The sequence below is a fragment of the Luminiphilus syltensis NOR5-1B genome, from assembly GCF_000158175.1.
In the GTDB taxonomy this organism is placed as follows: Bacteria; Pseudomonadota; Gammaproteobacteria; order Pseudomonadales; family Halieaceae; genus Luminiphilus; species Luminiphilus syltensis.
Genome location: NZ_DS999411.1, coordinates 1,902,616 through 1,960,286, shown reverse-complemented (window position 1 = coordinate 1,960,286; position 57,671 = coordinate 1,902,616). Strand labels below are relative to the sequence as shown.

Sequence of the window (57,671 nt, the reverse complement as noted above, 5' to 3'; positions counted from 1 at the left end):
AAGGAACAGCTACCAACCGGTGATATCGCACGGGCTGTGGATTTTCTCGCTCAGGCCAGGCGCATTCATTTTTTTGGTCTGGGCACCTCCGCGGCCGTCACCAAGGACGCCGAGCACAAGTTTTTTCGTTTCAACGTACCCGTGACCAATCATCAGGACCCTCTGATGCAGAGAATGCTGGCTGCGGCGGGTAGCGTGGGAGACGTCTTCTTCATCATCTCGCATACGGGGCGAACCCGTGCGCTGGTCGAGGTCGCGGAGCTGGCGCGACAGACCGAAGCGACGGTGGTATCGCTCACCGCTCCGCAGTCACCGCTGGCGCAGGAAAGTGATTGCGCCATCACGCTCACCATTGGCGAAAATACGGAAGAGTATCTGCCGATGACATCACGACTGGTTCAGCTGGCGGTCATAGACGTCCTGGCGACGGGAGTCACACTGCGTCGTGGCGAGCGCTTTTTGCCGCATCTCGCACGAATCAAGGACAGCCTTAAAGCCACCCGTCTCAAGCCAGGCTATGCGGAGTCCACCGAATGAGCAACGCAATAGACAACCGTCAATTGCGCGCCAATGTGCGTTTCCTGGGCGAAACACTGGGCAATATCGTCCGGGAAAGCGAGGGCGAGGACCTATTTCAAACGGTTGAAAAAATAAGACTGTGCAGCAAAGATTCAATGGCGAGCGACACCCTCGACGAACTTTACTCGCTACTGCAAACACTGGACGACAACACCATTCTCAGCATCGCCAGCGCCTTCAATCAATTCCTGAACCTTGCCAATATTGCTGATCAATACCACTCGGTTTCTTCCGCGACGAAGCTGCATTTCTCGGCGCGCGCGACACTGGATAAAGCGATTACCGATTTACGCGACACCCGCACCAGCGAGGAAATCACCGCGGCCCTTGAGGCACTCTCGATCGACCTCGTTCTGACGGCCCACCCCACTGAAATCACGCGGCGGACACTGATACACAAGCACCGTGAGATAACGCGATGCCTGCGACAACTTGATCCACCCACCAGCGAGGATGAAGAGGCGGGAGTCCGGCGTCGGATCGCCGAGCTGGTGACTCAAATCTGGCACACCCATGAATTTCGTACCGATCGACCAACGCCAGTCGATGAGGCTCGATGGGGCTTTGCCGTCATCGAAAATTCGCTTTGGGACGCCGTCCCCGCCTTTCTTCGCGATGTCGACCATACCTGTGGTGTGCATGGCTTACCCGCACCCACAGCGCAATGGAGCCCGATACAGATTTCGAGCTGGATTGGCGGAGATCGGGACGGCAACCCCAACGTGACCGCAAGCGTCACCGAGGAAGTATTGCTCCTCGCCCAGTGGCAGGCCTGCGACCTGTTTTTACAGTCGGTATCGGCACTGGTAGAGGAGTTGTCGATGACCTCCTGCTCAGCGCAGCTTCAGCGCGAGACCGGTCATGCGCGGGAACCCTACCGTGCCCTGCTCAGACCACTGCGAGACACACTGCGCTCCCAACTGGATGCGCTCGATGACGCCATTGCAAACAATACACCTGCACCGACTGCCCTGACCCAATCGACCCTTGAAGACCCACTGCTGGCTTGCTACGCATCGCTTAACGAGTGCGGCATGCAGTGCATCGCAGACGGCACCCTGCTCGACACCATTCGCAGAGCGAGCTGCTTCGGCCCGCATCTGATAAAACTGGACATTCGCCAGGAGAGCAGCCAACACACGCAGGCACTGTCAGAACTGACCCGCGCGCTCGATATTGGCGACTATGCCGACTGGGACGAGCGGAGGCGCTGCGAATTTTTGCGCGCGGAATTACTCAATCGACGGCCGCTGATCCCGAGAGAATGGCATCCGGGCGCCGTTGCCAGCGAAGTCCTGCGTACTTTTGAAACCATTGCGTCAACCCCCCGAGAAGCGCTGGGCAGCTATGTGATTTCGATGGCATCCGAGCCTTCGGACATCCTCGCCGTGCAGTTACTGCTCAAGGCGACGGGTTGTCCGATTGATATGCCCGTAGCGCCCCTTTTTGAAACCCTCGCGGATCTTGATAACGCACCGAGAGTCATCGGCGAACTTCTCGAGGACGATGACTATCTCAGACGTACCGGTGCAGAGCTGGTCGTTATGATCGGCTATTCGGACAGTGCGAAGGACGCCGGAATGCTGGCGGCCGGCTGGGCTCAATACCGGGCACAGGAGGCGTTGCTCAAGGTCTGCGAACAGCACCGTGTGGGGTTAACCCTGTTCCACGGTCGCGGCGGCACCATTGGCCGCGGTGGAGCGCCGGCACAGCAGGCGCTACTTTCTCAACCGCCGCACTCCCTGCAGAATGGCTTACGGGTGACCGAACAGGGCGAAATGATCCGCACCAAACTGGGAGTGAAATCATTGGCCATTAATACCTTCGGCCAATACGCGAGCGCCGTTCTCCGCGCCAACCTGCAACCACCACCGGCGCCTGAACCCGAGTGGAGGCGGTTAATGGACCGACTGGGAGAAGACTCCTGTGCGGCCTATCGTCACTGGGTCCGCGAAGAGCCAAACTTCGTCTCCTATTTTCGACAGGCAACGCCCGAACAGGAACTGGCCAGCCTCCCGCTGGGATCTAGGCCGTCACGGCGTCGCTCCGATGGCGGAATCGAGAGTCTGCGTGCGATTCCCTGGATTTTCGCCTGGTCGCAAAATCGATTGATGCTACCCGCCTGGCTTGGCGCGGGATCGGCGCTCCAATCTGCCATCGATAAAGGCCACCTTGCCACGCTAAGAACAATGGCGACACAGTGGCCGTTTTTTGCGGCCCGCCTGTCCATGCTGGAAATGGTGTTTGCCAAAGCCGATCTCAGTATCTCCGAGCTGTATGACCAGATGCTGGTAGTCGATGAGTTAAAGCCGATTGGCAACGCCCTGCGACAAGCACTCAACGAGGATTGCTCTACGCTGCTTGGGCTACTCGAGCAGGAGACACTGCTTGAGCACGAACCGTGGGGAATGGAGTCGATCAACCTGCGCAATGTATACGCCTATCCACTGAACCTGTTACAGGCCGAGTTATTGCGCCGGGTGCGCGAAACCCATGACCCGGCCGTCGAGCAGGCACTCATGGTGACGATTGCCGGCGTTGCAGCGGGGATGCGCAACACCGGCTGACGGCTCGATCAGAGAAGAATACGCCGCAGGTCGCCGAGCAACCCCACTAGATCGGTCAAGAAGCGACCGGCGTCACCTCCGTTAACCACCCTGTGGTCGTAGGACAGTGATAACGGCAGCAGCGTGCGCGGCACAAACTGGGCGCCATCCCAGACCGGCTGCTCGGACGCTCGGCTGACACCCAGGATGGCCACTTCCGGCGTGTTAACGATAGGCGTAAAGCCCTTTCCACCAATGTTACCCAGACTGCTGACACTGAAAACGCCACCCTGCATCTGATCGGGCCTCAGCTTCTTGTCCCGAGCCAGAGTCGCCAACTCAATAACCTCCTCTGCCAACTCCCAGAGCGATTTTTTATCCACATCACGCACTACCGGCACTACCAGACCCGCCGGAGTATCGACCGCCATACCAATATGGCAATACGCCCTGTGGACCAATGTGTCGCCACCATCAGCAAGCGAACTCTTAAGCTTTGGGTGAGCGTTCAGCGCGGCCGCGCAGGCTTTCAATAGAAAGGGTATCGGCGTGATCCGTGTGCCTCGCTGCTCAGCCTCTGCCTTGAGTGATTTCCTGAAGGTCTCCAGATCGGTAATGTCTGCATCATCAAATTGCGTAACATGCGGCACGTTCAACCAGGCGCGCTGCATGTTGGCTGCGGTCAGTTTATCCAGACGGCTTCGAGGCTGGGCGTCGACCTCACCAAACTTGGCGAAGTCGGTCCCGGGCACCTGGGGTATGCCTGCACCCGCGGGACCACCCGGCTCCTTCTTCAGTGAGCCGCTGACAAACTGATGCAGATCCTCTTTGAGAATACGTGACTTCGGGCCAGACCCCTCGACGTTGCCAAGGTCAATACCAAACTCCCGGGCCAGCTTGCGCACGGCCGGACCGGCATAGGCCAAATCACCCGTGGAGGAGTCTGCAGTAGCCGGCCCGGCAGCTGGCTCGGCGGCTGGCTCGGCGGCCGACTGACTCGCCGCTGGCGGTGTAGATTCGACCGCCGTATCGTCTGGTTTTGCAGGCTCTTCCGGAGACCCGGGCTTCGGCTCAGGGGTCGCTGGACTCGCGGCCTTTACCCGCAACCTGACAATGTCGGTTCCCTGACGCACCTGCTCGCCGGACTTCACAAGGATCTCGGTAACCACACCGGCCTCAGGTGCGGGCACTTCCATCGACGCTTTATCTGATTCGAGTACGACGAGGGAATCGCCCTCCTCCACGGCATCACCCTCAGCAACAACGATTTCAATCAGCTCAACATCGTCGTCAGTACCAATGTCCGGGACTGGCACAAGACGCTCTTGATCCTCTGCGGGGGCGTCATCTGCACCTTCCTCCGCCGCGTCCTCCTCCGCATCTTTTGACGCTGTCTCTGGCGCAGATTCGTTGTCGCTGGGGGCTGCCTCGGTGTCCGCTTCGGTGTCCGCTTCGGAAGGCTCGGCGGCACTTGCCGACTCGCCGGTATCGGCCACCAGGATAATATCGCCCTCCGACAGCGCATCACCCACGGCGACTTTCAGCTCAACAACCGTACCACTATGGCTTGAGGGAATTTCCATCGATGCCTTGTCGGATTCGAGCACGATGAGGCTCTGCTCCTGCTCGATTGCGTCACCGACGGCGACCAGGACCTCGACCACTTCGGCGCCCTCGGCGCCGCCAATATCAGGAACCGTAATATTTGTTTTCGACACGATCAGTCTCCTCTCGCGAAATCAGGCGGTGGCCGGGTTGGGCTTTTGGGCATCGATACCGAGCGTCTTGATCGCATCGGCCACGACCTTAACGTCGATTTGGCCAGCATCCGCGAGAGATTTCAGTGCCGCCAGAACGACATACTCGCGACTGACTTCAAAGTGCTGTCGCAGCTTGCGACGGGTATCGCTGCGACCAAAGCCATCGGTACCAAGTACAGAGAAACTACCCGGGATGAATTCACGAATCTGGTCGGTGTGTGCGCGGATATAATCCGTGGCAGCCACAAAGGGCCCCTCGCACTCCGCCAACTGCTGCGTCAGATAAGGGACCTTCGCAGATTCTGTCGGATTCAATAGGTTCCAGCGCTGACAAGCTTTGCCGTCACGCGCCAGTTCGTTGATGCTGGTCATGCTCCAGACGTCAGCAGCCACGTCGAAGCGCTCTTCGAGAATAGCAGCGGCAGCTTCGACCTCGCGCAGGATGGATCCCGCACCCATGAGTTGGACACGGTTGTCATGCTTGGCCTCGGACCCACGCAGACGATAAATACCTTTGACGATGCCGTCCTCAACGCCCTCTGGCATGTCAGGATGAACGTAGTTTTCGTTCATGGTGGTGATGTAATAGAAGCAATTCTCACCCTCGCCAAACATCCGCCTGACACCATCCTGAATAATGACCGCCAATTCGTAGGAATAAGTCGGGTCGTAGCTGATGCAGTTGGGAATCGTTGTGGCCATCAAATGACTGTGCCCATCCTGGTGCTGCAAACCCTCGCCATTTAACGTGGTACGGCCCGATGTTGCGCCGATCAGGAAGCCCCTGGCCTGACTGTCCCCCGCCGCCCATGCGAGATCGCCAATACGCTGGAATCCGAACATCGAATAGAAGATATAGAACGGAATCATGGGGTAATCCGAAACGCTGTAGGATGTCGCCGCCGCTAACCACGCCGAAAAAGCGCCCGACTCGTTGATTCCTTCCTCGAGAATCTGGCCCTTTACATCCTCTTTGTAATACATGATCCCGCCAGCATCGTGGGGCGTGTAGTTCTGGCCCGCCGAGGAGTAGATACCCAACTGGCGGAACATGCCCTCCATACCGAAGGTCCGGGCTTCATCGGGCACAATAGGTACCACGCTGTTGCCCACTTCTTTGTCTTTGATCAGTGAAGAGAGAATCCGCACAAACGACATGGTGGTGGAGATTTCACGCTTGCCACTACCTTTCATCTGGCTCGCGTAGGTACCCCTCCCCGGTACGGATACCGAGACCGAGGTGTTGGCGCGACGTTTGGGAAGCTGACCGCCCAACTGTGCGCGCCGTTCACGCATGTAGCGCATCTCCGGGCTGTCTTCAGGCGGCCGGTAGAAAGGAACATCCTGCAGGTCTTTGTCACTGATGGGCACGCCAAACCGGTCCCGGAATGCCTTGAGACTGTCGACATCGAGCTTCTTTAGCGAGTGGGTTTCATTGTTCGCCTCACCGGCTTCGCTGGTGCCGTACCCCTTCACCGTCATGGCCAATATAGCGGTGGGGCGCTCAGTCTCTTCGCAGGCTGCTGCGTAGGCCGCGTACACCTTATAGGGGTCGTGCCCGCCGCGGTTGAGGTACATGATGTCGTCGTCGCTGAGATCCTTGACCAGCTCCAGGGTCTCGGGGTATTTGCCGAAGAATTTTTCGCGGGTGTAGGCACCGCCGTTGAACTTGCAGTTCTGCAGCTCACCGTCGCAGACCTCGTCCATACGCTGCTGCAGCTTTCCGGAATGATCCCGCTCAATGAGTGGATCCCACTTGCGACCCCAAATAACCTTGATGACGTTCCAGCCAGCACCCCGGAAGACACCCTCAAGCTCCTGAATGATCTTCCCATTGCCGCGAACCGGGCCGTCGAGTCTCTGGAGGTTGCAATTAACGACAAAATGCAGATTACCCAGCTTTTCGCGGCCCGCGAGCGCGATGGCGCCGAGTGACTCGGGCTCATCAGACTCGCCATCTCCCATGAAGCACCACACTTTTCTGTCGCGATGGTCCACGAGGCCACGGGAGGACTGATACTTCATTACGTGGGCCTGATAAATCGCCTGTATGGGTCCCAAACCCATGGATACCGTAGGGAACTGCCAGTAATCGGGCATCAACCAGGGATGCGGGTAGGATGACAACCCGTTACCGTCCACTTCCCGGCGAAAGTTCTCCAACTGGGTCTCGGAAATCACGCCTTCAAGATAGGAACGTGCGTACATGCCCGGCGCACTGTGACCCTGGTAGAAAACAAGATCGCCTGGATGACCGTTGGCAGTACCTCGGAAGAAGTGATTCATGCCGATGTCATACAACGTAGCGCTGGAAGAGAAGGAGGAGATATGGCCGCCCAGTCCTTCTTCATTGTCATTGGCGCGCATCACCATAGCGAGGGCATTCCAACGCACCAGCGACCGAATCCGGCGCTCCATGAAAAGGTCGCCGGGCATGGTGCGCTCATTTTCAGGGGCAATGGTATTGCGGAAAGGCGTGGTGATTGACTGGGGTAATGGAATCCCCTCGGTCTGCGCGTGCTCGTAAACCGACCGAATCAATGATCCCGCCGCATTTGCCCCCTGGTAGCGCACCACTGAATCGAGTGCTTCCAGCCACTCCTGCTGCTCTGTTGGGTCTATTGGTTGCTGCTCAGCCACGTCGCTCTCCTAGTCCAAACCCACCTATTCGGGTTCTAATTTAGAACTTTAAAATCAACAATTCACTGAGAACTTATCGGATTCTGCAGAAAAATGTCACATAGTTCTATTTTGGAATGGAAAATAAAAACCCGGCGTTGAGGCCGGGTTCTTAGAGCAATAGAGCACAGCGTTGGAGCTGACCTCAGGTGCCACCCTGTCGGACACTGCGAAAACTGATGGCATCGTCGATTCGCGTCGCCGATGGCTCCGACGGCAGCTCGCCCCGCTTACCGGGCGCAATCACCTGAATCCATGCGGCGTTATCCAGGAAATGCTCGCGGTAATAATCGAGCAACTCGTCGTACTCGACATTCACGACCAGATCAGCAATCTGCTTCTGGGTATCAAAATCCAGCTCGCCCAGGTCGAGCTCTGCCCACAGGCGTCCGCCTTTCTCGTAGAGATTTTTTGGAGGCTCCAGCAGCTGCACAACCAGACCGTCGCGGTATTCGAGGAATTCCTCCTCGGTCAGGTTTTCAGCGTGTTGCCGGCGAAATTCGGACATCGCCTGAACAACCGCAGTGGCCGAATGACTGGGTGACTGCACTAACATGCCCGAACCGGGCACTCCGCGCTGGACCCAGTTGAAGCTGGCCACCACGTAACCCAGCTGCTGTTCTGTGCGCAGGGAATCGAAAAACGCGCGCTCTGTGGTAAAGGTGGCGAGTGAGGTTTTCGCACGATCCTCGAACGTCGCGGCCGGGCCCTGCGTGTACCAGAACACCACCGCGTCGTTATGCTCCAGCTCCCGTACGTAGCGAAGATGCTCACCCGGCCTGATGCGGGTCACCTGCGTGTCTCGCGGTGCGACGGGATCGTCACTACCTATGAGACCAGAGAGGGTATTCGCAAAGGCCTCGGCATCGGAGGTCGTGTAGTTACCGTAGACCAGTGCAGTCACCGATGTGGTCGCCCAGAATTCCCTGGCGAAATTGACCACGTCGTCCAAAGTCACCGTCTCCATCGCCTCGATACGATCGGCCTCGCTGAACTGACCCGACAGCATCAGCCGGCGTGCATCGTTGAGGGTTTGACTGTACGGCGCCGATGTCACCACGTTGCGCAGGCTGCGGATAGCTTCAGTTTTAAGGGCGTCAAAGCGCTGTTGGGCAAACTCTGTTTGTTGAAGATAGGGAAGCAGCTCATCGAGTAACAACTTCTGCTTCTCGTTATAGCCGTTCAACTGGACACGGATACCGGTGGCACTGCTACTGATCGAAAAGCCGAGCCCGGCCACGCCTGCCGGATAGGCCAGCTCATTGGTGGCGTCGTTGACGAGCGCCGCATAAAGACTCACCACCGCCGCATCCTTCGGTGTTGCACGAATGTGGCCACCCTCAAATTTTGCCGTCATCATCCCTTTGGGTTTTGCAAACTCGTCGTCCTGCATAAACCAAAGATCGGTACGATCCTCTTCCACCAGCTGGACGGGCTTGTCGACATAATCTGGATCCAACTCAACCAGGGAAAAATCGCTGGCAATAAAGGGGTTTTCGGCTGGCAATTGCAGTTGACTGGCGGCCAATGCCGGCTGGGCAAGGAACGTATCGGCCGTCAACGGACTCACCGCGTAATCAACACCGTAAAACTCTGAGGTCTGGTCGGTCTCAACCCCTGGGGCGCTAAGCCATGCCACCATATTGTCGGGGTTGAGATAAGACAGGGCCTGCTCGATCAACTCGGGCTGGTAGGTCTCGAGTAAAACCGGTCCCGACAGCACATCTTCTGCCGCGTAGTAGTGCATGGCCTCCGAGAGCCCGGTCACATACTGGCTTGCGGGCATGTCCTCGCGGAAGCGAAAACGACTTTCCGCCAGCTGCCGCTGCTGCTCAAAACGCCAGGCCTCAGGTCCCGCCGCGTTGATCAGGTCGATATAGGCAAACACGCTGCTGACAATGGTCTGCCACTCCTCGACTCCCTTTTCGGTAAGCCCGACGCTGACATAAAACATCGAGCCACCCCGCCACTTAATTCCAGCCCCGGCGCCAACGGACTCGGCGAGATCGGCACTCTTGAAATAGGACAGCAAACTGCCGGGGCCCTCATCACCGAGCAAGCTACCAAGATACGCCAGGGGCTTGGAATCGTAGGCATCCCGATAATCGCTGGGCATGGGGAACAGAATTTCCAGCGAGCGACTGGTTGCAGTGGGCTGGGAAACCACAAGGGTTGGCAGTACTTCAGGGTCGAAAATCGGTGCGGCAATATCCTCGATCACCGAATCGCGATCGGGAACCGCATTGAATTTTGGCTGCACCATCGCCTGTAATGTATCGAGATCCTGCGGCCCGAGCACCACAAGCTTCATTTGCGACGCATCGTAGTACTCCTCGTAAAATGCCCGAAGGTCATCCCTGATATTCTGTCCCGGCCGGTCCGCAAGGCTTTCGAGGTTACCAACACCGAATCGGCTGTAAGGGTGTCCGGTATTGGCAATCTCACGAAGCACGTCCCACCATCGGCGGCCATCTGAATTCAAACCCATCTGATATTCAGCCTCGACCGCGTTCTTCTCGAGGTCGACGTACTTTGGATCGAGCAAGGGCGCGATAAAAAACTGTGAAAAACGGTCGAGGGCTTCATCCAGCACCTCGGCCTTTACGTCAAAGTAGTAGTTGGTGTGCTCCGAGCTGGTATAGGCGTTTTGCGCGCCGCCGTTGGCACCGATAAATTCAGAATACTCGCCCGCGTCGGGATATTTTTCCGTGCCCTGGAAGAGCATGTGCTCAAGAAAATGGGCGAGCCCACCGCGATCCATGGGATTTTCGCCACTGCCTACCATTACATTGAGCGATGCCGCTCCTTTGATGGCATCCGGATCGGAAATGAGCAATACCTCAAGGCTGTTGTCGAGGGTCAGATAACGGTATTGGTAAGAATCAGAGACACTCTTTGTGGGGCTAAGATAGGATTCTGTGGTCGAGGGACCTAGACCCGAGCAGGCAACCAGTGCCAAAACAATACCGATCACTACAAATAAACGTGCCACAACGTTTCTCCTCAAAAATATGGGCTGCACTCCGTAGGAGTGGGTCAGGACGCGGGATTGGGTGGTGAGTCCAGTCGAGCAGGCCAGGCGCACAGAACGGCGTTGACCAGTGTTGCCAGAGGGATTGCAAAAAACACACCCCAAAGCCCCCAAATACCGCCAAAGAACAACACCGCAATGATGATAGCCACCGGGTGCAGATTAACCGCCTCCGAGAACAGCAGGGGCACCAGCACGTTACCATCCAGCAACTGTATTACCAGATAGGCAGCGGTGATGGCGTAAAGTTCCGACCCGACGCCCCACTGGAAATAAGCGACCATGACCACAGGGACGGTGACCAGAGTCGCACCGATATAGGGAATGATCACCGACAACCCCACCAGCAAGCCCAACAATGCTGCGTAGTTGAGTCCCATGATAGTGAATGCAAGATAGCTCGTACTACCCACAATGATAATTTCGATCACTTTTCCGCGAACATAATTGGACACCTGTTGGTCCATTTCCTGCCAGATACGCTGCAACAGCGGTCTCCGCTCGGGCAGAAAACTGCTAAACCAGGCAAAAATCTTTTGCTGGTCTTTTAAGAAAAAGAAAACCAGCATGGGGATCAGGACCATATAGACCAGTAGCGCGAGCAATCCCGGGATACGGCTGAGGCTGCGCGCAAGAACAACCTGTCCGAATTGCGCCAACTCGCGCTGAATACCGCCGAGTAACTCCTCCACTTGTTGCTGGCTGATTAATTGCGGGTATTCCGCCGCAAGGCCATTGAGAAGATTCGAGACTTGCTCAATCATTTCGGGCGACTCGCGGAGCAGACTGGCCAGCTGCTGCCAGATAAGCGGCACGAGTCCGAAACTCGAACCGAAGAACACACCCATGAACAAGAGCAACGCAATCCAAACGCCCAGACTTTGAGGCACCCCGCGTGCGGCGAGCTGGTTCGCCACACCCTGCATGAGATAGGCCAGCACCAACGCCACCAAAACGGGCGTCAGGACATCACCGATAGTGATCAGAACCACCAATGCTGACACGAGAATAATCAGCAGGACGACCGACTCTTCCTCGGAGAAGTAGCGGTGGTACCACTTCTGAAAAACTTCAAACATTTAACGGGCCCTTGGTAATTAGATGCCTGAGTACGCCCTCGGACCAATAATTCGTTTCTACCTGATGACCCGCGATTGCCGCGAAGGCAGCAAAGTCACGGGACGAGCCCGGATCGGTGGCGAGTACCACGAGCACGGCACCGGGATCGAGCCCCATCAGCGCACGCTTTGCCAGCAACAAAGGCATTGGACATCGCTGGTCTCGGGCATCCACCGTGACCGCATCTGCGGTTGGATCTGCTGTCTCTGACATTACTACCCCGTCGTTGACTTATGCTTACCGGGTCGTCCCACTCCACCTGAGGGGGAACCACCGTGGCTTTAATCCTTTCAGCGTGCTCGCACCATTATCAACGCTCCTGGTCGACGATTCGTGCTTTACATGCGTTAAAGTGCCCCACATGGTACACAATCCACGCAGATTCTCGATGCTTATTCGCGGCGTAGCGCTGATGTCCGTATTCGCCATCAGCCTCGCGGTCGGGACTGATGCGAGGTCACAAGACCGGGATAACAGCAAACTCAAGATCCCAAACCTTGGTGAGTCGAGTACCAGTCTGTTTTCGGCTGACTTTGAGTACGAGATAGGGCGCACCTGGCTAAAGGTGTTTCGTCGCCAGGCACCTACCATCGACGATCCGTTACTTTATAGCTACCTTGAAAACCTGGTTTTCGAGCTGGTTAACCACAGCGAGCTCCAGGATCGCCGTATTGATCTGGTGATTGTCGATAACCCGACTATCAACGCCTTCGCGGTACCCGGCGGGGTCATTGGCGTACACAACGGACTTTTTGAGTACGCCCAGACCGAAGATGAGTTCGCCACGGTTATTGCCCATGAAATCGCGCACTTGAGCCAGCGGCACTTTTCCCGGCGAGTGGAGCTTGGGCAGAAACAGCAGCCGCTCAATATTGCGGGCCTCATCGCCGGTTTGGTCTTGGCCGCTACTGTCGGTGGCGACGCCGGCATGGCCGCGCTCAGCACTACCCAGGCAGCGATTCAGAACAGCCAACTGCGCTACAGCCGGGCCAACGAGGCGGAGGCCGATCGTATTGGTATGCAGACCCTGACTGCCGCCGGTATGGATCCGTATGCCGCACCACAAATGTTTGAGCGCATGTTTTCCGCGAGCCGCTATAGCTCGGGAAATCGAGTCCCTGAGTTTCTCCGCACCCACCCGTTGTCGGAGAAGCGCATCGCTGATACCCGTGCACGCGCCTTGCAACACCCACGAACCATTCGTCCGGTCAGTCTGGATTTTCAACTGATGCGCGCGCGCGTGAAAAACCACTTCGCTCGGACTCCCGCGGAGGCGGTAGCGATGTTTAACGATGAGTTAGAGGGCAAACAAGTATCTCGAGAAGCCAATATTTACGGGTTGGCGCTGGCTCTGACTGATGCCGGTCGCGCCGACGAGGCGGCGCTTGCACTCGACGGTATATGGTCGGGTGATCCTGATCGTATCGAATATGTGATTGCAGATGCCGAAATAGAGCTGGCCAGGGGCAATCCGCGCAAGGCGACTGAAAAGCTCAATCAGCGATTGAAGCTTTCTCCCGGGAACCACCCCCTGACAATGGCTTACGCCCACGCGCTTCAGCAGGCCGGAGATTCCCATGTGGCCGAGCAGGTTCTTGTCGAGCAGTCACGCCGTAAGCCCACCGATCCAGGACTTTGGTACTTATTGGCCGAAGTCCAGGGTTTGGCGGGGAATATTGTGGGCCTGCATCGGTCGCGTGCCGAGTACTTTATTCTCAATGGCAGCTTCAACCAGGCCAAACAACAGCTGACCTACGCTCTCAAGCTTTCGAAAGACAATTTCACCCGGTCAGCGAAGATCAACGAGCGGCTGGAGCAGGTGCAGGCCATTCTGAACGAAATCGAGAAGAGCTGACTGGCATCGCCATTAAGCGCGTCCGACTACACCCTTGCGCAACTCCTGGGCAAAAGCCAGCATGCGGTTGAGCGGTTTCATCGCCGCCACACCAAGCTCGGCGTCGACAATGACTTCGTTGTCATCGCGATCAAAAACACGGGCGAGTGACTCAAGCTCATTCATGGCCATCCAGGGGCAATTGGCGCAGCTACGGCAGGTGGCCCCCTGCCCGGCCGTTGGCGCGATAATAAACTGCTTGTCCGGCGCCGATTTCTGCAGCTGATAGAAAATGCCATGGTCGGTGGCGACAATGAGGGTTTTATTCGGAAGCGATTGAGCGGCCTTGATGATTTGTGTGGTTGAGCCCACATGATCCGCGAGATCGATCACCGATGCGGGCGATTCGGGATGCACCAGGACCGCTGCGTCCGGGTGAACCTGCTTCAAATCGAGTATTCCGCGCGCCTTGAATTCCTCATGAACAATGCAGGCGCCATCCCACATCAGCATATCGGCACCCGTCTCACGCTGGACGTAGGACCCTAAATGACGGTCGGGGGCCCAAATAATCTTCTTACCCTGATCCGACAGATGCTCGACCACATCGAGAGCAATACTGGAGGTCACGACCCAATCAGCTCGAGCCTTCACAGCCGCCGAGGTATTGGCATAAACCACCACCTCGCGATCAGGATGGGCGTCACAGAACTCGACAAACTCGTCTGCCGGGCACCCGAGATCAAGCGAACACGTAGCCTCCAGGGTAGGCATCAACACCCGCTTATCCGGAGTCAGGATCTTTGCGGTCTCGCCCATGAAACGAACACCGGCAACCACCAGCGTTTCGGCACTATGGTCACGCCCGAAGCGGGCCATCTCGAGAGAATCGGAAACGCATCCACCGCTGCTTTCGGCCAGGGCCTGAACTTCCGGGGACGTATAATAGTGCGCGACGATGACCGCGTTTTCCTTCTTCAAACGCGTTTTGATTTGATCGATTAGCTGTTGTTCAGCAGCAGGGGCAAGTCGCGCCTGTGTGGTGCGATCGAGATGACCCTGCACCTGCTCGCGGATGCGGACGAGATTGTCTTCAGCAATGGACATAAGCGGGGCGGGAAACCAACAGAAGTCCGGTTATTTTAGCACAAACCCGCTCGATGTCGTACGGCGCCCCACAGGCAGGGAGATCACCTGGCCCGACGTGCTAGGAGCGCGCACGCTGTTCGTGATAGCCTGACCAAAACCTCGGCCTGAAACCTGCGTGCAAGCGACGACTCCGAACAGAAAAGCCTCGAAGATTCTGGTCTGCGACGATGACCTGATGGTCCGCGTTCTGGCGCGAGAGTGTCTCGAAGCGGCGGGGATGGATGTTATAGACGCTGAGGACGGCATCCAGGCACTTGAGGCATTCCAGTCAGAGTTGCCGGATCTGGTATTCCTCGATGTCGAAATGCCCGGCAAAACCGGGTTGGAGGTCTGCGCCGAGATACGCGCCCTGCCGCAAGGTATGAACGTGCCGGTACTGATTGCAACCGGTGCCGAGGACGCAGACTCCATTGATCGCGGCTTCAATGCTGGCGCCACACAGTACAAAACCAAGCCTATTAACTGGTCACTGCTTAGCCGGGATATTCGGTACATGCTGCGTGCCGCAGAAGCGTTCAATGAGCTCAAGGCGCAGGAAGACCGGCTGCGCTACCTCGCCTACTTTGATCACCTTACCGACCTGCCCAATCGACGCAGTTTCAATGAGCAGTTGCGACGGAATCTGATCGACGGTCACAAGCGCGAGAGCCTGACAGGGCTCATTGTGATCGACGTCGATCACTTCAAGCGGATCAATGACTCGATTGGGCACGAGCGCGGTGACGACCTGCTCAGGAATATGGCAGTGAGAATTCAGGACGCTCTGACACAGATAGCGACCATTATCAGCGACTATCCGGGCGCCGCGGTCACCGCCGATCCTGATTCACTCGCCTTTGAACTGGCGCGTCCTGGCGGTGATGAATTTACCGTGGTGGTGCGCAATCCCGCGAGTATTGAGCATCTTGCCGATATTGGTAATGCGATCATGGAATCGCTGAATGATCCCGTGGAGATTCAGGGGCATGCCCTGGTACTGACACCCAGTATCGGAGCCGCTATGGCGCCCCTTCATGGACAGACCCCAGAGCTTTTGCTTCGCCACGCGGATGCCGCCATGTATGCCGCCAAAGCCGACGGCCGTGCCCGCTTGCGCGTCTATGACGAATCCCTTGAAGACGACGCCGAGTTGCAGCTTCAGCTTGAAGAAGACCTGCGTGACGCCCTCGATACCGGCGGTCTGCGCATGATGTACCAACCACAGATCGACACCCGAACCGGCGAGATGTGCGGTGTGGAGGCGCTTATACGCTGGCAACACCCTACACTGGGCGCCATCCCCCCCGATCAATTTATCGGCGTTGCCGAGCGTACCGGGCTCATTCGACCGCTCGGTGACTGGATTTTGCGCGAAGTCGATGCCGACGCTCGAAAATCAGGTAGTAATTTTCCCCGCAGTGTATCGGTGAGTATCAACCTATCTCCCATCCAATTCGGACAATCCAACTTCGTCTCGCACCTCACGCAGATCATCAAACAGCTGGATCTGAACTATACGGTGGAACTTGAGTTAACCGAGGGCGTCGTAATGACCGATGCCGAGCACAATCTCGATAAACTTCGCCAATTGAAGGCTTTGGGCTTCAAACTCGCCATTGACGACTTTGGTACCGGCTACTCCTCGTTGAGCTATCTCCGTCACTTCCCCATCGATACACTCAAGATTGATCGAAGTTTTATTAATGACATTGGCACACCCGACGGCGATGGGATTGTGCGAGCAATACTCGGGCTCTGCCACGCGCTCGATCTCACCGTCGTGGCGGAGGGCGTTGAAACGAAAGAGCAGGCCCTTTTCCTCGCCGACCATGGCTGTCAAATCCTGCAGGGGTTTCTGCTGGGTCGACCGATGCCGGTCGGAGATTTAATGGCCGCCTCGGAGCAGAACTATCTCCCGCTAATTACTGATTCAGGATCCTCAACTCAAGCCTCGTGAACGGTGCTCGCTTACTGGTGGCGCTGCTGATACTGGGCTCCCCGCCCCTGCCCGCCTCAGGGACCGGCGGAACAGCGTCTGCCGACGGCGAGGAACTTCAGGTATTGCTTCAGGGCGGGGACCTCAGCGGGCTTGCCACCACACTGGAATCCCTTGGAGGCAATGTCACCCACTCGCTCCCGATCGTATCTGGCGTGGGTGGCAATCTACCTCGATCCATGCTCAAAACCCTGAAGTTATCTCCTGGCGTCGATCGTGTCGTGGAGGACTTTAATCCGGTCGAAGTACCGGAAGAACGCGACTGCGTCCTCGATGGGTCCCTTCAACTCGAAATGAGTGACCGGGAGGTACGCTGGCAGCTATTTAATTTCTCCGACACAGCAAAGGGCCTGAAATCGATAGCGCTCGATTGGCCCGATCGCATCGGCGCACTGGAGAGCGCCCGGCTGAACGCGCAAGATATCCTGACAGCGCGTCAGCGACCGCAGGGGCCTGCCCATCTTTCAACCGACCGTATCTCGCTGCCTCCCGGCGCCAGCACCTTATCGCTGATTTTCGGTGAGTCGGTTGTAGCCTCTTCCCAGAATGATTACTCGATTATCGCCAGTGCCGATGGCTGCTCCGCCACATTGATTCCAGCGTATCCCGACAATGACCACGAGTATTACTACACGCGAGTCGTCGGAGCCGATCTCCTGCATGCAGAGGGCGTCACAGGAAAAGGAGTGACCATCGCCGTCGTGGATTCCGGATTCTGGGAGGTGCCTCCGCTGGCAGAGGATACCGCTGGAAAAGACCGCGTGATTGCACGCTTCGATGCCATTGAAAACAAAGAAAGCGCTGCACTCCTCGATCAAAGTGGTCACGGTACACATATCGCCAGCATTCTCCTTAATAGTGGAGCGGCACCCCGCTCCAAACACCACAGCTATCTCGGCGTCGCACCCGACGCCAGGATCGTCCCCGTCAAAGTCTTCGATGCCGATGGCAGTGGTGACTTTCTGGATATTATTCGCGGCATCGCCTGGGTCATTGCGCACCGCGAACAATACGACATCCGCGTGATGAATCTATCACTGGCGGCAGCTCCCCGGTTTGAGTACTGGCGAGATCCGATTAATCAAGCGGTTCTCAAAGCCTGGCAGGCGGGCATTGTCGTGGTTACCGCGGCGGGGAATGAGGGCCCGGCGTGGTCAAGTGTTGGCTCCCCTGGAAACAACCCCTACGTGATTACCGTAGGCGCCACGACCGACTCGTGGACACCTGTCGATCGTAGCGACGACTATATCCCCGACTTTTCATCTAGAGGCCCCACACCTACGGGGCACGCCAAGCCAGATATCGTCGTGCCCGGTGGTCATATGACTGGCATCGTTCCCCCCGGCTCCACTCTCGTCAGGGACAACCCCAATTACCAGCTCAGATCTGGTTTATACGTTGCCACTGGCACGTCCCAGGCGGCGGCGGTTGTTTCGGGTATAGCCGCTCTGCTGCTGCAACTTGACCCCTCATTGAGCAATGACGACATCAAATGCATGCTGACAAGCAGCGCTGAGCCCGCCATTAACCCGGACGGAACCCTCAGGTACAGCCCATTTGTTCAAGGCTCAGGCCATGCCAGTGCCAGCCGGGCAATCACATTGGGGGAGAAAGGCTGCGCAAATCTGGGTATGAATATCGATGCTGCTGTGCTCGGCACAGAACAGTTACTAGGCCCCGCCGAAGTGGATTCAAATGGCGCGCCAACATTGCCGGGGCTGCAGCAGCGGCTTAGGGATGAGCCAGCAGAGGGTGCCAGCCAAACGGTGCACTGGGGGGTAAAGGAGCACCTGGAGCGCCTCGACGGCCACCTCAGCGCTGACAGGCTTGGGCCCCTGAACATCGAATGGCTCCAAAAATACGAGTCCGAACGCGCCAAAATAGAGTCACTAAGCACCTCGGATTAACCGTCAACCCCATTTCCAACCGACATTAACCTTAGTTGATCACATAACCCATTTGGGTAATGGATATGCTTCGACTTACCTCCAGTCGTCTCTAGAGTCAGTCATGACATCAAGGAAAGCGCAGCACCGCGCACCTTTTTCCAAGAGACAACGCAGTTAACGAGGTAACAGTCATGGGCATTAAGAAAATCGTAAGCACCACATCGATCGCGGCCTGTTTCGCCATCGCAGCGTCAACAACGGTTGCCGAAGACCAACTTCGCGGTGGTATGACTGCCGTTCAGAATGTGGCGGGTAGCATCGCCGGAAAAAGTAACTACGCCACGTTCAAGTGGGCAGAGGGGCGCGCTGTTTCCTCAGCAAATACCGATGCACAAGCGAGCAGCAACCGTGCCACGCTAAAGTGGGCAGAATCCAATACCTCTGCTACCGATGCTCCTGTAGCCAGCAATGAAGAAAGTGCTGACGCTGATCAGGTTCGTCATCGTTGGGGAATCAGAGCAGACGCCGACCAAGCACGCCATCGCTGGGGAATTAGAGCAGACGCCGATCAAGCGCGACATCGTTGGGGAATCAGGGCAGACGCAGATCAGGTGCGGCACCGCTGGGGCATCCGAGTGGGCCAAGGCTTACGTTAATAACTGCATTATCAAACCAACACACAAAAAAGGGGGCAAAGCCTCCTTTTTTGTGTGTGCATGAATCACCTAAGGCGCAATATGATGATAATCTCGTCACTCAAGTTGCTGGTATTTATTGCACTACCGACAATCACAGCCGAAATATTCATCACTGGCCAGACCAAAAATGTTGCGCATATCGAACTGGATTCTAGCGGTAGGACTAATTAGCCAGCTAGGTCCCCACCAAGCCGAAGCTAGCTTAGCCACAACTGACCTCATTTTTTGGGAATCTCCTGTTTCCGCAGGTCTCAGCCAAAGTGTAGTCACCAGTATACTTCAGGACAGATCTGGCTCGCTCTGGTTCGCAACACAGGAAGGCCTAAATCGATACGACGGTAAGAGAGTCGAGCAATATAGCGCGGCTAACAATGCAGGGAATCTTGCCCCGGGACAATTTCGTGGGATTGTAGAGACCACGGAAGGGATTGTTTGGGTCGCCAAATCTACATCTCTTCAATCTTTCGATCTTGCAAACAGATCCTTCAACACCCCTGCCGTACTCGAAACTGCTGACTTATCAATTTTTTCTATGTCTATCGACGGTAGGAATAGAATTTGGCTAGGAATGCAGGGGGCGATCGGTGTTTTCCTGCCGGAAGTTGAGAAGATGTTCTCTTTTCCACTTCCATTGGACTTATTTGACGATGAAGATCGTGTTATCGATATCATCAACTCAAGTGAAGATTCAGCTTATGCGCTTTTAGCAGATAAAGGCGTTTATAAACTTGAAATAAATGGCACGGAGATAATTGCCGAGCCCATTATAGCCGACGCGTCCGTCTCTGATAGTTATCCATACTCTGCCGAGATTCATGAAAATGAGATATGGCTTGCAACTCAGAATGCTGGGGTTTTCGTATATGACATAGGCACTAAACAACAGCGTCAAATCACAGCGGACAAGACTTACCTTCAATTACCGTCTGATGTCGTTTATACGACTTTTTATGAAGATGGAAGAATCTGGGTTGGTACCGCCGAGGGCGTCGCGATAAGTGAGGATGGTGGAAGAACCTTCTCGATTTATACGGAGTTCAATGATGGGATACCTGACGACCCGATATATAGTATTAACAAATCCAGCGATGGAACATTCTGGATTGGGACGCATCGAGGTCTCGTCCAAGGGCGAGAGAGTGTTCTCCAAACCATCAATCAATCCAACTCTGATCTTTCAAGCGACGAAGTTAACGCCATAGTCGAAACACAAGATGGAACGCTCTGGATAGGTACTGAAGCTGGGGTGAACTTTAGAAAACCAGGATCTTCGAGCTTTTCATCGATCAATAGTGGGACGCACCAGGCGCTGGTCGACGACACGATCATGGCTCTTAATGCGGACGAAAATAATCTTTGGATCGGAACCTTTGAGGGAGGCCTATTTAAATACGAAATCCGCGAGGATGCCGTTTATCCAATTGACTATGATCCCGACTCCAACTTCGCACTGCATTCTCGTGGGATTACTGCCATTACCAGCACTCCCTCAGGAGAGATAGTGGTTGCCACGTGGGGCGGCGGTTTGAGCGTAGTATCAGAAGACGGCAGAGTCATCCGTACTATCCGATCGGGCACGACTGGATCAGAAAACGACAGTGCTTTTGCACTACTTGAAGATTTTGATGGTGGAGTTTTAGTTGGCACCCAAAATGGAATCATGCATCTTGATCCCCAGTTAAAAAAATTGAAGCCTCTAGGCCTTTCTCAATACCTTAGTAGCTCTGAAGGATCCAATGTTAGCGATGTGCTGGTTTGGGAGCTGGCTCATGGCCAAGATAATGAACTCTGGGTAGGCACATATACCCACGGTCTTATCCACGTTAAGCGCGATAACCTGGGAAACATTGAATCTGCACAAAGCTTGTCACGTCAGCTCCAGCTACCGAGCCTATCTATTCTTGGCATACACTACGATGAAAAAAAACTGATCTGGTTATCACATAACCTAGGATTAACTCGATTCGACCCAAGCAATTTCGAATATCAGCACTTCAGCACTCAGCTAGGTTTACGCAGAACCGAATTCAACATGGGAGCTTCCTTTAGCAAGAATCCCAATAGAATATATTTTGGTAGCACTCGCGGTGTTCATATTCTCGCGAATGTCTCAGGTGTAAAAGAGCCACCACCCATAAAGGTTGGTATTTCCTCAATCAAAGTGATGGAAGCCCAAATTCCTTTCAGCGCCACAGATACCAACTTTTCACTAAATCTGTCACACGAAGACAAGATCGCTTCGATCGAGTTTTTCGCGGCTGAATACATTGCTCCCGAAGAGATACAGTACGCGTATCGAATTAATGGACTGGAAGAGGAGTGGATTTATAAAGGCAATGAGCGAACCGTGAGCCTGACTACGTTGCCGCCCGGCGATTACATGCTGGAGGTTGCTGCCAAGAGTAGTTTTGGCAACTGGAATTGGGAGGGTCTACAGATACCCATCGCGGTGAGCCCGCCCTGGTGGTTGAGTCAATTGGCATACATTGCCTACGTGCTTTCCGCACTGGCACTTATCGCGTTGCTGATGTGGCGGTCGCGCGTGAATTTGGCCCAAGCCGAGGCGCGAGAGCGAGAGCTCACACAGCGAGTACAGGAGAGGACGCTCGACCTTGAACTCGCCACTCGCGAGGCGGAGGAAGCCAACCGTGCAAAATCGGAATTTCTGGCAGTAATGAGCCATGAGATTCGCACACCGCTGCACGGCATGATTGGCATGAACGAATTGCTCATCAAGACCGACATCACGCCGCAACAGCGTCGCTTTACAAAAGCGGCATTGAACAGTGGAAAAACGCTTCTGCATCTGATTAATGAAATTCTCGATCTCGCCAAAATCGAGGCGGATCGCATGGAAGTGGAAGAAACTGACTTCGACTTGATCGAATTGATTGATGAGGTCTGCTATCTGCAGGGCGAGCCGGCGCAGAAGAAAGGGCTGGCGATTTATCATTTGCCAGAGGCAGGCATTGCCAACCGCTATCGCGGCGATTCGCAGAAAATCCGGCAGATTGTGACCAACCTGCTCGGTAATGCCATCAAATTTACTGACAGAGGTCATATCACGGTTCGTGTGCAGCGCACTATCGACGACACCATTTCTATTGCGGTTCAGGATACGGGTATCGGCATCCACGAGGAGGTCAGAGATAGGATATTTGAGAAATTCACTCAGGCAGATGCCAGCACCACCCGAAAATATGGCGGCACTGGTCTTGGTCTTACCATTTGCCGCAATTTCGCAACCCTATTGGGCGGCAAATTGGACATTCTTGAGTCTGGCGACGGCACGGGCACTCTTGTGGAAGTCGAACTGCCATTGATGCCAGTAGAGATACAGCCCATCAGTTTCGATTTTCGTGTCGGAGTGATTACGGACGACGATCTACTTGCTCAGTCAATTACCTCGTTGGGAATCAGGGTGGGTATTGAATGCTTGAGAGTAAGTCCAGAAGAGGTTGATTCACTAGTCGTCAGCAACGCCATTCTAGTTGACGAAAAACTCGATCAGTCGGTGATCTACGATATCGAATCGAGTAAAAGCAGTGCTCAAAAGGTGCTCATGACGGGAATACATAGCCTGGGACAACGCCGATCTACAAGCCAATGGTCTTGCATGCACAAACCCATTACAACCGCAGGTCTGGTGGACGCCTGCTCTGGAGTACCACTGGTTGAGCCGACAGATGACAAACCAGGTGACTTAAGTGGCAAAGTGCTGGTGGTCGAGGACAACGTCGTCAATCAGATGCTTGCAGCTGAGATATTGGCAAGCCTGGGTTTCGATACAACGATTGCAGAGAATGGCGAGCGTGGTGTCGCCCTTTTTTCAGAACATCATTTCGACCTGGTCCTCATGGATTGTCAAATGCCCATCATGGATGGATTTGACGCCACGAGAGAAATTCGTCGATTCGAAGTTGCAGAAGGCCGCCACCCCAGCGTTATTATTGCACTGACGGCAGGCTCTGTTGCTAATGAGCGCGAACGTGCCCTTGAAGCAGGGATGGATGACTTCCTAATGAAGCCCTGTACAGCACCCCAAATTGAGAAGGCCATCCGAAAACTGGCACCTGCCTGCTCTAACAATGAAGAACCGCTTGAAAAACAGGCCCTAGCGTCTACCACTATCAGCATTAGTCCAGAAAATGCTGCGCTTGTTAAAGAAGAAACTCTGAATTCGATTGTGAAGCTTAATCCACAGTCCGGCGCGGGACTCCTTGAGAGGCTACTAAACGCGTTCGAAAACCAGGCGGATAACGAGGTCGAATCCCTTTGGGAGTTAGTCCGAAGCGAAGATCTTGAAAGCCTCAGAAAGCGAGCTCATGCACTGAAGTCAATGAGCCTCAATATAGGTGCAACAGCGCTTGCCAAACTGACTGATGAACTCGAGAAATCGAGTACGAGGGGTCGTGCACCCCTCACAGAGGAAGAATTGGAGAAGATCATTTCGGTTAAAGATCGCAGTAAAACAGCGCTTCGGGAGTGGCAGCGACTTAACGCGCCTGCCGATAGTTAACCGGTAACGCTGAACGCTTCTTAGTGACCATGGAACTCTGCAGTACGACGCTCGCGCTTTGCAGCTAACCCCTCCTTGAGATCATTGGAACCTGAACATATATCTGCAAGTTCCGCGGCTCTGGCCGGATCAAATCGATCCTCTTCAGTTTGGCGGATAATCTCAAGCATTGCCCTCACTGAGAGCGGTGCCAAGCCGCTAAGCCGTTCTGCGATTTGCATACCCGTATCGACAACCGCCGCGGGTTCTGCGACCTCACTCACCATTCCGAGGGCCTTCATATCATCCGCACCGAACTGCTCGGCACCGACCAGCAGCCGTCGTGCCGTATTAATGCCTAGCCGGGCAGTAATCCGCCGAATACCATCGATGGGATAGCAGAGACCGAGTTCAGCCGCGGGAATACGAGCGGTGATATCGCTGGCGCAGATACGAAAATCGCAGCTGACCGCCAGTTCAAATCCGCCGCCAAAGACATTGCCATTAATGATCGCCACCGTCGGGATGGGTAGGTGTGCGAAATGGTTAGTCATCGCCTGAAAACGATCACCACTCAGTTCGCCGGAGGAGAGCTCCTTCAGAGAGGCCCCGCCGCAAAAGGTGGGACCTCCCCCGCTTACGAGCACAACCACTCGAATATCGTCTGGCAAGGTGTTAAGTGCAGTCTCAATCGCCGAAATTTCAACCTGACCGAGCGAATTATGTTTCTCGGTATTATTGAGAATAATACTAGCGACCCCAGCGTTTTGTTCAAAAATCACGGTCTTGGTCATACGAGTCTCGTCAACGGCATCAGAAGCGCGTGATTTTCGCACACCTAAAACAAGGGATTTCAAAATTCCTGTAACAACGCGACAGCTATCGATACTGACGGCCACTATAGACAGCGACAAATAAAATACCTAAGGTTCAAATCTTCGAACTCATAGAATTCTATGCACCGGTCACACAGGCGGCGGATCATTGGCAGGACAACCCAGCAGCAGCGAATCTCCCTTCAATCGCGGCATTCAACACGAGGCTAAGCGTCATGCCATATTGTCGCGGGCTGCAAAGCTCTTCAATACCCGAGGCGCACGAGCGACGACGCTAGCCGATGTCGCCTCGAAGTTGGGGCTGACCAAAACCAGCCTCTACTACTACGTTAAAACCAAGGAAGACCTGATCTTCCAATGCTACGAGGCCTCGATTGCCAATGCGCATCAGACATTGGATCAGGTTGAGCTCGAGACCAATGACCCGCTAGAGCGCATTCTGGGCTTTATGCAACGGCATTTCGATACCATTCTGGATGCCCTGGCTGGTAGAGGCGACTATTTTGCAGCACCGCTAGAGATCGCCTCGCTAAAGGCTGGACACAAGGAATTCCTCGAGAAGCGCTATCTCGATATATTTCTTCGCGTCAGGGGTTATCTCCGCGAGGGCATGACATCAGGAACTATCCGCCAGAGCCATTCCACCACGACCGCAAGAGCTCTTATCGGCGCCCTGGACTGGTCTTTTTACTGGCTCTACGAGATGAAACCAGCCGACGCCGCCAGAGCGGGTGGCGCCATGCGCGACCTCTTTACCCGCGGCTTATTCTCAGCGGAATGTGACTACAACCCCGCCATGCATCCTTTCATGCAAGGAACCCCTGTATCGGCACGAGGGTTTGATCGTGAAGCGCAGAATAGAATCAAGCAGGAGGCCTTTTTCAAAGCGGGAACACGCTTTTTCAATACGAAGGGCTTCAATGGCACTTCTTTGGACGAAATCGCTGAAAACCTGCAGGTCTCGAAGGGCGCCTTTTATTATCACTTCGCCAACAAGGAATCATTACTCACACAATGCTACGACTATTCAATGGATCAGTTAGAGGCTATTCATTCTGAAATCGATGCGCAGTCGCTCAACGGACCCGAGAAACTCGACCAAGCCTGCCGACGAATTTTTAATGTTCAAAACTCAGAACTCGGACCCCTTATCCGCTACAACACTATTACCGCGCTATCTCCCATGAAACGACGCAAGGTGCTGGCTCGAACCGAGCGCCTGAATGATTATCTGGCCAGCTTTATTGATCAGGGTGTCGCCGAAGGACTGTTACGACCCATTGGCACCACGGTGGTCAAAAACCTGATGATGGGCGCTATAAACGCATCAATGGACATCGACCTATGGCGAAAGGTCGACGATCTGGACTCAACGGCAGTTGACTATTTCGATGTCTTCTATTTCGGTCTGAAGTCTGTTTGATAGCCGTGGAATCCGTCGAAATACAGAACCCCTTTCTTCGAATGATGCGTCAAATGTCACCGCGGCCTCGCGACCACGGTCAACTCTTTGGCGATAGTCCCCAGGCTGAGGGACGGGTATTTGGCGGCCAGGTTTTGGCGCAATCGCTTCTGGCCGGCTACTTGAGTGTCCCGGATACACTCGTCGCGCACTCCATGCACGCCTACTTTCTGCGCGGAGGGGATCCGCAGTTACCCATTAAATTTGACGTCGAAATCTTGCGCGATGGTCGCTCTTTTTCAACTCGTCAGGTGATTGCCTCACAAAACGGTAAGGCGATTTTCAGCGCCGCCATCAGCTTTCATATCAGGGAAGAAGGTCTGAGCCATCAAGAAGCCATGCCTGAGATACTCGACCCAGAACACTGCGAGGTCCTGAATCCTATCGATAAAGAGGGCCTCACGCTCAACCAACGGTACCGCCTGCTCGACCTCTTTCACATCGAACTTCGAACAGCGAGTAAGGGAGCCACTCAGACCGGGGGGGCGCACAAGGCATCGTGGTTTCGCATCCGGGGCCGCATGCCCACTGAAAACATTCAGCTTCAGCAGGCTGCCCTCGCGATGTTATCGGATTACACCCTGCTTTCGGCAGCATTCGTTGCGCACGAGGGTGACCTGTTCGATGGCAAATTCAATGCGGCGAGTCTTGACCACGCCATCTGGTTTCACAACCCACCGGATTTGAACGATTTTGTGCTCTACACCAGTGAGTCACCCTGGTCTGACAACGCCCGGGGATTTAGTCGGGGAGAGCTTTGGTCCCGTCGAGGAAAACTATTGGCATCAACAGCACAGGAGGGTCTGATGCGACTCGGTCAGCCCCGCTAAAGCACTACCGATTCCATCTGCTCTCCCATCTCAATCAGTAACAGCTGATTACCCTCAATCCGAAAGCGATGAAACGACGCGTTGGCGGGCCAGGCAACAAGCACTTTATCAACACCCTGGACGAAACCCAGCACGGTGTTGATCACCAGAAAATGGGTGAAAACGACTGAGGGCTTCTTGCGCGACAAGAGGTTATTGATCATTGATTTCCGCCAAAGCCAATGCTGCTCCTCCTGCTCTGGCCAGGACTCACGCATGAACTGGCGCAACCAGTTTTTTCGCTGCTCCAGGGCGACCGGCGCCCTTACTTCGGAGAAATCCCCGTCAACGACAACCCGACTTCCCAGTTGCCGGGCGAGCGGAACAGCGGTTTCCCTTGCCCGAGCCATCGGGCTGGTCACCAGATCGACATCCGTGGGTAGTATTTTTAACAGCCGGTTAGCAGCTCCTTCCGCCTGCTGCTGGCCCACTGTACTTAATCCCGGGTCCTCGGATTGATCCCATAATGCGGCGGCCTCGCCGTGCCGTACAAGCCAAATATCGGTCACCGGTAGGTCACCAGATCCTCAGATAACTGTGCACTCAGTAGCGACAGATGCGCCACATCATTGAAGTTGGATAAAGACACCCGCGAGCCGCTGAAGATAAGCCGAGTGATAGAGCAGTTGAAGACGGGCTCATAAAAATCATAGAAACGCTCTGCCGAGGCTTTTAATACGAGGCCTACCGCCGTAGCGATGGTCCCGCCCGACGTGAAAACAGCACTGTTGGTACCACCGCCTGCAGCCTGCATCACCCCCTCCAACGCCGCTGATACACCATCACGGTATTCGGACCAATGCTGCAACCCCGAATAGCGATGCCCCTCAAGAATCCAGGCAGTAAAGGTTGCTTTAATTACCTTCTGATACTCCTTACTGCTCTCAAAGCCACTATCAACCAACTTCCGCAACGCGTCATCTCGCTTCACAAGCTCCGGAAGCAGAATTCTGACCTGAGAATCGTTGTCGACCTCGTCAAACCGAGGATCTGTATTCAGCGAGGGGGGCTCGGCCTGACTGGCGAGGACGCGGCGCCCCGTCTCCTGCTGGCGGGATAGATCTCCCGCAATGGCGTAATCGAAGCGAATCCCCACCTGCTGAAAATACTGACCCACCAAATCCGCCTGACGCTGTCCAAGCGGCGATAGCTGATCGTAAATATCGCTACCAAACGATGCCTGTCCGTGCCTTATAAGATAAATCGATGCCATAAACTATTCACTCAGGCCGCGCTTCGTGAAAAACGCAGCCGCTGCGGGTAGGGGATAAAGTCGTCAACATGGCCAGCGCGCAGGCGCTCCTGCAGTCCGTGCCAGAATTCGACATCGTAAATGTCGCTGTGGTGCGCATCAAATGCTTTGCGCGCACGTTGATTGCCCGAGAAAAATAACCGGAACTCTTCGGGAAAAATATCGTATGGGCCCACCGAATACCACGGTTGACTGGCCATCTCTTCATAGTCGTCCCGGGGTGGTGGAATTCGGCGAAAGTTACATTTCAGCAAGGGCTCGATCTCATCATAATCGTAAAACACCACGCGTCCGTGTCGGGTAACGCCAAAATTTTTCAGCAACATGTCGCCCGGAAAAATATTGGCGGCAGCGAGCTCCTTAATCGACTTTCCATAATCGAGCATGACCGCCTCTACCTCATCGTCATTAGCTGTCTGAAGATATAGGTTCAACGGCGTCATCCGCCGCTCGACGTAGCAATGCTTGATAATTAATGCGGTACCGTGCTCGACGATCTGTGAGGGGCAGGTTTCGTGCAACTCCTGCATCAGCTCATCAGAAAACCGCGCCCGCTCAAAAACCAGATTGGTAAATTCCTGCGTGTCAGCCATGCGACCTGCTCGGTCCCAACGCTTCACCAACTGATATTTCTCCCGGACCAACTCGTGCGTCACTTCCTTTGGAGGCGTAAATCGATCCTTGATGATCTTGAAGACAAACTCGTAGGACTGAAGCGTGAAGACCGTCATCACCATCCCCTTAATACCGGGGGCTACCACAAAAGAGTCCGTAGTGGCCTGCATATGCCGGCAGGCGCTTCGGTAATAAAAGGTTTTGCCGTGACGGTGGTGGCCGATCGCGCTGTAAATCTCAGAAATGGCCTTTTTGGGCATCAACTGCTGCAGGAAGAGCACGTACTGCGAAGGTATTGAGGCATCCACCATGAAATAAGTTCGAGTAAAGCTGAACAACATACTTACCAGGTCAGGGCCAAACAGGGCGGCATCGATATAAACGGCGGGGTTTTCGATATCACCGTTATGCAGCATGGGGATGACAAAAGGCATTTGTTTGCCACCAGCAACAATCCTGCCGACGATATAGACCGCCTTATTCCGAAAAAAGTGATGCTCGAGCAGCTGCACTTCCAGCGTGTCGGCATCGAGCGGAAAATGATCCCTCAGCTGACTCCTGATAGCGTCGCAAATGTGTTGCACGTCGCGCTCCATATCCTCGTAGGGCAGCGACAGCGCATAGTCCTCAAGCAAGCGCCTGACGTTTTCCGACATGCTCTTGGTGGGGGAATAGCGTCTTACGACTTTGGATACGTCTACCGGTGGCATATCGCCCTGGGGCGAGAAAACGAAGGCATAATCATCGCGAATATGCTGATGACCAAAAATCGCGTTGTAGACCGAATTATAAAACGTCTCTGCAATTTCAAAATTGGTCATCCCTCGAACCAGACCCGCGTAAACCTCGCGCGTTTCTGACCAGAACAAACGATCGTTAAGCCGATCACCGGCGATGTACTTTACAAAGCCAAGCACATCCAGCACTTTTTCCTTGTACACATCGATGCGACGCGTCGATGCCTCGTGGGTGGCAGCCCACTCTCCATTCTCGAAACGAGTTCGTGCGGCGAGAGTGATATTTTCGAACTCAGCGAAGTAGGCCTCAAAACCATTGAGAATGGTTCGAGCCAGACGGATTTGTTTATCCAAGGAGATTAGCCTGAAGTGATTTCAGGAGAGTTTAGGATTACCGAACAGTCTACGCAATTTCTTCATGCCACCAATCCAGCGGTCGTAGTTCTCAGCCTTCATGACACGATACTCGTTCACCTGTGGATGGGGCAGGATTAGAAAGGTCTCCTGATCGACACCCTCCACAACCGCGGCTGCGACAGCCTCGGTGGTAAGAACACCGTCGAGCCCTGCGGTGCCTCCATTGTCGATACCGGCAATCATTTCCGTATCCACCGCCTGGGGACATACGCAGGACACCTTGATGCCATCATCACCATGGGTGATCGCCAGCGCCTCAGCCCAGCCCACCGCCGCATGCTTGGTCGTTGAGTAAGCCGCATCGCCGATTTGATTGAGCAACCCCGCGGCAGACGCAACATTGAGAAAATAGCCCCGCTTTCGCTCGATCATTCGTGGCAGACACGCCCGCGCAGCATACACATGCGCCATGACGTGTACTTCCCACATTGCCTGCCACACCGCATTGGATGCTGAAGTCGCCCACCAGGGCTCGCCATCGGTAGCCAGGATTCCGGCATTGGAGCAAAACAGGTCGATATGGCCATAAATCCGCTCGACCTCGGCAACCATAGCGGCCATCTGGGCTTCATCCCTTACATCAACCGCAAAAGCCATTCCATCCAAAGCCGTGGCACAGGCTTTGGCGGATTGCTCATCACGGTCGACAACAGCGACGATCGCGCCCTCTGCATGAAAACGTTCAGCGATTGCCCGGCCAATACCACTGCCGGCACCCGTGACGACGCAAACCTTATCAGCCAGCTTCACGCGGCATACGCTTGCTCGGCGTAACGGGCGCGATGAAACGTTCCATCACCAAATGTGGTGTTAATCATCATAAGCCGCTTGGCATAGTGACCAATATCAAGCTCATCGGTCAGCCCCATCCCGCCGTGTAACTGAATGGCTTCACCGTAGATGAGCTTGCTATTTCGATCAATCAGCGTCTTGAGAGCATGAACCGTGGTAGCTGACTGCTCAGGGTCTTCCTGGTGCTCGCAGAGCGCGCGAAACAGCAGTGATTTGGCCTGTTCATAAGCCATCATGGTATCCACCATACGATGCTGTAACGCCTGGAAGGAGCCGATAGCAACACCGAATTGCTGACGCGTTTTGGTGTACTCAAGGGTTTTCTGGTTCAGGAGGCCCATGATACCCACCGCCTCGGCGGCGAGCAGGATAGTCGCCTCGCGTACCACGGCATCAACCACATCCATAGCGTTACCGAGGTCACCCAACAGGGTATGGGCTTCAAGACGGACGTTGTCAAACGTGATATTCGAAACGCGCTGCGCATCCATTAAGGGGTAGTTGAAGCGAGAGATACCCTCTGCCGACGCGTCTACCACGAACAGGGAAAGACCCTCCCGGTCGCACTGCTCACCGCTCGTTCGCGCCAGAACCACCATCTGTTCTGCATGTTCGCCGTTAAAGACGACCACTTTTTCACCACTGAGTCGATAGCCTTCTCCATCGGGTAACGCAACCGTCCTGCAATCTCCGATCTCGAAACGACTCTGTCGCTCCAGATAAGCAAAAGCGCCCAGCAGCCGACCCTCGATGAGTGCGCTGAGCATGGCGGCCCGCTGCGCTTCCGAACCTGCCCGGGTGATAAGTCCCCCGAACAGGATCACCGTTGGAAAGTAAGGCTCGACGACAAGCCCCTTACCCAACTCTTCCATAATGACGGCGGAATCCACAATACCGCCACCAAAGCCACCATCGGCCTCCGCGAACGGAATTGACAACCATCCCAGCTCGGCAAATGTCTGCCAATTCGCTGGAGCCATACCCGCCTCTGAAGCCACTATCGCCTTACGGGTGTCCCAGTCATAGTCATCCTGAACAAAGCGCGCGATCGAGTCGCGAATCATCTGCTGTTCTTCTGTAAAATCAAAGTTCATTGCGTATCTACTCCAATGCCTTTATTCAAGACCAAGCACGTACTTGGCAATAATATTCTTCTGAACCTCGTTCGAGCCGCCATAAATGGTGGCGGCTCGACCGTACATGAACGATCGTCGGGCCTCTGATCCGAACTCATGACCGAGAAGCGTGGGGTCTAGATCGGTCGGCAGCACACCTTGATAGTAGCCAGCCAACTCCATGCGCAATTCCTGCGTCGCCTGTTGCAGCTCGGTACCCTTGATTTTCAAAAGCGAGGATTCGGGACCGGGGAACCCGCCTTTTGCCATCGCCGCCAGCGTTCGTAACTCGGTAAATTCGAGTGCCATAAGCTCGACCTCGATATCCGACAGGCGCTGCTGGAAGCCGGGGTCCTGCATCACAGACACACCACCGTTGACCTCTTGAGTCGCCGCCTCTCGGATCAAACGGACATTGCGTTTAACATCCGCAACACCGGCGATTCCGGTTCGCTCGTGGGCGAGCAGTGCCTTCGCCACAGTCCAGCCCTGGTCAATCTCACCGATTACGTTGTTGACAGGCACGCGAACATCGTTGAATTCGACTTCGTTCAAACTGTGATGGTCATCAATCGAATGAATAGGGTTTACCTTAATGCCCTCGCTCGCCATATCGACCAGGATGAACGTGATGCCCTCCTGCTTCTTTCCTGCGCTGCTGGTTCGAACCAGGCAAAAAATCCAATCGGCATACTGGGCGTATGTCGTCCAGATCTTGGCGCCGTTAATGATGAAATCGTCACCATCGCGAATCGCCTTCGTCTTCAGGCTAGCCAGGTCCGAGCCGGATCCTGGTTCCGAATACCCCTGACACCACCAATCCTCACTCTTGAGAATTCTCGGAAGAAAATAGTCTTTCTGGTCTTGTGTACCAAAGCCAATGATCACATTGGCCACCATAACCAGACCAAACGGAACAACATCCGGGATGCCACGCAATGAGCGCTCGGTCTCAAAAATATACTTCTGCGTCGGCGTCCAGTGGGTTCCGCCATGCTCCTCAGGCCAGTTGGGCGCCACCCAGCCACGGCGATACAGCTTTTGCTGCCACTCCACCATTGCCGGTTTAAAGTCCTTGCTCTGCAGACGAGTGCGTAACTCGTCAGTAAATTGATCATCGAGAAACTGGCGAACGTCTTCGCGAAACGCCAGATCTTCCGGTGAGAATGCAATATCCATAACGTCCTCGTTGTCGTTGTACCCACCCCAGAGGCCATGAGATTGTCACCGCCAGCTAAATTTGAACATGGAGTATGTTTTCTTACGCAAAGGAATGTAGGCAAAGTAACCCGGGTTTGCAAGGGCTTTTTTTGGCGTCATTGGGGGTTAGCGGGATCAATACCTGCGCGGTATCTCAATCATGATGGCTCTGGAAGCCATCCGCCGACGACCAAACCCTATGTCCTGAAGCCGGCGAGGCCGTCGGTCTGACCTCTACTGAGATTGATGGGCACCCAGACCCAGCCAGTCCTCACGTTCCAGGTCTGGATTTTCATGCTGATAGAGGGCGATACCGACAGCGTAGTCGGGAACATCGGCCTGAATACCGTGATCTCTCAGCAATTGTTCATTCCCCTTGGCATTCGTGACATCACCGACGATGGGGTGTGGGAACTGGCGCATAATAATCAGGCGCGCACAGATATCGCAGGGACTCAGGGTGGTCACCAAAACACAGCGACTGAAGTCAATGTGGCCAGCTTCTCGGATAGCGGCCGTTTCCCGATGGTTGTACGGATAATTTTCCTGGACGAGTGTATTGTGCCCTTTCCCGACGATTTCCCGAGTGACGCGGTCAACAATCACAGCGCCAATCGGGCATCCACCTTCTCGAAAGCGCTTGCGCAAGCAACCCCCCGGGCCGCATAAAATATGCGTCGCTCAGTCGCGAGTAAAAGTGGTCACCCACAAACCCATCCGGGTGCCGGGTCGGTAAGTGTGCGAGCAGGTTGAGGGTAGTATCGTTTATCGGCGCCTCTGCACCGAAAGAGCCATCAGGTTCTAATAGCACGCCGCGACGAAGCTCCGCCGCTATCCGCCGCCAAGCCCTGCGACGAACCCGCAGAGCGTCTTCATGGGAACGCGGATCGCTAATAGAGTAGCGAAAAGAGCTTACGCTGGTACTCGGCTGCGAGCGGATCGCCCTTACCCACAGTTGCCAGCGTATCCAGATAGAGTCGCTTGGCCTCGCCGTCGCCGAAGTCACGATCGGCTTTCATCACCACTAAAAGGTGCTCGAAGGCGTCTCGATACTGCGCGACCTGACTCAACTGAACAGCCAGTTTGACCCGCGTTGCATGATCGGACTCGTCTGCTGCCAGCGCCTGCTCCAGTGCCTCGACCTCGGGAGATTTCGCCGCTTCACGCTTGAGTTCGATTTGTGCCATCAGCTGCTCGTAGCCCGCATCCTGATCAGCCATACGCACCACGGACAAAACTTCCTCAGCGTCATCACAGCGATTGCCCTGTATAAGGATCGCGGCGAGAGCGTAGGTCACATCCTGCGGCTTTCCCGCCGATTCCCATAGGGGTCGAACAATACCCAGCGCACCGGCAATATCGCCTGATTCGGCGAGCCGATTCGCCTCCTCAAGCTTAGCCTCGTAAGGTGAGGGCAGATGCTTCTGCAACATCTCTCGAATCTGTGTTTCCGGCTGCGCTCCCGCAAAACCGTCAATCGGCTGGCCTTCCTTGATAACCATTACCGTGGGTAAGCTTCTGACCCCCAGCTGACCAGCCAGGCCCTGCTGTTCATCGGCGTTTACTTTCGCCAGCAGAAATGCGCCGTCGTACTCCACCGCCAACTTCTCGAGCAACGGCATCAGGGTTTTGCAGGGCTCACACCAGTCCGCCCAGAAATCGACGACTACCGGCCGATTGAATGACTCGTCGATCAGCAGCTGCTGCGCATTGCTTTCATTGACTTCGACGATATGTTCCGCAGCGTTCACAGTGCTTTCTCCCTAAAACCAAGTACATCCTGCATGTCGTAACAGCCTGCCGGCTGCTGAGCCACCCAGGCGGCGGCGCGCACCGCGCCCCGAGCAAAGGCCATCCTGGAACTTGCCTTGTGCGTTATCTCAAGGCGCTCACCGTCGGCGGCAAACAAAACCGTGTGATCACCGACGATATCGCCGCCACGAATCGTGGCAAAGCCGATCTGTTCTCGCGGTCGCGCGCCTGTTTGACCCTCGCGACCGTAAACAGCGACCTGGCTCAAATCGCGACCCAGGGTGTCAGCAACCACCTCACCCATACTCAATGCAGTACCGGAGGGCGCATCGACCTTGTGCCGGTGGTGAGCTTCGATGATGTCGATATCGACATCGTCACCCATAGCGCGCGCCGCCTCAGCAATCAATTTGAAGGCGACATTAACGCCGGAGCTGAAATTTGAGGCTTTACACAAGGCGATACGCGAACCGTGGCTACGAAACTCTGCCTCCTGGCTCGAGCTTAATCCGGTCGTACCCACCACCATAGCCACACCAGCGTCGGCACACAGACGAGCGCTCTCCAGCGTGGCATCAGGCGTCGTGAAATCAATTAACACATCGATTCGCTGCAAGGCCGCAGCAAGATCGGCTGAAACCACGACCCCTATTGCTCCCGAGCCAATCAGCTCTCCGGCGTCTGCGCCCTGAAGGGTCGACTCTGGCCGCTCCAGCGCCGCCGCCAACACCACCGAGTCGGGGCTCTCTGCTATCGCCTCGATGAGCATTTTACCCATGCGACCGGCAGCACCAAGAATACCCACCCGAGTGGTCATGGCGTCATTCCATCAAAGAACTTCTTCACGCCCTCAAACCAGCTGCTCTGGCGCGGCGACTGATCGTTGCCACCGGCAGTGAGGGAACCCCTGAGCTCCTCGAGTAATTGCTTCTGCTTTTTATCCAGATTCACCGGTGTTTCAATCACAGCGCGACAGAGCAGATCGCCCACAGGACCGCCACGAACCGGCTGTACGCCCTTACCCCTTAGCCGGAACAATTTACCGGTCTGGGTTTCCGCAGGAATTTTCAATTTGACCCGTCCGTCTAGGGTTGGAACTTCCAACTCGCCACCCAGGGCGGCATCCGTAAAACTGATGGGTACTTCGCAATACAGGTGTCGCCCGTCGCGCTCAAATATACTGTGCTGCTTAACCGCGACCTGAACGAACAGGTCACCGGGAGGACCACCTGCAGGCCCGGCTTCACCCTCTCCACTGAGGCGGATACGATCACCGGTATCCACACCCGGAGGTACTTTCACCGATAATGTCTTGGTCTTCTCTACCAGGCCATGGCCGTGACAGTCACGACAGGGGTCAGAAATGGTTTTACCCCGACCCCGGCACTTGGGACAGGTTTGCTGAACCTGGAAAAAACCCTGCTGCATACGAACCTGGCCGCTGCCACCGCAACTACCGCAGCTGACGGGCGTTGTACCCGGTTTGGCACCACTGCCATCGCAGGTGGCACAGTGCTGTAGCGTCGGTACGCGTATCTCCTTGGTGCTTCCGCGGACGGCATCCTCCAAAGAGATCTCCAGAGTGTAACGAAGGTCGGAACCGCGCTGTGGGCCACCGCGGGCTCCGCCGGCACCTCCACCAAAAATATCGCCAAAAACATCACCAAAGATATCGCTGAAACTACCGCCCTGGAAACCTCCGGCACCACCAGCAGCGCCCTCCAAACCGGCGTGACCGAATTGATCATAGGCAGCGCGCTTCTCGGCGTTTGTCAGTACTTCGTAGGCTTCGGTCGCCTCCTTGAACTTGGCATCCGCGTCAGCGTCATCAGGATTACGATCCGGATGGAACTTCATCGCGACGCGACGATACGCCTTCTTGATATCCTTCTCGTCGGCGGTTTTATCCACCTCCAACACATCGTAATAATCGCGCTTAGCCATATGGCACTCGTCTGCTATTTCTAAAACAACTACGCGGGCTCTCAAAGCCCGCGTCCAAAAACCGTTGTTCTTACATGCCCGTTAAACCGAGCCGGACGGCGTGGCGAGCACCCCATCAGAGGCACTCGCCGCACTCACTCTATTACTTCTTTTCGTCGTCCTTGACCTCTTCGAACTCGGCATCGACAACATCAGAATCGTCGTTTTCGCTGCTGCCGGCATCAGCACCAGCACCCGCCTGAGCTCCTTCACCAGAGGCCTGCTGAGCAGCGTACATCTTCTGCGCCACCGCTCCAGTGGCTTCGGTCAACTTGCCCGTCGCCGCTTCCATCGCCTCGGTGTCCTCGCCCTTTACAGCCTCGTCGACTTCGGCAATCGCAGCTTCGATAGCCTGACGTTCGTCATCAGTTGCATGTTCGCCCGCTTCCTGAAGCGTGTTACGCGCGGCGTGGGCCATACCCTCGGCGGCATTGCGAGCAACGATCAGCGCCTCAAACTTCTTGTCGGCTTCAGCGTTCGCCTCGGCATCAGAGACCATCTTCTCGATCTCTTCTTCACTCAACCCACCTGAGGCTGTGATCCGAATCGACTGCTCTTTGCCCGTGGCCTTGTCCTGCGCGGAGACATTGAGTATGCCATTCGCATCGAGATCAAATGTCACCTCGACCTGTGGCACACCGCGCGGAGCCGGCGGAAGATCTGCCAGATCAAAACGTCCCAGCGACTTATTCTCGCTCGCCTGCTTTCGCTCGCCCTGAACAACGTGAATCGTTACCGCAGTCTGATTGTCTTCTGCCGTCGAGAATACCTGCGACTTTTTGGTCGGGATAGTCGTGTTCTTCTCGATAAGTGGCGTAGCGACCCCTCCCATGGTCTCAATGCCCAGGGTCAGCGGCGTGACATCCAGCAGTAAGACATCTTTGACATCGCCTGCCAATACCGCACCCTGGATCGACGCACCCATGGCGACCGCCTCATCGGGGTTCACATCTTTTCGGGGCTCCTTACCAAAGTAGTCAGCAACCGTCTTTTGCACCATCGGCATCCGAGTCTGGCCACCCACCAAAATCACATCATCGATTTCGCTTGGCGACAGTCCGGAATCCTTCAGTGCAGTCTTGACTGGCTCGAGGGACCGCTTGACCAGTTCTCCGACCAGCGATTCGAGCTTCGAACGTGACAGCTTCACAACCAGGTGCTTGGGCCCGGTGGCGTCCGCTGTTATATAAGGGAGATTCACCTCGGTCTGCTGCGAACTGGACAGCTCGATCTTCGCTTTCTCAGCAGCCTCTTTCAGACGCTGTAAAGCGAGCGGGTCATTGTGCAGGTCAATACTGTTTTCTTTCTTGAACTCTTCCGCGAGATACTCGATAAGGCGCAGGTCAAAGTCCTCACCACCCAGGAAAGTATCCCCGTTGGTTGCAAGTACCTCGAACTGGTGCTCGCCATCAACTTCGGCAATTTCGATAATCGAGATATCAAAAGTACCACCACCGAGGTCATAAACCGCCACGGTGTGATCACCTCTTGCCTTGTCCATGCCGTAAGCCAGGGCCGCGGCAGTAGGTTCATTGATGATTCGCTTGACCTCGAGGCCCGCGATCTTACCGGCATCCTTGGTAGCCTGCCGCTGGGAGTCATTGAAATAAGCCGGAACTGTAATCACCGCCTCCGTGACCGTCTCGCCAAGGAACTCCTCAGCGGTTTTTTTCATCTTGCGGAGCACTTCCGCAGAAACCTGAGGAGGTGACATCGCGTTGTCTTTGACCTTAACCCAGGCATCGCCGTTGTCAGCCTTGATGATTTTGTAGGGCACCATGCTGATGTCTTTCTGGACCACGTCGTCCTCAAAACGGCGCCCTATCAGCCGCTTGACCGCAAACAACGTGTTCTCCGGGTTGGTCACCGCCTGCCGCTTGGCAGACTGGCCAACCAGAATCTCGCCATCGTCAGTGTAAGCAACGATAGACGGAGTGGTACGCCCACCCTCTGAATTTTCAATGACCCGCGGCTTCCCGCCATCAAGCACAGACACACACGAATTGGTCGTGCCCAGGTCAATACCAATAATCTTACCCATTTGCTCTCTCCTTTCGCCGAAGCACTGCTTCGCGCTGATATTTGCCGGTTGCTTTGTATGTGGGTCCGGGTTCGCTTAATTCAAGGTTTTTTGTGTGGAAATTAACTGGCGGCCTTGCTGACCATGACCATGGCAGGGCGCAGGAGTCGGCCATTGAGCTGGTAACCCTTCTGCATAACAGCCACGACCGTATTCGGCTCCATATCGGCATTTTCCACCATACTCATTGCCTGGGCGGTCTGGGGATCGTAGGGCTCACCCTCAGGATTAAGCGCCTCGACACCCGATTTAGACAGCGCATCGGTAAAGCTTTTAAGGGTCAATTCAATGCCCTCAACAACGGCTCTGTTCTGATCGTCGCCGCCGGCGGCCTGAAGTGCGCGTTCGAGGTTGTCGACTACCGGCAGTAATTCGCCAATAAAGCGCTCAAGGGCAAATTTCCGGGCTTTCTCGACTTCTTGCTCCGCCCGGCGCCGGGCATTGATGGAGTCTGCCTGGGCCCGCAATGCATCTTCCCGAGCCGTTGCAAGCTCAGCCTCAAGCCGCTCGATAGTCGCATCCGGGGCAGATTCACCGGAGATGGCATCAGGCTCATTAGTGGGGTTGTCGGATTCCGCCGCAGCCTCTCCGGTTTCCAGAACCTCTTCGGGCGGATCGGTGGGTTGAACGCTCTCGGTCTTTTCTTCAGCCATTATTGCCTCACTCAATAGGGGGTAGTCGGGTCTCGTGAGCGACCCTGAACGCATAGGAGCAACATGGGGACGGCTGCCAGAAATTCAAGCGGCCAATGCACCGGTTTTGACATAGCCCGAGACGCGGTTACAGGGACCCGCAACAACGCGGGAATGAGACGAGAACAGGGTATCGGCGGCGGATTTAAACGACCAGAGCCAAGCTTGTTTCTAATCGACGGTCGAGTTGATATCGGGGATAGGACACGCGCAGGGGTCGGCTCCCCTGGCCCGACGGCCCCCAGGGGTCATTTGGACAATGCAGCGGTCAGCATGCGGGCAGTAACATCCACCATTGGAATCACGCGTTCGTAGGCCATGCGCGTGGGCCCGATAACCCCGAGAACACCCAGGGGCTGGGACCCGTGTCCGTAAGGGGCCGTAATCACGCTGTAGTCGCCAAAAACCTCAAAACCCGCTTCCTCGCCGATGAAAATCTGAACCCCTTCAGCCTGCGAGGATCGCTCCAGCAGATCCAGCAGATCACGCTTTCGCTCAAAGGCATCAAATAACTCGCGTAACTTGGCAAAATTCTCGGGACTGGCGGAATCCAGAAGATGTCCCTCCCCGGCCACCACATAGCCGTCGTCTTCGTTATCGGGACCCAGCGCCTCCTGCGCCATCTGCATGGCCGCCGCCATGGCCTCATCAATGCGACTACGGGCTTCCTCCATCTCACGAACCAGATGACTCTTGACGTCGCCTAGATCGGTACCCGAAAAGCGTTGATTCACCAGATCAGCAGCCGCTTTGAGCTGGTCCTCACTCAGGGCTCTCGGTAGCTGGATGATTCGGTTCTGCACCTCACGCTCGTTGACCACCAGAATCACGAGCACCCGGTTATCCGACAAAGGAAGAAACTCGACCTGGCGCAATTGCCTGGCTTCCGCCTTTGGCACGGTCACGATGCCGGCCTGGGTGGTTATCTGCGCCAGCACACTCGATGCGGCCTGAACCAGCTCTCCCGACGATCGGTTGGGGTTGAGCTCTTCGCGTAAAGCGATAATGGCCTGGGGATCGAGAGGCTGTATCTGCAGCAGGCTGTCCACAAAGAAGCGATAGCCGGCGGCTGTGGGTACGCGACCCGATGAGGTATGCGGGGACTCCAAATAGCCGCGTCCCTCAAGGTCCGACATAATATTGCGAATGGTCGCCGGGCTCACCGCCAGACCACTGGAAGCGTGAAGCGTTTTTGAGCCCACAGGCTGTCCGTCGCGGATATGCATTTCCACGAGTGTCTTCAACAGGTCGATGGATCGAGTGGATAGTGCTTTTTCGGTCATTGTTGCCCGTCTAGCCTCGTGGAGCTGAGCCGTCGCGTCCATTGATTGAATATCACCCGGTAAGGATGTGGCATCACGACCAACGAAACAATAGATTCTCACAAAGTTGTCGGGATTCCATTTATCGGCTGTCAGCAGCCACACAGGGATTGATTGCCACCACATCACTCGGGCACAGTGGGGGTCTGCTCCCACTCAGGTTAAGCGTGCTTAAGCAATTACACATCGCCAACTACACCGTCGTCGACCAACTCGATATTGATCTGGAGGGGGGTATGACCGTGCTCACCGGTGAAACCGGTGCGGGCAAGTCGATAATGCTCGATGCGCTGGGCTTGTGCATCGGGGATCGCGCCGACCCCAAGGCTATCCGCCCCGGGTCCAAGCGCGCCGAAATCACCGCTACTTTTTCACTCGAGGACGCTCCTGAGGCCCTCCAGTGGCTCCTCACCAGGGAGCTGGAGGCAGTGGATGATGACTGTATTCTGCGCCGCGTGGTCAGCCAGGAGGGCCGCTCAAGGGTGTACATCAATGGTTCGCCGGCAACACTGGCGCAAGCCGCTGAGCTGGGCGCGTTGCTCGTCGATATTCACAGTCAGCACGCACACCAGTCGCTGTTGCGCAAATCCACCCAGCGGGCCCTGCTCGATGCCTTCGCCGGAGTCACGGACCTGTCGCTCAGGGTTGCCGAGATCGCTCGCGAATGGCGTCAGCTTAATGAGCGCCTACAGTCACTGAGCAACCAGAACGATGCCGCCGCGGCACGCCGTGATTTACTCCGCTATCAGGTCGCCGAACTTGAAGAACTGGCCCTTGGCAGTAACGAGATTGAATCCCTCGAGGCGGAACAGCGCGCGCTGGGCAACGTCGGTTTTGTGCTCGAAAGTGCCTCGGCAGCGATCGAGAACTGCGAGGCCAGTGGTGATCATCTGCGTCGTGTTCTGGCAGAAATGGGCGATCAACGCCACGATTCGGAGTCCGTGACCAATATTCGTGAACTCATCAACTCGGCGGATATTCAGCTCTCGGAGGCGCATCAGGAGATCTCACGCTATGCGGAAAGTGTCGACTATGAGCCCGAACGGCTTCGAGAAATCGAGAGCCGACTCGAAGCCATCTACGACATGGCGCGAAAACATCGCGTGCTCCCGGAGCAGTTGGCCGAAAGGCATGTAGAGCTGGAGCACGAGCTCAGTGGTCTCGGCGGTGACGAAGAGGAAGTGGAGCGTTTGAGCGACGAGCTCCTCGCACTTTCCGGTCGGTACAAGACCGACAGTGCAGCGCTCAGCCGCGCCCGTCACGAAGCGGCACAGGAGCTCGCCGATCGGACCATGGCGGTTCTCGAAGACCTGGCGATGGGTGGCTGTAGTATTGAGCTTTTACTATCTCCGCTGGATGTTGGTGCACACGACCCACGGGGCATTGAAGACATCGACTTTCTGGTGGCGACTAATCCGGGCAGTGCACCGGCACCCTTGAGCAAAGTCGCCTCCGGTGGCGAGTTGTCCCGTCTCAGTCTGGCGCTTCAGGTCGTCGCGGCGGATAACGCGACCTCGCCAACCATGATTTTTGATGAAGTGGACGTGGGTATCGGCGGCGGAGTCGCCGAGATTGTCGGCGACCTGTTATGCCGGCTTGCGGGTCGTGTACAGGTGCTTTGCGTCACCCACCTGCCGCAGGTGGCGGCCAAGGGACACCATCACTTGCGTGTGCGGAAAATCGGCAATAAAACGGAGGTCAGCACGCAGCTTGAGGTCATCACCGATCGAGAACGCATCGATGAGATCGCGCGAATGCTCGGTGGTGTCAAGATCACCGCAAGTACGGTGGCTCATGCGCAGGAAATGCTGGAATCAGCCTGAGCTTCCTTTTTTCCGCACATAGAGCACCAACGAGTGATCGATAATCTCGAAACCCTGCTCCTCGGCAATGGTGTGTTGTAGTCGCTCGATATCCTCATTGAAGAACTCAATGACCTCGTTGCTGTCCACATCAACCATGTGATCGTGATGATCATCGCTGGCCATCTCAAACACCGAGTGTCCGGTTTCAAAATTGTGTCGTGTCACCAAACCGGCACTCTCGAACTGGGTCAGGACCCGGTAAACCGTTGCCAGGCCGACATCCTCCCCCGCATCCCGCAGTCGCTGGTAGACGTCCTCCGCGCTGAGGTGTTCGGATGCCGCAGACGCACTGTCGAGAATTTGCATGATTTTTAGTCGGGGCAGCGTCACTTTAAGACCGACCTTGCGCAGGTCAGCGTTCTCATTGGGCATGGCGCGTTTCTCGTTGGGGGTAATTGTCCGGTATGATGCCAGTCTCGACTCGGTCTTGGAAGTTCGATGTGCCTCTGATCCACCCAATACAATTAGTTCGCGCCGGCGGCGTCGCTATGGCTCTATTGCTGACGGGCTGCGGTTCCAACTTCGGATTTCCCGGGGTCTATCGTATCGACGTCGAGCAGGGCAATGTCATCACCGAGGAAATGGTGCAGCAACTCAAGCCCGGTATGAGCCCTCGTCAGGTGAGATTCATCATGGGAACCCCCCTGATCGAAGATACCTTCCATGAAAATCGATGGGACTACCGCTACACCCTGAGAAATGGCATCGATACGCTGGAGCAACACCGGTTAACAGTCTTTTTTGAGGACGAGGTCCTGGTCAATCTCGAGGGTACGTTGCTACCGGACTGGGCGCAGGAATCAACCCCAGATACCGGTGCGGACGACGATTCCGACGCAGAGGACACCCCAGCAGCCTCCTAGAAGAGGATTTACTGCTCTACCCCTGCTGGGCCTTTGCCTTGGCCGCCCGCGCTTTACGCACCTCTTTGGGGTCAATTTTTAGCGGGCGATAGATCTCTACGCGCTCACCGGCCTGCATCACATGATCCTGTGGCACCGCCTTGCCAAATATCCCAAGTTTCACCGAATCGTCGATGACGAGATCTTCGAAGACGGATTCCAGACCGGCACGCATCGCCGCCTCAAGTGCTGTTGTGCCCGCCTCCACCTCTACGCTCGCTATATGCTGCTTGTCGGGAAGTGCGTAAGCGACTTCAACTCGAATCGTACCGGTCACGCCAACTTCTTCCCATAGACCTGGCCTGCGCGCCGAACCACCGCGTCTACTAGATCCAGCGCGACCCTGTCGAACAATTTGCCGGCAGCGGCATGTATGAGCCCACTGCGCAACTGGAAATCCAGGGTCAGTACGACTTTGCTGGCGTTTTCCGCCAGGCGCTTGAACACCCATTGACCGGCAAACCGCTCAAAAGGTCCATCGACAAGCGTCAGGTCGATACGGTCATGGGGCGTCATAATGTTACGAGTGACAAAGCTATGGCTGATACCGGCGCGGGACAATCCCAGTCGCGCGGTTACCGTATCGCCCGACGTATCGAGGATTTCAGCTCGCGCGCAGCCACTGAGGAAACGTGGGTAACTCTCTATATCCGCCACCAGATCAAAGAGCTCTCGGTTTGAGTAGGGAAGCAATGCACTGCGATCAATAACTGTCATGGTGTAATGCTAACCCAGACCGGCACCGGGGGTCATTGCCAATGCCAAAGTACGACTCCGATCAGCGCAAAGGGCACCACCAGACGCAGCAGCTCCCACCAGATGATGAACAACCAGAAGGGTTCACGAAAAAGCTCACCGCGAACCAGCGGCCGGGGTATTCGCCAGCCAACAAACGCCACGATACCCAGTAAACTCAGTGGCAGCAGTACTCCGGCAATCAGGTCATCGAGTCTGGTCATCAGCGTGATGCCAACAAAGGCAATGACGGCGGCCGTAATCAATAGGATACCCGCGACAAGGACACTGGCGCGCAGCCGAGTGAGACTGGCATTGCGTCGCAATATAAGCAGGGCCGGCTCAATTAACGCCACCAGTGCGGCGAATGAGGCGATCAGTAATGCCGCGAAGAATAGCCCCCCATAAAACTCGCCCAGGGGAAGGTTTGCGAAGGCATAGGAGATGCTCACGAACAGTAGTGGCAGTCCACCGGAGGGTGCGACATTATTCGCGAACAAAAGGGGAACGACGATGATCGCGAGCGTTACGGCAAAGGCGAGATCCAGTACCACAGCAGCCGCCACTGACCTCAAAATCGGCAGATTTCTGGGGCTTCGCGCGCCAAAGCAGAGCCCCACACCCACACCTGCAGCGAGGGTGTACATTGCACAGGTAACTGCCGCCATAACGCCCGGTGGCGTCAGCGCCTCATAATTTCTGGCAAACAGAAACTCCTGGGCCAAAACCAGATCGCCGTAGGTGAGTGTGTAGTCAAGAAGACCGGCAAAAGCGATGCCTATGGTGGGCAACGACAGCCACGCCAGCAAAACCATGGCGATTCGAAGCCCCAGGGAGGCCGCCACACCGGCGGCAGCCACAACCGCCAAAATAGCGACAAGCTGTCGACCGCTGTCCTCCGTCATGGACAAGAAGCGATCGGCCACCTCATTGGCGCTCGCTGCGGCAAGTTCACCCGACTGTAATGCCATACCCCGGTCTACCATCCAGGCCATAATGACGACCAACTCCGCTGCCAGAAGTAGGCCCACGGTGGCTTGCAGAGGACCGAGATAGCTCCAAAACACTGATCGACCCGCTGTATCCGTGGACCAGCGGGCGGCATTCATCGGCGATCCACGCCCGTGGCTGCCAATGACCACTTCAGCGACCAGAATAGGCATCGACAGTAATAGCAACGCGGCCACATACACCATGAAGAAGGGGGCGCCACCATACTCGCCGAGCATCACGGGAAACCGAAACACGTTACCGATACCCACAGCGGCGGCGGCCAACGCGAAAACCAGCGTTGTGCGCCCCTGCCAGGGTCTCGGAATATTGTTATCGAGCACGGCGAACTCCGAGCGTAAATAGGCTTCCAGTCTACCGCTGAGAGGACCCATTCAACCAGCAACTACTTAACCCCAGGACTCGAGGGCAGCAAGAAAAATAAAGCGAGACCCCGACAAGCCCGCTTCAGCCGCCTATAATCTGGCGATGGCCAAAGCAAAGAAAGCGAAAAAATTTGATAACACCATTGCCCAAAACAAGCGGGCGCGGTTCGACTATCATCTCCTCGACACTTTTGAGGCGGGCGTTTCACTGGCTGGCTGGGAAGTCAAGGCGCTTCGCGCCGGCAAGTGCCAACTGACCGATTCTTATGTACTGATGAAAGACGGCGAGGCCTATTTACTGGGTGCACAAATCACGCCGTTGGATACGATATCCACCCACTACGTCAGCGACCCCACGCGAACACGAAAACTGTTACTGCATAAAAAACAGCTGGCGCAGATTAACGCTGCTGTGTCCGCCAAAGGCCAAACCTGTGTGTGCACAGCGCTTTACTGGAAGGGGCATCTGGTGAAGGCGAAGATTGCATTAGCTCAGGGTAAAAAACAGCACGACAAGCGCGACACCGAGAAAGCAAAGGATTGGGAGCGCCAAAAAGCGCGAATCGTGCGAGCAAACGTCAAACAGTAAAGCCCGCGATCCGGCAATTTTCGCACCGTCTCATCTGGGTGGCGGCGGAAAGCGCGACGGCTCCGCGCCGGATCGCAGTGGCTTTACACCGCGTTCACCACGTTGATGCAATAACATCCCCAGTACCTGCTGACGCTGCTCTCGGGGCAAGTCGCTCACGACGTCCTGCACGATCCCGTGCATCAGTTCCTGATAGCGTGCCGTCTCCTGCCGGAGGGCGAGTAACGCTGCCTCCAGCGCCTGTGGATCCATAGGATCCGTATTGATCACTTCAAGAAGCGTGTCGTTGCGCTCTCTCATCGACGCCCGCCGGGTGCGCATATCGCTCATGTGAGCCCGAAGTACGGGTCGTAGTTGCTCGCGAATTTCCGCATCCAAGGGCTTGATCGCCCATTCCAGGGGGGGTGGCCGCTCGCTGCCACCTACACCACGCCCGATAACAATACCGGCCACGACCAGGTTCACAGACAGCGACACCAGCAAGGCCGCCGTCAGCCAAAATCGACTATTCATAATTCTCTCCCAGCGCTACCGGACTGAATACAATGGAATCGAGTGCGCTCCAGTCGGTAGACTCCTCGGTGTAATTCACTCCAATGACAATACCCAGTAACAGGGGCGCGGATGCCAATACGGCCGGCTTCCACCATTGGTATGCGGACGTCGGCAGCAGCCAATTCCAAAAGTCACTTTCAGATGTTGTGGCATCGACTGGCCGGGCGGGTGGCGTAGTCATCTCCAGGATCGACTCGACCGAAAGGCCGTTAGTTAAAAGCGAGTCGTCCAGCGCCCCGTCCAGTTTCTGTTGTTGCTTTATCAACTGCTGCAGCGTCGCGCTGCGATGACAGAGCGTGAGCGCCTGATCGCGCTCATCTTCAGGCCAACGCATCGGGTCACCGCCATAGGCCGCAATGAGGGTTTTCACTCTTTTTTCATTCATGGCGCCACCTCCAGGTGACGTTTAAGACTTCGCCGCGCACGAACCAGCAGCGACTCAAGGGCTCGTACCGAAAGCCCCATCACCTCAGCCGCCTCGCGGTTGGTCAGGGACTGATAATAGGTCAATACCAAGGCACTGCGCTGGGCTTCGGGTAATAACATCAGAAGGCCACTGACATCCGCACCCCTATCATCAGCCACCGCAGATAGCGCCTGCTCCTGATCCTGCTCTTGCCAGGCGCTCAGACGCGCGGTTGCACGCTGCTGATCAATGCACAGATTACGTGCAATCTGGTGAAGCCAAGTCGTGAGCCGTGCTTTACCGGAGTGGTATTCATTCGCTCGCAGCCAGACCTTGAGCATAACCTCCTGAGTGACGTCCTGAGCTCTCGCTACATCACCCAGCATACGCGTGGCGAAGCGTTCGATAGGCGCAATATGGCGGTTTGCCACTTCGGCAAAAGCGCGCCGGTCCTGCGACCGAGCAATACGTTGCATCAGTATCGCATCATCTTCAGGCACCGACGGCAGGCCTTAGGAACCTTCGCTGGATCGATCGGACTTCGGGTGTCTTTGACCCTGCCGCGGTTTCATAGCTTCAAACTCATCAACCGAGAGGTAGCCATCACTATTGGCATCGATCCGCTCAAACGCGAGGGTTTTCAACTCCAATGCGGTGACCACATCGTCATTATTACCATCTGCCTCATCAAAGCGTGATCGAGCCTGCTCCTCATCGTCACGCACGTGGCTGGCCAATGCCGCCTCCATTTCCTCAACGGTGATATTGCCATCACCGTCAGCATCGGCTTTCGACAGCCTGCCCCTACCCTTTGGTGGCAACCGAAATTCATCGAGACTCAACAAACGATCGCCATCGGTGTCGAGGTGGTCGATCACTCGATCGGGGTCAGGCTTCTGCCGCTCGGAGTGATCACTAGCGAGGGTCGATGGCGATAGCAAGAGCGCTGCGCCAAGCACCGAAAATGATAACGCCAACGAGGCGGGAGATTTTGCACAATTCTTTCGCATGGGGTTTTCCTCCAGTAGTGGATAACGCGCTATTCGCGTTAATACTGTTACGGACCCAATACAGGATTCCCGTCGCCCTGCGCATCTTTTTTTTCAGCGGTTTCCTGCGCCGCCAAAGTCCACTGTAGCCACGCCCGCGCATAGCGCGAGAAACGGCCCATCTGCTGCATTAGGGTCTGGTCAAATTCCGCCATCGCATCAGCGCCCACCTCCGCTTCGAGTCGTTCAATTAACTCGGACTCCAGACCTGACCCCACCCATTCAAATGAGGGGTCAGAAACCAGATGCACCGGCATCGTGGTCTCCAACCGGGTATCGAGCCCGGCCCCCGCTGCCACACTGGAGGCGGTCAGTGCGCCTCGGATGATTGACCAGTGATAGCTAGGGACCTCTTCTGGCTCGGCGATGGTTTGCAGCAGAGGGTCTGACCATTGACCCTGCTGCATTGGCCGGGTCAGCCGCTGGTGCTGATAAGACTCCAGCACCCCATGGCGATTTGATACCAGCTGTATGGCATCGGCAGTCCCGCCGGATACCACCAGCCACAAGGCCTTCATAGTACTGACGCCTGGCAGCGGTTGTGCGTGATACGGCTGGGTCAGATCGCCGATGTAGTGCAGTGCCCAACCGGCAAAACGCCAACCCCAGTAGGGATGGCCGGTATCAAAGGCGAATTGGGCCAACCGCTCGTACAGAGCGATTCGCCACGCCGGATAGGTTTGCAATAACTGGGGCTGTACGGTTCGCACCAGCCAATCAAGGTGATAAAAACCCATATGGAATGGGGCCTGTGATCCGTAATCCAGATTCGGGTTGCCAAAGGGTTGTGGACCGAAGCCATATCGAGCACCGAACGCTGTTTGGTTGTCAGAAAAAAGACCGACATCAATACCGAAATCGGGCTCATCGCTGGCGCTGGCGACCACATGCGCCACGGCAACCGCCTGCCCCGGTAAAAGCGGCACATACTCGACCTCGCGATGAGACACGCCGGGCGTCAGAAAGCTCAGATCAGAAAACTGGAGCCGCCCCGCATCCTCAAGGCGATCTTCCGAAGTCAGCTGCCGATAAAGCGGGTACTCCAGCGTGGGGTTAACCCGGATCGCCTCGAGGAAGTCCGTTACCGGTCGCTGAGACCGCGGATCAAACCTGAGGCTCGACGGCCGTTTACGATAATCGGCCAAATGCCGGCGTGACCACTGTTCCTGTGCTTCCAGCATCCGGGCAAGCCCTTCGGACTCGGCCTTTACGAACGACTCCAGTGTTTCCGCCGGTACCGACTGATCGGTTAGATCTGGAAGTACTCTCACCAGAGGCCAGACGAGACTCGCATGATCGGACCACGCCACTACCGATGAAGCACCGAATAGCAGCAACCCGCCAGCCAGACCCCTGATAAGCCGCCGCTTCAAAGCCGTGGCTCCGGGCATCGACTGCCACAGCGTCGCAAAGTTAGGGATCACCACAGGACTGGATATAGGGCGGACAGCGGAACTGGACATTTAGCAACCCAGACTGCGCGCAAGAAACTCCAGTACCTCACGGCGTGAGCGCCGGGATACATTGGCGTCGGGCGCCAAAGCGTCAAATCCGTGCACGCAACCCGGATAGATATGCAATTCGCAAGGCACGTCAGCGGCCGTCAGTCGCCGGGCGTAGTCGATATTCTCGTCGAGAAAAAGATCCAACCCGCCCACCATAATATAGGCCGAGGGTAGGTCTCCCAGAGACTCCGCGCGCGAGGGCACCGCTATTGGATTAGTCGCATGGGCATTATCGTCGCCCAGATACGACTGCCAGCCAAATCGATTCGACTCGCCGGGCCATATCAGAAAATCATCCCCCTCCCCGGGCTCTGCGGCGGTTCGCTGATCCAACATCGGGTAGATCAGACACTGTGCGGCCAATGCGTAAGTGGTTTCATCCCGCATTCGCATTGCCAATGCCGCGGCCAGGGTTCCACCGGCGCTAATGCCGGCCACGGCGACCCTGGAAATGTCGATCCCGTGATCTCCTGCATTGTTGAGTAGGTAAACCAATCCCTCGAAACAATCATCGATGGGCCCCGGGAACGTCGTCTCAGGGGCCAGCCGGTAGTCCACACTAACTGCCCTGCACTGCAGTGCCTGCGCAAACTCAGCCAACAGGGGAATATCCTGATCCGCGGTGCCCAACACAAGGCCACCGCCGTGCATGAGATAAATCAAGGGCGCCGATTCACCATGCAACGCCATGGGCTCCACCATCACCAATTTGAGCTTTTCTCCAGAAGAAGGAGTTATGTTGATATTGCGCTGGGTGAGTCCGTCCGGCATCGCAAAGCTTGCCAGGACTTCATCGGTCATTGCGCCGCGCATCGCGCGAACACCGGCGAGGTCACCGGCCACATTCAGCGCTTCAGGATGAGCCAACACGGGCTCGAGGGCGACAGCGAGTTCTGGATCCAAATTCTTCGGTAACTGCACAGCAATCTCCTATTCGATGGGCCACTCGCCCTGGGCGATTTGAAACGCTCGCCGCGGCTAACCACGGCCCTATCCTATCGCGACTTTTTAGCCCAACGCGAATGCTGATTAACGCCAGCTGCGGTATGGTAGTGCGCAATTGACCAGCCACACGAGGGGTACCACTTTGGTCAGACCGATCACGACCTTTTTCCTGGGCTTACTAGCGATTCTGTTACTGGCGGTTCTTGCCTTGCTTTGGGTCGGAGTAGGCCCATTCAAGTCGCAAATTGAATCAATAGCCAGTGATGCACTCGATCGACAGATAAGTTTCGAGCAACTCGATGTCGAGTTTGGGCGTGAGATCGTGATCGATGCCCGCGGAATTTTACTGTCTCAGAATGCACCCCGGCTGGACACACTCGCTCGCGTTGACTCAGCCAACGTTGTCATACCCATTGCCGGCCTATTTCACAGACCACTGCTGATTTCCAATGTGGAGGTTACTGGGGTCGATGCCAATGTGCGCATCGATGAGCAGGGCCAATCTAACTGGCAAACAGGCATTGAGGGTGACGCTGCGGACGAGCCGCTTCCCGAGGGTTGGAGATCTCCGGTCATTGTCAACGAGCTCCGCGCGCGGAACCTTACAATCACCTACGACGAGCCCGAGCGCGACAAACCATTGCTCGTCATCGTCGATTCGCTGCAGCAGCGTAACCAGACCACCGGGATACAGGCATCAGTCGATGGCAGAATCGCCGAGACGCCGTTTACGGTTGGCCTTCAGGCGGTACCGCAAAAACCACGTGACTGGTTGCGGCAAGTAAACTTCAATCTTGACGCTGAACTCGGTGAGGTCAGCGTTAGCGGTGAAGTCGGTTTCGTCGATTTACAAAATTTGGAGCGACCCACTGCCTCTCTTTCCATCGACGGCCCGAGTACCGAGTACGTTACCCAGATTATTGGCATAGAAACGATTACCCGCGGTCCGCTCTCGGTTTCATTGGAGATCACCCCTCAGTTTGATGTCATGCTTTTTAATCTCAATGGCCATCTCGGTGAGTTTCTGGTGACGGGTAATGGTGACTTCAGTGACATCAAGTCATTGGCCACGACCAATCTGACCATGGCGGCGAGTGGACCCGATATTCGGCAAATTGGTCGACTGTTCAACCAGGACAATATGCCCTCTGTCCCTTTCTCACTGGGCGCAAAGCTACGCCGAGAGAACAATCGCCTGTCCATTTACCAATCGCGGCTAACCGCGGGGGATTTACAGGCGAATCTTCAGGCTGAAATTCCCGATATGTCACGCCCTGCGACGGCTGAAGTATCCCTTCAGGTGGCGACTGAGAAAATCGAGCAGTTGGGCAACTACCTGACTCTACCCCCCCGGCTCGTGGGCAAAGCGAATGGCGATTTTGTGATCGATAGCAATGGCGGCGAGGCCAGTGTCGCTGGTACTGTCATTACAAACCTGGGGGAAGCTACAGGGTCTGGAGTAATTGTTGATGCTCCTGGTCTCTCGGGTAGTGAAGCGAAAATAGAGCTGAATGTTTTTGACGTCAATGCGCTGGCAGAGCGATTTAATCTGCCGATAGTAACCGACCTGCAGCTCCAGGCCGATGCCGATTTTCTAATTAATTCAGACTCTGTTTCACTTAATTCAGCAGTTGCCAGAATTGGCGACGAGCAACTTGCGGTAACCGGTGCACTCTCCAAAAAGGCGGGACTGGAGGATAGTCAGCTTAAACTTCAGTTTAATAGTCCGCACTTTAGCCGCGGGATGTTCGCACGGAGACTCCCGCCAACATGGTCATCACTGGACGGCACTTTGACCGCATCGATGCACGTCGAGCGACGCACTGATCAATGGCGGGTTAACGACGGTCGAGTGGATTGGAATGAACATCGCGCTCTTTGGGACGGTTGGCTCACCGAGGCCTTTGACAAGGGGCAACTGGAACTTCGCATCGCAGGAGTCAATCTCAACGGCCTTCTCCCACCAGAAAGTACACCAGAATGGATTGCACCCGCTTTACTTGATGCCGACTATAGCCTTCAGGGTAAGGTCGAAATCGAGCAGAAGCAGATCAGTATCGGCGATGTGCGAATGCGAACAGGAGATCTGAAGCTTGAGGGGAGTGTCATTAGCGGGACCGACCTTGCCAGTGGCACTTTTTCAGTCGTCGGCGAGGCACCAGGACTCGACATGCTTATCCGGCCGACCCTCGACTCTGGAAAACTGAAACCTGGAGCCGTTGCACTGAATACAAAAGGGTCCTGGCAAGGTGACAGTCTGAATTTCAATGACCTTACCGTGAGCTACGCTGGAAATAGCCTGCACTTAAAGGGAGATGCAATTAACAACGGTAACTACAGCGGCAAGAACCTCCAACTTGACCTCAACATCGATGATCTGAGCAACTTCTCTGCACTTGTCAATCAGTCACTACCCGCTAAACCTTTGCAGATAAGAAGCGTACTTGCCGGATCCAAAAAAGCAATGAAGGCGACAGAGTTGGTGATCGCCCTGGAGGGCAGTCGCATCGGTGGCTCAATGGAAATTATCGCCGGAGAAAAGCCCCATGTGAATCTTGAATTGTCATCGCCGCTCCTCGATTTGAGGGGATACATTTCAGACGACGATGAATTGAAAAATACTCCGCAGAAGAAAGACAAAAATGCCAGACTAATCCCTGAAAAGACCATCGATATTGCATGGCTAGATTCACTCACTGCTGGTTTTTCAGTCGCAGTGGACCGCGTGGATACCCCACGCCGAACGATAAGCGATGCTGCTTTAAAAGGTCAGGTACTCGATGGAGGTTTATACATATCATCGGCAGCCCTCACGGACAGCATACGAGGCGCTTTACAGTTTCGTGGTGCGGTCACTCCGGCAGAAAAAGGTACCCGCGTTGCCCTCCGCGCTACCGGCGAACAATTGATGATGAACCTTGCCGGCACTTCAAAGGAGGAACAAGATGCACTGCCCAAATTCAGTCTCGACATGCTGCTCATCGGAACGGGCGAAACCACCAGAAAACTAGCTGGCAATACGAATGGCTATTTGAAATTACTCGGTAGCGAGGGTCGAATCCCCACCTCACTGGGATCGGTATTTACCAATGATTTTCTAACGGAATTGCTCGATGCGGTAAATCCCCTGCAGAAAACATCGCAATCCCAGAAATCGCTCTGCACCGTAGTACTGGCCGAAGTGAAGGGAGGTGTCGTCAATGGCGACCCCTTGCTTGTGCAATCTACTGAGCGACTCAATATCATTGCCGAAGCCAAAATTGATCTGGCCACCGAAAAGTTATCCGCGACATTCCGGGCGATTCCACAGAAAGGGTTGGGGGTCAGTATCGGTTCGCTGGTGAATCCCTTTGTTGGCGTGAGCGGAACCCTGGCAAACCCAAGAATCAGTTTGGACCCGGAAGGCATGCTACTTGAAGGTGGAGCGGCAATAGCGACTGGGGGCTTATCGCTGCTTGCATTCAGGCTGACGGACAGACTGTTGTCATCGAGTGACCCCTGCACCGACGCTATTGAGAAGGTTCAACCACGCTTTGATGCGCTTAACAAAAAACTCAAAATCGAGTTGTAAAAAAGGCGCTTTCGCGCGGTGCTCATGGTGCCCGTCCATCAACCCACCAACGCCCGCAGTACCCAGTAAATCGTCATACCAGTGACTAAACTCCATACCTGGTTTCTTGTTTTCGCAGCGACAAACGCCGCACTTGCCAGACCGGCCAATTCGGGCAGGCCAATCTCTACGGCACCCTCAGGTGTCGACAGCATCGCGACAACCAACCCACCCATTACAGCCGGGCCGACGTATTCCAGTAAATGAAGTGCCAGCGGCGGAAACCTCTGCTTGGCAAGTGCCACAATAAACACCGCCCGCATCGCATAAGTGCCTAATCCCGCCAACAGTATGGCCATGAAAATGGTCACCGTTTGCGCAACTCCAGAATCAACGCCACGCAAATCGCCATCAGTGATGCGACAAGTAAGCCCATCTTGTTGGGAAGGCCAGCGAACAGGACAGTCAATCCAGCGGAGATGCCGGCGACCAGAACCTTCTCCCAGGAGCTTACGCTGACGGCGAGGATTCCAATGAACATCACCGGGGCGCTGAACTTCAGCCCCCACTCGACGGGTAAGGCTGGACCAACAAACAGGCCCACACCGGTTGCCATCATCCAGAGCAGCCAAAAGGTAAACCCGGAGGCCAGATAATAGGCGCGAAACACCTTAGGATCTTGATCACGGTTTATCAGTGTTAGCGCGAACACCTGATCAATCAGTAAATAGGGTCCGACCCACCGAAACCATCGCGGCTGATTTTGAAATCGTGGCGCCAGCGTGACGGAATAAAGCAAATGCCTCGCTGTGACCACCAGCGCCGCCGTCGTCGCCGCGGCCACAGACGCACCCTGACCTAGAAGAGTCAGCAAGGTAACCTGCGCGGCACCCCCAAACATAATCGGAGTGGAACTCCATCCCAATAGCGGCGCAATTCCCGAATTGGCCACCACCAATCCGAAGACAAAGGAGAAGGGGATCGCAGGCACAAATAAGGGGAAGGTATCCCGTATCCCCTGACGGACGGCAGTATGAGTTGGCTTCATGCCCTAAGCATACGCGAGCTCACCTAAGCAGATCAGCGCCAACCGCCCAGAATCATACCCATAACCGTCAATGCGACCACACAGTAGCCGCCGTTGACGAAGATGTAAGTCCAGGAGCGCAGTTCAAAGAGAGCAACAATACCCAGCGCGAAAAAAACCCAGCCAAAACCGGCGAGAAAACCGTAAAACGCACCGCTCTGCCAGGTTATATCGGGCGTGTTGAGGAATACTGCCAGGTTGGCGCTCATAACCAGCAGAAAGAAAAACGAAAATCCGAATATTTTTGCGTTATTGCCAGAACGCACCTGCTCCTCAGACAATCCCGCGGCCTCCATCCAGGTATTCCCAAACAGGACCGGCGAATACCAGAGTCCGCCAATCACAAAGCCCGAAAAGGCCGCGACAATTACCGCGATCCAGTTAACCGTTGAAAAGTCCATTGAGTTCACCCCTAGCCTCTTTTTCGACAGCGTTGGCGAACTGGGGGTCGGTGTCAACTGGTAGCTGCTAACCAGGTAGGCCCTCAAGCACACCAAAGACGCCAATTTTTGTCGTGCTATACTGTCGGGTCACTTGGGGGCGTTACGGATTCGACGACGGTAGTAAACCCTAAGGTGCATGCCGTGATGGTAGCCAATCACGTAAATCCAAAGCTGCAAACTATTAGTTGCCAATGACGACAACTACGGTGCCCAACTCGCTGCGTAAGTAGCCTGTGAAAGCACCATCTAGTGGCTTCGGCCCTAGCGGTCTCTAGCAAGGTTCCAGCCCCGCGTTAGTGACTGTCATATAGAACTGGATCGCAGCAAGGTAGGCTCCGGGCTACGCTGCTAAACAATTACGGAGATCGCCAATCACGTCCTGACCGTTGGGCTGTGTGCGGTTAAATCAGTAAACGGAAACTAAGCATGTAGAGCCGAAGGCAGAGCACTGGCGGACGCGGGTTCAACTCCCGCCGCCTCCACCAAAAATAGAAAAGGGTCGCCCATTGGGTGGCCCTTTTCTGTTTTTAGCGGCTGTGACAGCTGAACGAGCGCCCAGAGGGCGCGGGTGGCCGACCGCAGGGAGGTCTGTCGAGCGGGCGCGCAGCGCCCGTGAAGACGCAACTCCCGCCGCCTCCCCCAAATTAAAAAAGGGTGACCCGAAAGGGCCGCCCTTTTTTAATTTGGGGGGGCTCGCTGGAGATGGGCACGCGCCCGCAGGGCGCGGGTGCCCCACAGGATGTGGGGCGATCGCGAAGGGCATGGATGCCCGGGAGCGATCACAACGCAGCGAGGTCTGCCGTTTTGGAGGCACTGCGCCTTATCAAGCGGGCATTCATTACATTCAGCTCATACTTCCATCCCCACCGCCGTGGACCAAAACTCTCAAATAGCCACGGTCGCGCATGTGCCGCCGAAGCAGGTCCAGCAGTCGAGTTGGGTTGCTCGGAATGGCGGGGGTATATCCTCAGGGGTACTAGGCGCGAACCTGTTCATTGATCACGTGACCCCAGATATAAATTAAAAACCGGTTTTTCACCGGGCGTAGCGGCAAGTACTGATCTAAGTTACTGATTCCGCGACGTAGAAGCTTACATCCGCGAACGCGCTAGGCGTAAAAGGAGCGGATCTAATGGCTCGGTTGCATCGCCTGTTAACCGCAGATTTGGAGTAAGGTCATGATTACTGTGAAAAAATGATGGGAGTTAGAGGGAATGAACCCGGAATTAACCGGAATGGGCGAAATGAGCCCGCTCCCTCTAATGAGCTGTTAGGCGGCACTCAGAGATCTGCGCGATGGATAAGTTTGAAGAGTTCGTTCGGGAGCTTACAACGGAGATCAACGGTCAGTATCCGAGACCGTGGATGACTGATATGAAGGACCCTTCGAAGGCCAAGGTGTTCGTCGTGGGATACAACCCAGCAAGCGCCTATTCGACAGGAAAAATCGATTATGAGCGCTACATTGATAGCTTGCTTAATCGCAATGGGGAAGATTGTAGATCATTCTACCGAGAAGTTACCCACACATCCCCAACTAGGGGAAATATAGAAATGTTTACTGACAAACTCAGATCACATGGCGTCTCGGAAATCATTGAAACCAATGTAGTCTGCTATGGTACAGGCAAAAAGAAGTACCTTTCCCTCCCCGAGAACTATGGCGGGAAGGAGCGGGGCATCGAAATATTTCGTGCCCTTCTTGACGAGATTAGGCCGAGGGCTGTCGTCGTTCATGGTGCCGGCGTTGTTAAGGAAGTTAATAGAGCACTCGTCCTTAAGC

47 protein-coding genes and 1 other RNA gene (2 of these 48 only partly in view) are annotated in these 57,671 nt (G+C 55.5%); 15 read left to right on the top strand and 33 right to left on the bottom strand.

The genetic code is table 11. From position 1 onward, the window contains the following. A protein-coding gene (gene hexR / locus NOR51B_RS08850; RefSeq protein WP_040481970.1) for a transcriptional regulator HexR crosses the window boundary here: on the top strand, positions 1 to 537 show its 3' portion. It extends 339 nt beyond the left edge of the window; the window shows 537 of its 876 coding nt (coding positions 340-876); the start codon falls outside the window, past its left edge; its stop codon occupies positions 535 to 537. Further along, the gene (ppc, locus tag NOR51B_RS08845) at positions 534 to 3,146 is read left to right on the top strand and encodes a phosphoenolpyruvate carboxylase (RefSeq protein WP_009019567.1); all 2,613 of its coding nucleotides are present in this window, start codon (positions 534 to 536) and stop codon (positions 3,144 to 3,146) included. Before hexR ends, ppc begins: the two co-directional genes overlap by 4 nt. Before the next feature lie 8 nt (positions 3,147 to 3,154). Here ppc and NOR51B_RS08840 read toward each other — a convergent pair whose 3' ends face one another. The 5 genes from NOR51B_RS08840 to NOR51B_RS08820 form a co-directional block, all read right to left on the bottom strand. Continuing rightward, complete coding sequence (locus NOR51B_RS08840) at positions 3,155 to 4,843, bottom strand: dihydrolipoyllysine-residue acetyltransferase (RefSeq protein WP_009019049.1); 1,689 nt, start codon at positions 4,841 to 4,843, stop codon at positions 3,155 to 3,157. A gap of 21 nt (positions 4,844 to 4,864) precedes the next feature. Beyond that, on the bottom strand, positions 4,865 to 7,525 hold the full coding sequence (gene aceE, locus NOR51B_RS08835; protein WP_009020787.1) for a pyruvate dehydrogenase (acetyl-transferring), homodimeric type: 2,661 nt from the start codon (positions 7,523 to 7,525) through the stop codon (positions 4,865 to 4,867). Between the two features lie 184 nt (positions 7,526 to 7,709). Beyond that, the gene (locus tag NOR51B_RS08830) at positions 7,710 to 10,556 is read right to left on the bottom strand and encodes an insulinase family protein (protein ID WP_009020043.1); all 2,847 of its coding nucleotides are present in this window, start codon (positions 10,554 to 10,556) and stop codon (positions 7,710 to 7,712) included. A 44-nt stretch (positions 10,557 to 10,600) separates the two neighbouring features. Further along, positions 10,601 to 11,674 (bottom strand): AI-2E family transporter, encoded by a 1,074-nt coding sequence (locus tag NOR51B_RS08825; protein WP_009020033.1) that lies wholly within the window; start codon positions 11,672 to 11,674, stop codon positions 10,601 to 10,603. Beyond that, positions 11,667 to 11,927 (bottom strand): sulfurtransferase TusA family protein, encoded by a 261-nt coding sequence (locus NOR51B_RS08820; protein WP_009021662.1) that lies wholly within the window; start codon positions 11,925 to 11,927, stop codon positions 11,667 to 11,669. The genes NOR51B_RS08825 and NOR51B_RS08820 overlap by 8 nt, the downstream gene beginning before the upstream one ends. 175 nt (positions 11,928 to 12,102) lie before the next feature. Between NOR51B_RS08820 and NOR51B_RS08815 the strand changes: the two genes are divergently transcribed. Further along, entirely contained in the window at positions 12,103 to 13,569 is a 1,467-nt protein-coding gene (locus NOR51B_RS08815; protein WP_009020761.1) for a M48 family metalloprotease, read from the top strand. A 12-nt stretch (positions 13,570 to 13,581) separates the two neighbouring features. On the opposite strand, the gene nadA is transcribed toward NOR51B_RS08815, so the two are convergent. Beyond that, on the bottom strand, positions 13,582 to 14,655 hold the full coding sequence (nadA, locus tag NOR51B_RS08810; protein ID WP_009020931.1) for a quinolinate synthase NadA: 1,074 nt from the start codon (positions 14,653 to 14,655) through the stop codon (positions 13,582 to 13,584). Between the two features lie 157 nt (positions 14,656 to 14,812). On the opposite strand from nadA, the gene NOR51B_RS08805 reads away from it, so the two are divergent. From NOR51B_RS08805 to NOR51B_RS08790, 4 genes are all read left to right on the top strand, one after another. Continuing rightward, positions 14,813 to 16,633, top strand: a complete 1,821-nt coding sequence (locus NOR51B_RS08805) for a putative bifunctional diguanylate cyclase/phosphodiesterase (RefSeq protein ID WP_009021523.1) — start codon at positions 14,813 to 14,815, stop codon at positions 16,631 to 16,633. 17 nt (positions 16,634 to 16,650) lie between these two features. After that, positions 16,651 to 18,579, top strand: coding sequence for a S8 family peptidase (locus tag NOR51B_RS08800; RefSeq protein ID WP_154647649.1), 1,929 nt, complete (start codon positions 16,651 to 16,653; stop codon positions 18,577 to 18,579). Positions 18,580 to 18,752: 173 nt separating this feature from the next. Continuing rightward, the gene (locus NOR51B_RS08795; protein ID WP_009019864.1) at positions 18,753 to 19,217 is read left to right on the top strand and encodes a hypothetical protein; all 465 of its coding nucleotides are present in this window, start codon (positions 18,753 to 18,755) and stop codon (positions 19,215 to 19,217) included. Between the two features lie 169 nt (positions 19,218 to 19,386). Then, positions 19,387 to 23,778 carry a hybrid sensor histidine kinase/response regulator gene (locus NOR51B_RS08790; RefSeq protein ID WP_081443926.1) on the top strand — a complete coding sequence of 1,464 codons (4,392 nt, stop codon included), beginning with the start codon at positions 19,387 to 19,389 and terminating at the stop codon, positions 23,776 to 23,778. Between the two features lie 20 nt (positions 23,779 to 23,798). Here the strand turns inward: NOR51B_RS08790 and NOR51B_RS08785 are convergent, their stop codons facing one another. Beyond that, the gene (locus tag NOR51B_RS08785) at positions 23,799 to 24,551 is read right to left on the bottom strand and encodes an enoyl-CoA hydratase/isomerase family protein (protein WP_040481968.1); all 753 of its coding nucleotides are present in this window, start codon (positions 24,549 to 24,551) and stop codon (positions 23,799 to 23,801) included. Between the two features lie 190 nt (positions 24,552 to 24,741). Between NOR51B_RS08785 and NOR51B_RS08780 the strand changes: the two genes are divergently transcribed. Then, complete coding sequence (locus tag NOR51B_RS08780) at positions 24,742 to 26,016, top strand: TetR/AcrR family transcriptional regulator (RefSeq protein WP_009019207.1); 1,275 nt, start codon at positions 24,742 to 24,744, stop codon at positions 26,014 to 26,016. 53 nt (positions 26,017 to 26,069) lie between these two features. Continuing rightward, complete coding sequence (locus NOR51B_RS08775) at positions 26,070 to 26,885, top strand: acyl-CoA thioesterase (protein ID WP_050759445.1); 816 nt, start codon at positions 26,070 to 26,072, stop codon at positions 26,883 to 26,885. On the opposite strand, the gene NOR51B_RS08770 is transcribed toward NOR51B_RS08775, so the two are convergent. The 13 genes from NOR51B_RS08770 to hrcA form a co-directional block, all read right to left on the bottom strand. Then, the gene (locus NOR51B_RS08770) at positions 26,882 to 27,433 is read right to left on the bottom strand and encodes a histidine phosphatase family protein (RefSeq protein WP_009019563.1); all 552 of its coding nucleotides are present in this window, start codon (positions 27,431 to 27,433) and stop codon (positions 26,882 to 26,884) included. The two genes, NOR51B_RS08775 and NOR51B_RS08770, sit on opposite strands and share 4 nt — an antisense overlap. Beyond that, positions 27,430 to 28,137: a histidine phosphatase family protein gene (locus NOR51B_RS08765; RefSeq protein ID WP_009019305.1), complete on the bottom strand. Its 708-nt coding sequence runs from the start codon at positions 28,135 to 28,137 to the stop codon at positions 27,430 to 27,432. The genes NOR51B_RS08770 and NOR51B_RS08765 overlap by 4 nt, the downstream gene beginning before the upstream one ends. An 11-nt stretch (positions 28,138 to 28,148) precedes the next feature. Then, positions 28,149 to 29,882, bottom strand: coding sequence for a bifunctional isocitrate dehydrogenase kinase/phosphatase (gene aceK / locus NOR51B_RS08760; RefSeq protein WP_009020577.1), 1,734 nt, complete (start codon positions 29,880 to 29,882; stop codon positions 28,149 to 28,151). 21 nt (positions 29,883 to 29,903) lie between these two features. After that, positions 29,904 to 30,695 (bottom strand): SDR family oxidoreductase, encoded by a 792-nt coding sequence (locus tag NOR51B_RS08755; protein ID WP_009021494.1) that lies wholly within the window; start codon positions 30,693 to 30,695, stop codon positions 29,904 to 29,906. Beyond that, complete coding sequence (locus NOR51B_RS08750; protein WP_009019913.1) at positions 30,692 to 31,831, bottom strand: acyl-CoA dehydrogenase family protein; 1,140 nt, start codon at positions 31,829 to 31,831, stop codon at positions 30,692 to 30,694. Before NOR51B_RS08750 ends, NOR51B_RS08755 begins: the two co-directional genes overlap by 4 nt. 21 nt (positions 31,832 to 31,852) lie before the next feature. Then, a complete protein-coding gene (locus tag NOR51B_RS08745; RefSeq protein WP_009018919.1) occupies positions 31,853 to 33,031 on the bottom strand; it encodes an acyl-CoA dehydrogenase family protein in 1,179 nt (392 codons plus the stop codon). 255 nt (positions 33,032 to 33,286) lie between these two features. Next, complete coding sequence (locus tag NOR51B_RS15250) at positions 33,287 to 33,700, bottom strand: nucleoside deaminase (RefSeq protein ID WP_009021260.1); 414 nt, start codon at positions 33,698 to 33,700, stop codon at positions 33,287 to 33,289. A 242-nt stretch (positions 33,701 to 33,942) separates the two neighbouring features. Further along, positions 33,943 to 34,803 (bottom strand): thioredoxin, encoded by an 861-nt coding sequence (trxA, locus tag NOR51B_RS08735; RefSeq protein WP_009020318.1) that lies wholly within the window; start codon positions 34,801 to 34,803, stop codon positions 33,943 to 33,945. Then, positions 34,800 to 35,621 (bottom strand): 4-hydroxy-tetrahydrodipicolinate reductase, encoded by an 822-nt coding sequence (gene dapB / locus NOR51B_RS08730; RefSeq protein ID WP_009020926.1) that lies wholly within the window; start codon positions 35,619 to 35,621, stop codon positions 34,800 to 34,802. The genes trxA and dapB overlap by 4 nt, the downstream gene beginning before the upstream one ends. Next, on the bottom strand, positions 35,618 to 36,748 hold the full coding sequence (dnaJ, locus tag NOR51B_RS08725; RefSeq protein ID WP_009020431.1) for a molecular chaperone DnaJ: 1,131 nt from the start codon (positions 36,746 to 36,748) through the stop codon (positions 35,618 to 35,620). The genes dapB and dnaJ overlap by 4 nt, the downstream gene beginning before the upstream one ends. Before the next feature lie 142 nt (positions 36,749 to 36,890). After that, positions 36,891 to 38,828 (bottom strand): molecular chaperone DnaK, encoded by a 1,938-nt coding sequence (dnaK, locus tag NOR51B_RS08720; RefSeq protein ID WP_009021584.1) that lies wholly within the window; start codon positions 38,826 to 38,828, stop codon positions 36,891 to 36,893. A 101-nt stretch (positions 38,829 to 38,929) separates the two neighbouring features. Continuing rightward, a complete protein-coding gene (gene grpE / locus NOR51B_RS08715; protein ID WP_040481966.1) occupies positions 38,930 to 39,520 on the bottom strand; it encodes a nucleotide exchange factor GrpE in 591 nt (196 codons plus the stop codon). Between the two features lie 287 nt (positions 39,521 to 39,807). Then, positions 39,808 to 40,842, bottom strand: a complete 1,035-nt coding sequence (gene hrcA, locus NOR51B_RS08710; RefSeq protein ID WP_009021649.1) for a heat-inducible transcriptional repressor HrcA — start codon at positions 40,840 to 40,842, stop codon at positions 39,808 to 39,810. 206 nt (positions 40,843 to 41,048) lie between these two features. Here hrcA and recN point away from each other — a divergent pair, with 206 nt between their 5' ends. Further along, on the top strand, positions 41,049 to 42,704 hold the full coding sequence (recN, locus tag NOR51B_RS08705) for a DNA repair protein RecN (RefSeq protein ID WP_009019021.1): 1,656 nt from the start codon (positions 41,049 to 41,051) through the stop codon (positions 42,702 to 42,704). Here recN and fur read toward each other — a convergent pair. Then, the gene (fur, locus tag NOR51B_RS08700; protein ID WP_040481965.1) at positions 42,696 to 43,118 is read right to left on the bottom strand and encodes a ferric iron uptake transcriptional regulator; all 423 of its coding nucleotides are present in this window, start codon (positions 43,116 to 43,118) and stop codon (positions 42,696 to 42,698) included. The two genes, recN and fur, sit on opposite strands and share 9 nt — an antisense overlap. Before the next feature lie 116 nt (positions 43,119 to 43,234). On the opposite strand from fur, the gene NOR51B_RS08695 reads away from it, so the two are divergent. Then, positions 43,235 to 43,609, top strand: a complete 375-nt coding sequence (locus tag NOR51B_RS08695) for an outer membrane protein assembly factor BamE (protein WP_009019195.1) — start codon at positions 43,235 to 43,237, stop codon at positions 43,607 to 43,609. 16 nt (positions 43,610 to 43,625) lie between these two features. On the opposite strand, the gene NOR51B_RS08690 is transcribed toward NOR51B_RS08695, so the two are convergent. The 3 genes from NOR51B_RS08690 to NOR51B_RS08680 are packed head-to-tail and all read right to left on the bottom strand — an operon-like array spanning position 43,626 to position 45,768. Beyond that, on the bottom strand, positions 43,626 to 43,925 hold the full coding sequence (locus tag NOR51B_RS08690; protein ID WP_009019258.1) for an RnfH family protein: 300 nt from the start codon (positions 43,923 to 43,925) through the stop codon (positions 43,626 to 43,628). Continuing rightward, the gene (locus NOR51B_RS08685) at positions 43,922 to 44,365 is read right to left on the bottom strand and encodes a type II toxin-antitoxin system RatA family toxin (RefSeq protein WP_009018974.1); all 444 of its coding nucleotides are present in this window, start codon (positions 44,363 to 44,365) and stop codon (positions 43,922 to 43,924) included. Before NOR51B_RS08685 ends, NOR51B_RS08690 begins: the two co-directional genes overlap by 4 nt. 32 nt (positions 44,366 to 44,397) lie before the next feature. Next, a complete protein-coding gene (locus tag NOR51B_RS08680; protein ID WP_009020052.1) occupies positions 44,398 to 45,768 on the bottom strand; it encodes a sodium-dependent transporter in 1,371 nt (456 codons plus the stop codon). Positions 45,769 to 45,862: 94 nt separating this feature from the next. Here NOR51B_RS08680 and smpB point away from each other — a divergent pair, with 94 nt between their 5' ends. Further along, positions 45,863 to 46,348: an SsrA-binding protein SmpB gene (gene smpB / locus NOR51B_RS08675; protein WP_009019705.1), complete on the top strand. Its 486-nt coding sequence runs from the start codon at positions 45,863 to 45,865 to the stop codon at positions 46,346 to 46,348. 30 nt (positions 46,349 to 46,378) lie between these two features. Here the strand turns inward: smpB and NOR51B_RS08670 are convergent, their stop codons facing one another. From NOR51B_RS08670 to NOR51B_RS08645, 6 genes are read right to left on the bottom strand one after another with little or no spacing between them, the layout of a single operon-like run. Further along, the gene (locus NOR51B_RS08670) at positions 46,379 to 46,861 is read right to left on the bottom strand and encodes a periplasmic heavy metal sensor (protein ID WP_009019455.1); all 483 of its coding nucleotides are present in this window, start codon (positions 46,859 to 46,861) and stop codon (positions 46,379 to 46,381) included. Then, positions 46,854 to 47,288: a hypothetical protein gene (locus NOR51B_RS08665; RefSeq protein WP_040481964.1), complete on the bottom strand. Its 435-nt coding sequence runs from the start codon at positions 47,286 to 47,288 to the stop codon at positions 46,854 to 46,856. Before NOR51B_RS08665 ends, NOR51B_RS08670 begins: the two co-directional genes overlap by 8 nt. Next, positions 47,285 to 47,809, bottom strand: coding sequence for a sigma-70 family RNA polymerase sigma factor (locus tag NOR51B_RS08660; RefSeq protein ID WP_009019456.1), 525 nt, complete (start codon positions 47,807 to 47,809; stop codon positions 47,285 to 47,287). The genes NOR51B_RS08665 and NOR51B_RS08660 overlap by 4 nt, the downstream gene beginning before the upstream one ends. A gap of 12 nt (positions 47,810 to 47,821) precedes the next feature. Next, positions 47,822 to 48,319: an EF-hand domain-containing protein gene (locus NOR51B_RS08655; RefSeq protein WP_050759443.1), complete on the bottom strand. Its 498-nt coding sequence runs from the start codon at positions 48,317 to 48,319 to the stop codon at positions 47,822 to 47,824. 47 nt (positions 48,320 to 48,366) lie between these two features. Then, positions 48,367 to 49,821: a hypothetical protein gene (locus tag NOR51B_RS08650; RefSeq protein ID WP_195891486.1), complete on the bottom strand. Its 1,455-nt coding sequence runs from the start codon at positions 49,819 to 49,821 to the stop codon at positions 48,367 to 48,369. Further along, positions 49,822 to 50,784 carry an alpha/beta hydrolase gene (locus NOR51B_RS08645; protein WP_009019102.1) on the bottom strand — a complete coding sequence of 321 codons (963 nt, stop codon included), beginning with the start codon at positions 50,782 to 50,784 and terminating at the stop codon, positions 49,822 to 49,824. A gap of 166 nt (positions 50,785 to 50,950) precedes the next feature. Between NOR51B_RS08645 and NOR51B_RS08640 the strand changes: the two genes are divergently transcribed. Further along, a complete protein-coding gene (locus tag NOR51B_RS08640) occupies positions 50,951 to 54,379 on the top strand; it encodes a hypothetical protein (RefSeq protein ID WP_009020429.1) in 3,429 nt (1,142 codons plus the stop codon). Positions 54,380 to 54,417: 38 nt separating this feature from the next. On the opposite strand, the gene NOR51B_RS08635 is transcribed toward NOR51B_RS08640, so the two are convergent. The 3 genes from NOR51B_RS08635 to NOR51B_RS08625 are packed head-to-tail and all read right to left on the bottom strand — an operon-like array spanning position 54,418 to position 55,846. Then, positions 54,418 to 54,729, bottom strand: a complete 312-nt coding sequence (locus tag NOR51B_RS08635) for an AzlD domain-containing protein (RefSeq protein ID WP_009020815.1) — start codon at positions 54,727 to 54,729, stop codon at positions 54,418 to 54,420. Further along, positions 54,726 to 55,406 (bottom strand): AzlC family ABC transporter permease, encoded by a 681-nt coding sequence (locus NOR51B_RS08630; protein WP_040481962.1) that lies wholly within the window; start codon positions 55,404 to 55,406, stop codon positions 54,726 to 54,728. Before NOR51B_RS08630 ends, NOR51B_RS08635 begins: the two co-directional genes overlap by 4 nt. 32 nt (positions 55,407 to 55,438) lie before the next feature. Continuing rightward, complete coding sequence (locus NOR51B_RS08625; protein WP_009020197.1) at positions 55,439 to 55,846, bottom strand: DUF1761 domain-containing protein; 408 nt, start codon at positions 55,844 to 55,846, stop codon at positions 55,439 to 55,441. A gap of 135 nt (positions 55,847 to 55,981) precedes the next feature. On the opposite strand from NOR51B_RS08625, the gene ssrA reads away from it, so the two are divergent. After that, positions 55,982 to 56,373, top strand: a transfer-messenger RNA (tmRNA) gene (gene ssrA / locus NOR51B_RS15245). A gap of 811 nt (positions 56,374 to 57,184) precedes the next feature. Next, a protein-coding gene (locus NOR51B_RS08620) for a hypothetical protein (RefSeq protein WP_040481961.1) crosses the window boundary here: on the top strand, positions 57,185 to 57,671 show its 5' portion. 203 nt of this gene lie beyond the right edge of the window; the window shows 487 of its 690 coding nt (coding positions 1-487); its start codon is at positions 57,185 to 57,187; the stop codon falls past the right edge of the window.

Bases quoted from the DNA above. Each gene is read 5' to 3' on its own strand.
- NOR51B_RS08775 (WP_050759445.1), top strand. From the start codon at position 26,070: ATGTCACCGCGGCCTCGCGACCACGGTCAACTCTTTGGCGATAGTCCC.
- ppc (WP_009019567.1), top strand. From the start codon at position 534: ATGAGCAACGCAATAGACAACCGTCAATTGCGCGCCAATGTGCGTTTC.
- nadA (WP_009020931.1), bottom strand. From the start codon at position 14,655: ATGTCCATTGCTGAAGACAATCTCGTCCGCATCCGCGAGCAGGTGCAG.
- grpE (WP_040481966.1), bottom strand. From the start codon at position 39,520: ATGGCTGAAGAAAAGACCGAGAGCGTTCAACCCACCGATCCGCCCGAA.
- NOR51B_RS08825 (WP_009020033.1), bottom strand. From the start codon at position 11,674: ATGTTTGAAGTTTTTCAGAAGTGGTACCACCGCTACTTCTCCGAGGAA.
- NOR51B_RS08795 (WP_009019864.1), top strand. From the start codon at position 18,753: ATGGGCATTAAGAAAATCGTAAGCACCACATCGATCGCGGCCTGTTTC.
- NOR51B_RS08750 (WP_009019913.1), bottom strand. From the start codon at position 31,831: ATGAACTTTGATTTTACAGAAGAACAGCAGATGATTCGCGACTCGATC.
- NOR51B_RS08820 (WP_009021662.1), bottom strand. From the start codon at position 11,927: ATGTCAGAGACAGCAGATCCAACCGCAGATGCGGTCACGGTGGATGCC.
- NOR51B_RS08685 (WP_009018974.1), bottom strand. From the start codon at position 44,365: ATGACAGTTATTGATCGCAGTGCATTGCTTCCCTACTCAAACCGAGAG.
- NOR51B_RS08815 (WP_009020761.1), top strand. From the start codon at position 12,103: ATGCTTATTCGCGGCGTAGCGCTGATGTCCGTATTCGCCATCAGCCTC.
- dnaK (WP_009021584.1), bottom strand. From the start codon at position 38,828: ATGGGTAAGATTATTGGTATTGACCTGGGCACGACCAATTCGTGTGTG.
- NOR51B_RS08625 (WP_009020197.1), bottom strand. From the start codon at position 55,846: ATGGACTTTTCAACGGTTAACTGGATCGCGGTAATTGTCGCGGCCTTT.
- NOR51B_RS08765 (WP_009019305.1), bottom strand. From the start codon at position 28,137: ATGGCATCGATTTATCTTATAAGGCACGGACAGGCATCGTTTGGTAGC.
- dnaJ (WP_009020431.1), bottom strand. From the start codon at position 36,748: ATGGCTAAGCGCGATTATTACGATGTGTTGGAGGTGGATAAAACCGCC.
- NOR51B_RS08680 (WP_009020052.1), bottom strand. From the start codon at position 45,768: ATGGGTCCTCTCAGCGGTAGACTGGAAGCCTATTTACGCTCGGAGTTC.
- hrcA (WP_009021649.1), bottom strand. From the start codon at position 40,842: ATGACCGAAAAAGCACTATCCACTCGATCCATCGACCTGTTGAAGACA.
- NOR51B_RS08790 (WP_081443926.1), top strand. From the start codon at position 19,387: ATGTTGCGCATATCGAACTGGATTCTAGCGGTAGGACTAATTAGCCAG.
- fur (WP_040481965.1), bottom strand. From the start codon at position 43,118: ATGCCCAATGAGAACGCTGACCTGCGCAAGGTCGGTCTTAAAGTGACG.
- NOR51B_RS08670 (WP_009019455.1), bottom strand. From the start codon at position 46,861: ATGAATAGTCGATTTTGGCTGACGGCGGCCTTGCTGGTGTCGCTGTCT.
- NOR51B_RS08665 (WP_040481964.1), bottom strand. From the start codon at position 47,288: ATGAATGAAAAAAGAGTGAAAACCCTCATTGCGGCCTATGGCGGTGAC.
- dapB (WP_009020926.1), bottom strand. From the start codon at position 35,621: ATGACCACTCGGGTGGGTATTCTTGGTGCTGCCGGTCGCATGGGTAAA.
- NOR51B_RS08785 (WP_040481968.1), bottom strand. From the start codon at position 24,551: ATGACCAAGACCGTGATTTTTGAACAAAACGCTGGGGTCGCTAGTATT.
- NOR51B_RS08695 (WP_009019195.1), top strand. From the start codon at position 43,235: ATGGCTCTATTGCTGACGGGCTGCGGTTCCAACTTCGGATTTCCCGGG.
- NOR51B_RS08745 (WP_009018919.1), bottom strand. From the start codon at position 33,031: ATGGATATTGCATTCTCACCGGAAGATCTGGCGTTTCGCGAAGACGTT.
- NOR51B_RS08650 (WP_195891486.1), bottom strand. From the start codon at position 49,821: ATGTCCAGTTCCGCTGTCCGCCCTATATCCAGTCCTGTGGTGATCCCT.
- NOR51B_RS08655 (WP_050759443.1), bottom strand. From the start codon at position 48,319: ATGCGAAAGAATTGTGCAAAATCTCCCGCCTCGTTGGCGTTATCATTT.
- NOR51B_RS08630 (WP_040481962.1), bottom strand. From the start codon at position 55,406: ATGAAGCCAACTCATACTGCCGTCCGTCAGGGGATACGGGATACCTTC.
- smpB (WP_009019705.1), top strand. From the start codon at position 45,863: ATGGCCAAAGCAAAGAAAGCGAAAAAATTTGATAACACCATTGCCCAA.